Source organism: uncultured Bacteroides sp. (assembly GCF_949298305.1).
Classification (GTDB): Bacteria; Bacteroidota; Bacteroidia; order Bacteroidales; family Bacteroidaceae; genus Bacteroides.
Map to the genome: position 1 here is coordinate 1 of NZ_CASFWU010000004.1, position 57,671 is coordinate 57,671.

Here is a 57,671-nt window from a genome sequence, read left to right on the forward strand (position 1 = left end):
TGGCAAGCCGTTTTCTGTACTCGGAGCGAAGCGGAGCAAAATTCGCTCGCCTTAACAAATTCAGGTCAATATACAACAGAAGTCTCAACTATCTGAAACGGGAGCAGCTAGCTTCTGATTTCCGGTCATGGAACGAAAGGCGTATCGCCATGTATGAACACGAGACCCTCGACCCGGACAGGAATCCTGTCGTCAGAAGGCTTCTTGACGGGGACCTGAAGGACAGTCTCCTTAAAGCGATAGACGCCCTTCCTCCGAAACGGCAGGAAATCATCCGCATGCATTTCGTGGAAGAGATCCCGAACAAGGAAATCGCAAAAAGGCTCGGCATATCATTGAGTACAGTCGAAAACCATATCAATGCAGCCCTGAAGAAGATGAGGGCCACCCTGTCGGAAGAAGAATTCATGCTTATACTGCTTCTCCTGCCCATACATGCGATTTTTATGAATTAGAGTAGGTGCATCGCGGCATATCCTTGTATTTATCTTTTGCCCTTTTGGGAAAAAAAGCGATATTTGCGTGCCCGTTATAAATCTAAAAGGAATAATTTATGGAAAAAGTGATTATCAATTCGTACGAAGATTTTGAGAAGCTGGTGGGCCAGCGCATTGGCGTGTCCGACTATGTAGAACTGCCGCAGGAGCGCATCAACCTGTTTGCCGACGCCACGCTCGACCATCAGTGGATACACGTGGACACGGAGCGCGCCAAGGTGGACAGCCCCTTCCACAGCACCATAGCCCACGGCTACCTGACCCTCTCCATGCTGCCCTATATGTGGAACCAGATTATCGAGGTGAACAACCTGAAGATGATGATTAACTACGGCATCGAGAAGATGAAGTTCGGACAGGCTGTCCTCTCGGGCCAGCGCATCCGCCTGGTGGCCGACCTTCAGTCGCTGAGCAACCTGCGCGGCGTGGCCAAGGCCGAAATCAAGTTCGCCATCGAGATTGAGGGCGAGAAGAAGAAGGCGCTCGAAGGCGTGGCCGTGTTCCTGTACTACTTCAACTGAGCATAGGCTTCACCACAGAGTCTTTATTTGAAACGCGGATTGACGCAGATTAAAAAATAAATTATCTGTGGTCATCTGCCCCATCAGTGTCATCTGCGTGCCATTTTCACCACAATTTTCCTCCTCCTCCCGCCGCCCGTCAAACAAAAGCAAGGGCGGATTGTTGTTTCGTGGATAGATTTTATACTGATTCAAACAACAGAGAAAAAGAGTATGAGAAAGTGGAAGTTATTATTCGTGCTGGCGGCCTTCGTGCTGTCTGCGCAGGCCTTTGCCATCCAGGTGTCCGAAAGCCTTCAGGCTACGTTCAACAAGCTCTATCCCTCGGCCGAGGACGTGGCCTGGGAGCAGGACGGCAGCGGCTACTACGTGGCCGACTTCTTTGCGGACGGCTTCAACGTCAAGGTGTGGTTCACGCCCCAGGAGCAGTGGGTGATGAAGCAGACCGACTGGGAGACGATGGACAACGTGCCCGGCCCTGTGTTCAACGCCTTTGCCGCGGGCGAGTATTCGGGCGGCGAGGTGCAGAACGTGGTGTGGGTGCAGTTCCCGCAGCGCCAGCCCGTGGTGGCCGTCGTGGTGGGCATGGCCAACGAGCCGACAGAGTACCAGCTGATTTACTCGGCCGAAGGCGAGCTGCTGAACTCCGAGGACGTTACCGACATGGACGACACGCTGGGGGCGGCGACGTTTCTGCATTGAGCGGCGCCCTTCAGGGGGTGAAATACATTTTTCAGACGCGGATGACGCAGATGTGATAGATTTCAGATTGCCATGCGGACGGTGACGTGTAGGGGCGGGGTCGGCCCGCCCGTATGCATCCACGTTGTAGTGCAGCGTGTGTGGGCAACGCCACGCAGATTTTTTAATTCATTATTCGCGTTCGTCTGCATTTTCATTAACCATTAACCATTTACCATTAACCATTTACCAGAAATCTTCGTTTTCATTTGCCTCTCCGCTCGCCTTTCGCTATCTTTCCATAAGATAGGATGCGGCTCGGGATAGTCAAACTGAAAAACTCTGTTTTTCGTTTGCCTCTCCACTCGCCTTTGTATATCTTTGTCCTATCCTCCCACGTCGGGAGGGGACTAAAGAGGAGGAATTGCTTATGAAGTCGTTTCGTTTGGGTTTGCTCGTGTTTCTGATAGGTTGTTGTGCCCTGGCGCAGGCAGCCGAGGGCTATGTAGTTCGCGGCCGCGTGGTGGACAAGTTGACGAGGGAGCCCATACCCTATGCCAACGTCACCCTCTTCGGCTATCCCGACCACGGAGCGCCCACCGACTCGGTCGGCGTCTTCCGCATCGAGCAGGTGCCGCCAGGCATCTGCCGCCTGTCCGTGTCGTGTATCGGCTACAAGGCCCTGCTCTCGCCCGAGTTCATGGTGTCCGCCAAGACACCCTTCGTCGAGCTGGAGCTGGAGGAGGACGCCGCCCTGCTGGGCGAGGTGACCGTGCAGACCACCACCCTGCGACGCGTCAAGGAAAGCCCCGTCGGCCTGCAAATCATCGGCCTGCACGAGATTGAGAAAAGCCCTGGCGGCAACCGCGACATCTCCAAGATTGTCCGCTCCTATCCGGGCGTCTCCTTCTCGCCCATCGGCTACCGCAACGACCTCATCGTGCGCGGCGGCTCGCCCTCCGAGAACCGCTTCTACCTGGACGGCGTGGAGATACCCAACATCAACCACTTCGCCACCCAGGGCGCGTCGGGCGGCCCCGTCAGCATCCTCAACGCCGACCTCATCCGCGAGGTGCAGTTCTACACGGGCGCCTTCCCCGCCGACAAGGCCGGCGCGCTGAGCTCGGTGATGGACATCCGCCTGAGCGATGGCAACCCCGACGCCAACAGCTTCAAGGCCACGCTGGGCGCCTCCGAGGTGTCGCTCAGCGGCACGGGCCACTTCAGCGACCGCACCACCTACCTCTTCTCCATCCGCCAGTCCTACCTGCAGCTGCTCTTCAAGATGCTGGGCCTGCCCTTCCTGCCCAACTACATCGACGGACAGTTCAAGATTAAGACCAAGCTGGGCGCCAAGGACGAGCTGACCGTGCTGGGCCTGACGGGCATCGACAACATGAAGCTGAACACCGACGAGGAGGGCGAAAGCGCCGAATACCTCCTCAGCTACCTGCCCCGCATCACCCAGCAGACCTATACCCTGGGCGCTGTCTACCGCCACTACGCGGGCCGCCACGTCCGCTCGCTGACCCTGGGCTACAACTACCTGGGCAACCAGAACCTGAAGTATCGCGACAACGACGAGTCCAGCCCCGACAACCTTACCCTCGACCTCAGCTCCAGCGAGCAGAAGCTCTCCCTGCGTGCCGAGAACCGCACCTATGGCGAGCACTGGACGCTGACCCAGGGCGTGGAGGCCTACTATGCCCGCTACTACGACCGCACCTTCCAGCGCCTCTACCAGCAGGGCATGCCCCTCACCAGCGAATACCGCACCACGCTTGGCCTTTGGGGGTGGGGAGCCTTTGCCTCCGCCCGCTACCAGACGGCCGACGAGCGCCTCACCGCCACCGCCGCCCTGCGCCTGGACGGATGCGACTTCTCTGCCTCAACCGCCCGCTTCTGGGAGAACCTCTCGCCCGTGCTTTCGCTCTCTTACCTCTTCCTGCCCTCGTGGTCGGTCAATGCCAGCGTGGGCATGTACCACCAGCTGCCGCCCTACACGGCTCTGGGCTACAAGGACGCCGAGGGCGAGTATGCCAACCGCTCCCTGCGCTACGTGCGCCTACAGACGGCCAACGCCGGCGTGGAGTGGAACCGCGACGAGCGCATGGTGGTCTCCCTCGAAGGCTTCTACAAGTACTACACCCGCTCGCCCCTCTCCGTGGCCGACGGCATCCCCCTGGCCTGCAAGGGCAACGACTACGGCGTGGTGGGCAACGAGCTTCTCCTGCCCGTGGCACAGGGGCGCGCCTACGGCCTCGAAGCCACCTTCCGCTGGCAGATACCCGGCAAGTTCTATTCCGTCTCTTCCTTTACCTTCTATCGCAGCCAGTACCGCAACGACGCCTCCAGCCCCTACATCGCCTCCGCCTGGGACAACCGCTTCATTGCCAACATCAGCGCCACCTACAACCTGCCCCGCAACTGGAGCATAGGCGCCAAGGTCAGCTCCATAGGCGGCTCGCCCTATACGCCTTACGACACGGACAAGTCCTCCCTTGTGCAGGCCTGGGACGTGCAGGGACGGCCCTACTACGACTACTCCCTCTACAACACCGGCCGCCTGGACACCTTCACCCAGCTCGACCTCCGCATCGACAAGAGCTACTACTTCCGCCGCTGCATGCTGGGCCTCTACATCGACCTCCAGAACGTCACCGTCAGCAAGCTGCGCCAGCCCGACGTGCTGATGAGCACCGGCGAGATTGTGAACCCCGACGCCGCCCCCGCCGAGCAGCGCTACCGCATGAAGTACATCAAGCAGGAGAGCGGCACCCTGCTCCCCACGCTGGGAGTGACGGTGCAGTTCTGATCTCTTTTGGTGAAAACATGGCATACAGATGACGCAGATGTGGCAGATGGCCACAGATTATTTTTTCAAAAAAACTCTGTGGTGAAAAAACGCAGATTAACGCAGATTAGCGCAAAAAAGAAAAATAATCTGCGATAATCCGCGTTAATCCGCGTTTCAAAAAAACTCTGTGAAACTCTGTGTCCTCTGTGGTGAACTTGGCACACAGATGTGACAGATGACCACAGATAATTAATTTTTTAATCTGCGATAATCCGCGTTAATCTGCGTTTCAAATAAAAACTCAGTGCCCTCTGTGGTGAACTCAGAAGTCCGCCCCCCTACAGAACCTCATCCGCCTGCCCGTGTCGGGGTGGGTGAACTCCAGCGTCTCAGCGTGCAGGCAAAGGCGTGTGGCAGGGTGACCATAGAGCGGGTCGCCCACGATGGGGCAGTGCAGCCCTTGGGGGTGGGCGGCGTGCAGGCGCAGCTGATGGGTGCGGCCCGTATGCGGATAGAAGGCCACGAGCGTGCGGCCGTCCTTGCGCTCCAATACCTCGTAGTCGGTGATGGCCGCCTTGCCGTGGACGGGATGCACCAGCTGGCGGGGACGGTCGAGCGGGTCGGGGCAGAGGGGCAGGTCGATGCGTCCCTTGTCGGCGGGCACGTTGCCCTCGAGCAGGGCGATGTAGCGCTTGCTGACCAGGCGCTGCCTGAACTGCTCCTGAAGCAGGCGGTGCGCCTCCTTCGTCTTGGCTATCAGCATCAGGCCCGAGGTGTCCATGTCCAGGCGGTGGACGGTGAGGGGGCCTTCGGCGGTGGGGTAGCGGCGGCGCATCAGGCTGTAGACAGACTCCGCCTCCTCCTTGCCGGGCACGGAGAGCATCCCTGCGGGCTTGTTGACCACGGCCAGCCAGGAGTCTTCGTAGACAATTTCGAGCGCAGCGGTGGAGCTTTGCTTCATGGCTTGCAGGCGGGGGCTTTCGTCCACGTCCAGCCCTTGCAGCATGTGGCCCAGGATGGGGCCGCACTTGCCCTGGCAGGCGGGGTAGTAGTGGCCGTGGTGGCGCACTTCGGTCTTGGGCGAGCGTCCCCACCAGAACTCGGCCATGCAGAGGGGTTGCCAGCCGTGCAGGTAGGCCTGCTGGAGCAGCTTGGGGGCGGCACACTCGCCTGCGCCCGCGGGCGGCACCTGTTGGGCGGTGGGGGCAAAGATGTCGCACAGGTTCTTGCGCTCGCCCCGCGCGTTGAGCATCTCGAACTGGGCGAACAGGCGCAGCTGGAGGGCGGCCGAGCGTTGCTTGCGCTCCGCTTTCAGCCGGGCCATCTCGTCCTCCCACTCGCCGAGGGGGCGGCGCAGGGCGTCGAGCCGCTCGTTCAGACTTCTCTCCAGGCGTTTGCATTCGGCCTTCTGAAACTGGCTTTCGCGTATCAGGGCTTCGGCCTCGTCGGGCGTGAGGGCGGCTTCCTTCCTCCGCTCCTCGCGGCGCGCCTTGGCTGCCTTCATCGAGGCTTTGGCGGCGTCGAGGGCTGAACGGGCGGCCTGCTCCTCGTCGGCGAGGGCGGCTTTCAGTTGCAGGTAGCGCTCGTCGGCCTGCAAGGTGCGGAGGCGGGCGTTGATGAGTGAAATCTGCTCTTCCTCCACCTTGAAGAAACCGTCGGGGCGCAGCAGGTCGTAGACGGGCGGCACGAAGTAGGGATGCACGTTGTTGCCCGCCAAGATGCCCGAGAAGGCGGCCAGGAAGCCCAGGCGCCCCTCGGCAGTGCGCACCACCAGCACGCCGAACATCTTGCCCTCGTCCAGCTCCTGTTGCCAGTCGTCGCGGGTGGACAGGTAGGCCTGCACCTCGCCTGCCGCCAACACGCAGAGGGGATGGGGCGTGTAGCAGAAGGGGTAGGTGAACCTTACGGGCAGGGGGATGCCTTCGGCCTGGGGCGGTAGCGGGTGGAGCATGGACATGGCGGCGGTCATTGGTCGGCGGGGGTGAGCTTCTTCTTGTAGTAGGAGTGGGCCGTGTAGAGGGCGGCGGCAGGGTTGTTGCCCGTCACGCGGTCTTTGGTGACGAGGGTGGTGACGTAGGCGTCGGAGTATTTGTAGAACAGGCTGTCGTGGCCCACGCACAGGCCGATGACCACGTTCAGGTCGGTCTTGGCCTTGTTGAGCAGACGGGCTTGAAGGATGGGGTTGCACATGGCGGCACCTATGCTTTCGCACTCCTGCGGGATGCCTACGGACGACTTGGCCTGGCCCGCTACCTTGCAGATGACGGAGTAGGCCTCGAAGCCGTTGGCACGAAGAATCTGGGCAAAGATGCGCGCCTCCCTGACGAGCCCGATGCAGTTGGCGATGCCTATCTTGCGGGCGCCTATCTTGCGGGCAAAGCGCATGATTTCCTCCACCCGCGTCCACTGGCAGTAGCCTTCGTACTCCACTTCGGCGCTGGCCACCATGATGTCGTGGTTGCGCGCTTCGTCGTATCGCTCCAGGGCCCATTGGCGGTCTTCCTCCTCCAGATGGGTGGTGAGGCAGAAGTCTGGGTAGGTCTTGGTCTTGTACTTGCAGTTCTGTGTGCCGCAATCCACGCACGAGGGCGCTTCCTTCGGCCCGCGACCCTCGGCTTCGGCTTCCTTTTCTGTCTTCATGGCCGGGGCGTTGGCAGGTTTCTTGGGCAGGTGCTTGCGGGCTTTCTCCCAGGCTGCCTTGCGTGCCTGGTACTGCTCCATCTTGTTTTCGAGGTAATTGTCTGCCATGCTATTTCATTTTTTTCAGTTCGTCGAGGGTAATGGTCTTGACGGTGCCCGTCGTGCTTCCGCTGCCCGTTGTCTTGGGCGTCGTCGTCTGCGTGCCGCTGCCATACTTGGCCTTGATTTCGGGCAGTGCCTTCTGGATGTCGGCTATGCGGCGGCTGTCGCTGGGGTGGGTGCTCATAAATTCGGGCACGCTGCTCGAGCCTCCGGCCGACATCTTCTGCCAGAAGCCCACCGCCACGTCGGGGTTGTAGCCCGCCATGGCCATGAACACCAGGCCCATGTAGTCGGCCTCCGTCTCGTGCGTTCGCGAGAAGGGCAGCATCACGCCATATTGTGCCCCGATGCCGTACACTTGGTTGGCTACAGTCTGTATGGCGGCGCTCTTCTGCGAGAGAGACTGGTTGAGGATTTGTGCGCCGTACTGTGCCAGTATCTGCTGGCTGATGCGCTCGTTGCTGTGCTTGGCTACGGCGTGCGCCACCTCGTGCCCGATGACCACTGCCAGCTCGTCGTCCGTCTGGACAAGTTTCATCAGCCCTTCGTACACCACAATTTTGCCGCCGGGCATACAGAAGGCATTCACCTGGTCGTCCTTCACCAGGTTGAACTCCCAGGCGAAGTTGGCAATCTCGGACGAAAGGCCGTTGTCGCGCAGGTATTGTTCGGTGGCGGCGGCAATCTTCTTGCCCACGCGCGTCACCTGCTCCGACTGGACTTTCGATGTCGATTTGGGGGCACTTTTCATGTAGTCCTGATATTGTGTCAGGCTGGAGGACAGCACCTCCTGGTCGGAAACCAGCAACACCTGTTTTCGTCCCGTCAGGGGGACAGAGCCGCATCCGGCCAGCAATAGGAGCGCGGCAGCTCCCGTCAGTATCAGTCTTTTCATCTCTCTCCTGTTTTTTGTATGATTACACACTGCAAAAGTATAGTTTTTATCGGACATATAAGCGTGGGGCGGGGGATAAGATTTTCGGCTTGGTGGAGCTTCGGAAGAGGAAACTTTCTACGAGGTGCGGAAGATGTTGGTTTTTTTGAGGAGAAAATGTTACTTTTGTACTGCCCGCTCCCTGCTGGGAGAAAAAGGCGAAGGATTTGTAAAAACAGATAGGCTTATGAAAAACAAGAAATGGAATCTGCTGCTTGCCGCGGCAGCGTTGTGTGCGCTGGCTTCGTGCGGCAATGCGGCCAAAAAACAGACGAATGGAGAAATGAAGATGGAAAATCAGTGTGAGAAGGTGACGACGGAAGGTCGGCAGACGTTGCAGGTGGGCGACGTGAAGGTGACGTGGATAAAGGACAATGTCGGCGACAAGCTGATGGGCAGGGAACTCTTTGCCGACGCACCCGACAGCCTGCTGGAAAGTCTTTCCCTGCAAGAGGGCATACCCTCTACCGTCAGCGTCTTCTGGGTGGAGACGGATGGTGTGGGCATCTTGTTCGATACGGGCTTGGGCAGTCCTGAGAGCGGCCTGCTGGCGGGGCTGGATTCATTGGGCGTCAAGCCTGCCGATGTCAGGTATCTGTATCTGACCCACTTCCATGGCGACCACATCGGGGGCATGATACGGGACGGAAAGGCTGTCTTCCCCAATGCCCAGGTGTATGCCTCGAAAGCCGAGTACGATGCCTGGATGCAGATGCCCGACGGGCAGAAAGCCCAGGTGGTGAAGACGATGGAGGCCTATAAAGACCGCCTGCATCTTTTTGACTTCGACGATGTCCTGCCGGGCAATGTCGTGGCTTTGAATGGCGTAGGACATACGCCGGGACATACTGTGTATAAGGCAGGCAAGCTGCTGGTGGTGGGCGATCTGGTTCACGGTGCCGCCCTTCAGTTGCCGCATCCTGAATATTGCGCATCGTACGACATGGACAAGGAGGCTGCCGTGAAGGTACGCAGGCATTTCCTGCAAATGGCCTCGGCCGACGGGCTGACGATGGCGGGCATGCACTTCCCGGCTCCCGCTTTCAAGTAGGCTTTGTGTCCTGTGGGCGACCTTAATCTTCGCCCCGAAATTCTATTTGCACGGCCTGTGGCGGACATTTGTATCCACCGCAGGCCGTGCAGGCATTCATCGCGGACCATGCAAGCATTCATCGCGGACCGTGCAAGCATTCACCGCGGACCATGCAAGCATTTTGTAAGCGTGGCAAAGTCCCTGTGTACCAACAGAAAAAGGGAACGCACCTTTCGGCACGTCCCCTTCCTATCTAAATCTATGGCTTAAAAATACTTTGCTTATACGATGCCCTGAGCCATCATGGCGTTGGCCACTTTCATGAAGCCGGCAACGTTGGCACCCTTCACGTAGTTTACGTATCCGTCGGGTTCGGTACCATACTTCACGCAGTTTTCGTGGATGTTCTCCATGATGTAGTGCAACTTGGCGTCCACTTCTTCGGCACTCCAAGACAGACGTTCGGAGTTCTGAGTCATTTCGAGACCCGATACCGATACACCGCCGGCATTGGCAGCCTTGCCCGGAGCATAGAGAATCTTGGCTTCTTGGAAGACGCGGATGGCTTCCGGCGTAGAGGGCATGTTGGCACCTTCGGATACGGCGATTACACCGTTGGCAACCAGTTGCTTGGCCTCTTCGCCGTTGATTTCGTTCTGAGTGGCGGAGGGCAGGGCGATGTCGGCCTTTTCACCCCAGGGACGGGCGCCTTCTACATACTTCACACCCGGATATTGTTCGGCGTATTCGCGGATACGGCCACGATAGAGGTTCTTCAGCTCCATGATGTAGTCCAGCTTTTCGCGGTCGATGCCTTCGGGGTCGTAAACGTAACCGTCGGAGTCGGACATGGTCAGTACCTTGCCGCCCAGTTGCAGCACCTTCTCGGCTGTATATTGGGCCACGTTGCCCGAACCGGAGATGAGCACCGTCTTGCCTTTCAGGTCCATGCCTTTCGTCTTCAGCATTTCCATCAGGAAGTAAACGTTGCCGTAACCTGTAGCCTCGGGACGGATGAGCGAACCGCCGAATTCGCGGCCCTTGCCTGTCAGCACGCCGCTGAATTCACGTGTCAGTTTCTTGTACATGCCGAACATGAAACCTACTTCACGTCCGCCTACGCCGATGTCACCTGCCGGTACGTCTACGTCCGGACCGATGTGACGCCACAACTCCAGCATGAAGGCCTGGCAGAAACGCATGACTTCAGCGTTGCTCTTGCCACGCGGAGAGAAGTCCGAACCGCCTTTGCCGCCACCCATGGGCAGGGTAGTCAGTGAGTTCTTGAAAGTCTGCTCGAAAGCAAGGAACTTCAGGATACCCAGGTTGACGGAAGAGTGGAAACGAATACCGCCTTTGTAGGGGCCGATGGCATTGTTATGTTGTACACGGTAACCCATGTTGGTCTGTACGTTGCCTTTGTCGTCTACCCATGTTACGCGGAACTGATAAACACGGTCGGGGATGCACAGACGTTCAATCAGGTTTACTTTGTCGAACTCGGGATGTTTGTTGTATTCTTCTTCGATGGTAGAGAGCACCTCTTCTACGGCTTGATGATACTCCGGTTCATTGGGGAACCTTCTCTTCAAATCTTCTAATACCTTAGCTGCATTCATAATCTGTTTTTTCTTTTATTGGTTTTTTGATGTTTATTTGTTACCTAAAACAATGTGTATGTTGTATGGCTGTACTTGTTCTCGGTTGCGGTTGCAAAAGTAAGCATAAAAATGATACTTGCAAACATTTTATAAAGAAAATGCGGGATAAAACAGCAAAAATTCTGTTTTATCCCGCAAAAAGGAATAAAAAGATACTATTTATTCTTCTTTATGGACCGAAAGACAGGTATAAAGACGAATGCGGCCGAAAGTGCAAGCGAAACGATGACTGGGCCGTCAATTCGTTCGGCATATACCAATACGATATAGCAAAGTGCTGCCCAAAGCAGCACAATGCAAACTATTTGTGTCTTCGACAGCGGTCGTCTCATTGGGCGGCTTTCTTTTTGGCCACGATGGCGTCGATGACGGCAACCGCCGTGATGTTCACGATGTCGCGTACGGAGCTTTCAAAGTCCGTAAAGTGGATGGGCTTGTTCAGTCCCATCTGTATCGGGCCAATCAGTTCCATGTCCGTATTCATGGCTTGCAGAAGTTTGTAGCCCGAGTTGGCTGAGCTCAGGTTGGGGAAGATGAGGGTGTTGACATCCTTGCCCTTGAGGCGGGTGAACGGATATTTCTTGTCGCGTACTTCGCGGTTCATGGCGAAGTTCACCTGCATTTCGCCGTCGATGGCCAGTTCGGGATATTCCTTCTGCATGTAGTCCACCGCTTCATGAACGTTGACCGGGCTTCCTTCTTTGTCCGCGCCGAAGTTGGAGTAGCTCAGCATGGCTATCACCGGTGTGTGGTTGAAGAACCGTACGGTGTATTCGGAGAGCTTGGCAATGTCTATCAGCGTGTCGGTGTCCGGATGGCGGTTGATGAGCGTGTCGGCCAGGAAGTAGGTGCCTTTCTTGGAGTTGAGGATGTGCATGGTGCCGAAGTGCTTGAATTCGGGGCGGATACCGATGACTTCCTTGGCCACCTTGATGGTATTGCTGTATTTCGTGTAAAGGCCGGTAATGAAGGCATCCGCTTCGCCTGTTTCCACCATCATCATGCCGAAGTAGTTGCGCTCGAACATCTTGTCGTTGGCCTCTTCGTAGGTAGCGCCTTCGCGGGCACGCTTCTCGGCCAGAATGTGGGCGTAGCGTTCGCGGCGGGGTGCTTCGTTGGGGTGGCGCAGGTTGACGATTTCGATACCGTCCAGGCTGAGGTCAAGTTGCTTGGCCAGCTTCTGGATGGCTTCGTCGTTGCCCAGGACAATCGGTTGGCAGATGCCTTCGGCTTTGGCTTCTACGGCAGCTTTCAGCATGTTGGGGTGTACGCCTTCGGCAAAGACCACACGTTGCGGGTTGCGGCGGGCGGTTTCGTAGAGCTGGCGGGTCAGTTTGCTTTCGTAGCCCATCAGTTCGCGCAACTGGAGTTTGTAGGCATCCCAGTCCTCGATGTTTTTGCGGGCTACACCGCTTTCCATGGCGGCACGTGCCACGGCACAGGACACTTCGGTGATGAGGCGCGGGTCTACCGGCTTCGGGATGAAGTAGTCGGGGCCGAAGGTGAAATTGTTCACGTGGTAGGCCTCGTTCACTACGTCGGGCACCGGCTGCTTGGCCAGGTCGGCAATGGCGTGTACGGCAGCTATCTTCATTTCTTCGTTGATGGCGCTGGCGTGAGTGTCCAGTGCGCCGCGGAAGATGTAGGGGAAGCCGATGACATTGTTGATTTGGTTGGGATAGTCGCTGCGGCCCGTGGACATCAGCACATCGGGACGGGCGGCCATGGCGTCCTCGTAGGAGATTTCCGGAGTGGGATTGGCCAGGGCGAACACAATGGGATGGTCGGCCATGCTGCGCACCATGTCCTGCGTCAGCACGTTGCCCTTGGACAGGCCCAGGAATACGTCGGCTCCCTTGATGGCTTCGGCCAGCGTGTGGACGTCGCGGCGGTCGGTAGCAAAGTAGCGTTTCTGTTCGGTCAGGTTCTCGCGGTCGCTGGTAATGACTCCCTTGCTGTCCAGCATCAGGATGTTTTCGCGGCGTGCGCCCAGCGATTCATAGAGTTTGGTACACGACGTGGCCGATGCGCCTGCGCCGTTTACGACTATCTTCACGTCTTCAATCTTCTTGCCGGCCACCTGGAGGGCGTTCAACAAGCCGGCGCTGGAGATGATGGCCGTGCCGTGCTGGTCGTCGTGCATCACGGGGATGTCCAGCTCCTCTTTCAGGCGGCGTTCAATCTCGAAACATTCGGGCGCCTTGATGTCTTCCAGATTGATGCCGCCGAAGGTGGGGGCAATGGCCTTCACGGCCTCTACAAACTTGTCGGGGTCTTTCTCGTTCACTTCGATGTCGAACACATCGATGCCTGCATAAATCTTGAAGAGCAGTCCCTTGCCTTCCATCACAGGTTTACCGCTCAGGGCGCCTATGTCGCCCAGTCCCAACACGGCGGTACCGTTGGAGATGACCGCTACCAGATTGCCTTTGGCGGTGTATTTATATGCGTCCTGCGGATTCTTTTCTATTTCGAGACAGGGTTCTGCCACGCCGGGCGAGTAGGCCAGTGAGAGGTCGGTTTGTGTACTGTAGGGCTTGGTTGGCACTACCTCTATCTTTCCGGGTTTGCCTTGCGAGTGATAGAGCAAGGCAGCTTCTTTCGTTATTTTAGCCATGAATTGATGAGTTTAGTTGAATGATAATTTTGCTGCAAATTTAGGGATAAAAGTTCTAAATCGTAGCCCGCTTGTGATAATTTCTATGACGATTGTCACTCAATAAGCTAAAAAATGCTTATTTTTGGCTCAAGAAATTACAGATGGGTTTCTAAGTTCTTTCCTATTTAAAACCTCATCATCTCAAAAACTTGACGTATTAACCTTAAAATACTGATACCATGAGATTCAAGAAATTACCTTTGTCGGGCATCCTGTTGGTGGCGCTTTGCTGGTTGGCCGGATGCAAGACGGCCGAGCGGCCCCAGGCTCCGGTGGCTCTTGCCTGGGAAATGGGTGCTGTGGGGGTGGAACCCGGCTATTATGAGAACGCATTTATCCTCAAGAACATTTCCGACGCACCTTTGGCCCGGGGATGGAGCATCTATTTTTCGCAATTGCCTCGCCTTGTCAAGCAGGAGGAAAATCCTGCGGTACGGATTGAAGCGGTGAACGGCAACTTTTTCCGTATGTCGCCCACCGGCCGTTTTTCCTCGCTGGCGCCGGGCGATTCTCTGCGCGTCACCTTCCGTTGTACCTTCAAGGTTGACCGTAACTCCAACGTGCCCGAAGGTACCTATTGGGTGGCCGATGCCGACGGGCGTCCTCTGCCTGTCTCTCTGGATGCCCGTCCTTTGCCGCCGTCTGCGTCGGCCGGCCGTTATCCGGACGCTACCCTCATTTACGCCTCCAATCAGAAATTGCCCCCAACGGCATCTGCCGGACAGGCGGATATCTTGCCTGCTGTCAAACAGGTCGTTCCGGCCTCGGGGGTGGTCACGCTGGTGGGCAAGGTGGCGTTGAGATACCCCGAGGAGTTTTCAGGCGAAGCGGCCCTGTTGGAGGAGAAACTTGCTGCTTGCGGGCTGGAGATAGCGGACACCGCCGCTCTCTCCATCAGGTTGGAGCCGCTGGACAATCCCGCCGAAGCCGTCAACGATGAATACTATCAATTGAAGATTGCTGCGGGCGGCATCACCGTCAGGGCCGTGTCGCCCCACGGCATTTTCAACGGTACGCAGACCCTTCTTGCCATGCTCAAGGGCAGGCAGGCTCCCTATGAACTGGAGTGCATGACGGTGACGGACTACCCCGACCTTTCCTATCGGGGCTTGATGGTGGATGTGGCCCGAGACTTCGTGGGGCCGGCAGACATGAAGAAACTGGTGGACATCCTGGCTTCCTATAAGATGAATGTGCTGCACTTCCACTTCAGCGACGACGAAGGCTGGAGGCTGGAGATTCCCGGGTTGGAGGAGCTGACGGAGGTGGGAAGCCGCCGAGGACACACTACGGACGAATCCGAATGCCTCTATCCCGCCTATGACGGCGGTTATGACCCCGATGCGCCGACCGTTGGCAACGGCCATTATTCCCGCGAGGAGTTCATCGACCTGCTGAAATATGCCGCCGAACGCCACGTGCGTGTCATCCCCGAAATCGAATCGCCGGGACATGCCCGTGCGGCCATTGTCTCCATGAAGGCGCGCTATGCCAAGTATAAGGACAGTGACCCCGGCCGGGCGACCGAATTCCTGCTGAGTGAGCCGGAAGACACTTCGCGCTACGTCTCCGTGCAGTATTATACGGACAATGTCATCAACGTGGCCCTGCCATCCACCTACCGCTTCATGGACAAGGTGATAGGCGAGATTGCCGCCATGTATCGCGAGGCGGGTGTGCCGCTGACTACGGTGCATTTGGGTGGCGACGAGGTACCCAAAGGCGTATGGATGGGTTCTCCCCAATGCCGGAAGCTGATGGCGGAAAAAGGCATGACCGAGGCTCACGACCTGTCCGAGTACTTCCTCACCCGCATGGCCGACCTGGTGCAGGCCCACGGACTGAAGTTCGGAGGCTGGCAGGAAGTGGCCCTGGGACATACGGACGGGACGCACGACAAGTTGCGTCAGGCTTCCGGAGGAGTCTATTGCTGGAGTACGGGAGCCAAGAACATCGAGGTGGTCTATAACATTGCCAACAACGGCTACCCCGTTGTCCTCTGCAACGTGGGCAACTTCTACATGGACATGGCCTACAACGGACATCCCGACGAGCGCGGCCTGGATTGGGGCGGCTATGTGGACGAGGCCATTTCCTTCTCCATGCTTCCGTTCAGCATCTACCGTTCGCTGCGTACGGACAAGGCCGGGCAGCCGATTGACCTGGACAAGGCTTCCGAAGGCAAGGTGCGACTGACCGAAAACGGACAGAAAAACATTCTGGGCGTACAGGGCCAGCTCTTCTCCGAAACCATCCGTGGCTATGAGTGGGTGGAATACTGCCTCTTTCCCAAGATGATGGGGCTGGCAGACAGGGGATGGAACGCCCATCCGGCATGGGAGGCTTTGTCAGGCGTCCGCGAGGAGCAGGCGTTTGAACGTGCCCTGTCTCTCTATTACGATGTCATCAGTACGAAAGAAATGCCCCATTGGGCAAAGAACGGCATCAACTTCCGGCTTCCCTTGCCGGGATTGCAGGTGACGGACGGCACGCTCTATGCCAATACTCCCATCCGCGGGGCTGAAATCCGCTATACGCTGGACGGCACGGAGCCTACTGCCGCCTCGCCGTTGTGGACGGCTCCCGTCCCCTGCGACGCATCGGTGGTCAAAGCCAAAATCTTCTATAAGGGCAGAGAGAGCCTGACGATAGAATTAGGAAAGGAAAACTGAACATTCCCGAATAGCGGGTACAAATAAAGCATCAGCCGCAGCTTTCGCGGAAAGACACCGATGACTGATTCTCATCGTGTCGTCCGCGAAAGTTGCGGCTGAAATATGTTCTATGCCCCCGATGGGCAGTCTTGTCAGCTGTTCAGCGCCTGTTCAATGTCGGCAATGATGTCCTCGGCGTTCTCTATGCCGACCGAGAAACGGATGAGGTCCGGCCTTACGCCTGCTTCCATCAGCTGTTCGTCCGTCAGCTGGCGGTGTGTGTGGCTGGCGGGGTGAAGCACGCAGGTGCGGGCATCGGCCACGTGGGTCACGATGGCAGCCAGCTTCAGCGAATCCATGAACTTGATGGCCACGTCGCGTCCGCCCTTCAGGCCGAAGGTCACTACGCCGCACGAGCCGTTGGGCATGTACTTCTCGGCCAGGGCGTGATACTTGTCGCCCGGCAGTCCGCAATAGTTCACCCAGGCCACCTTGTCGTTCTTCGACAGGTATTCGGCCACGGCCTGCGCGTTCTTGCAGTGCTGTGGCATGCGCAGGTGAAGCGTCTCCAGCCCCAAGTTCAGCAGGAAAGCGTTTTGAGGCGACTGGATGCTGCCCAGGTCGCGCATCAGCTGTGCCGTGGCTTTGGTGATGTAGGCCATCTTGCCGAAGGCTTTCGTATAGGTCAGGCCGTGGTACGACTCATCGGGTGTGCACAGGCCGGGGAATTTGTCGGCGTGGGCGTCCCAGTCGAAATTGCCGCTGTCTACAATGGCTCCGCCCACACTTGTGGCGTGTCCGTCCATGTACTTCGTGGTGGAGTGTACCACAATGTCGGCTCCCCACTCGAAGGGGCGGCAGTTGATGGGGGTGGGGAAGGTGTTGTCCACAATCAGGGGTACGCCGTGGCTATGTGCAATGCGGGCAAACTTCTCGATGTCCAGCACTTCGAGCGTCGGGTTGGAGATGGTTTCGCCGAACAGCGCCTTGGTGTTGGGGCGGAAGGCGGCGGAGATTTCCTCTTCCGGGGCGTCGGGATTGACGAAGGTCACGTCGATGCCCAGCTTCTTCATCGTGACGCCGAAGAGGTTGAACGTGCCGCCATAGATGCACGACGAGCACACAAAGTGGTCGCCAGCCTGGCAGATGTTGAATATGGCATAGAAGTTGGCGGCCTGTCCGCTCGAAGTCAGCATGGCGGCCACACCGCCTTCCAAGGCGGCAATCTTGGAGGCTACCGCATCGTTCGTGGGGTTTTGCAGGCGGGTATAGAAATATCCGTTGTCCTCCAGGTCGAAGAGGCGGGCCATCTGTTCGCTGGTTTCGTATTTGAAAGTGGTGCTCTGATAAATGGGGAGCACACGGGGCTCTCCTTTCTTGGGAGACCATCCTGCTTGTACACAGATGGTCTCAGGCTTGAATTGCTTTGACATAGACTTGCTAATGGTTTATGATTGATGATGATAGGTTAATGCACAATCTGTTAATTAATTCTTTATTTTGTCGCAAAAGTAAGGAAAATAATGTAATTTTGTCCACCGTATGACGAAAATACCATTCAAACTTCGATTTATGGCCCGACACCTGCTCTTTTTGCTCTTGTTGTTTCTGCCTCTGGCTGCCCTTGCGCAGGGCGAGTTTGCTACTCCCAAGCGTGGCGAAGGCATATCTGCTTTCCTGATACGCAACGGCCGTCCAGGCAAGACTTATTATAACGAATTCCTGAAGCTGAACAAAAAACGGCTGCGCGGCAAGAACGAGTTACGTCTGGGCATCCGATACGCCCTGCCTCCCTTGCGCGACGGCAAGGGGAGCGGCGCTGCCACCACCTCTTCCACCCTTCGCGAGCCCCTCTTCGGCAAGGCGCTGGCCGACGTCAAGGTGACGGGCAGCCGCCTGAAGGGAGCCTGCTTCTACGTGGTGAGCGGACACGGAGGTCCCGACCCCGGTGCCATAGGCCGTGTGGGCAAGGTGGAGCTGCACGAAGACGAGTATGCCTACGACGTGGCCCTGCGGCTGGCCCGCAACCTGATGCAGGAGGGAGCCGAGGTACACATCATCATACAGGATGCCAAGGACGGCATCCGCGACGACCGCTACCTGTCCAACAGCAAGCGCGAGACCTGCATGGGCGATTCCATCCCCCTCAATCAGGTGGCCCGCCTCCAGCAGCGTTGCGACAAGATTAATGCCCTCTACCGCAAGGAACGCAGCCGCTACAAGTACGTGCGCTCCATCTTCCTCCACGTGGACAGCCGCAGCAAGGGCACGCAGACCGACGTCTTCTTCTACCACGCCCCCCGCAGCGTGCAGGGACAGCGGCTGGCCACCACGATGAAGAACATGTTCGAGTCCAAGTACGACCGTCACCAGCCCAACCGCGGCTTCCGCGGCACTGTCAGTGCGCGCAATCTCTTTGTGTTGCGCAAGTCCACGCCCGCTGCCGTCTTTGTCGAGCTGGGCAACATCCAGAACTCCTTCGACCAGCGCCGCTTCGTCATCAGCTCCAACCGCCAGGCCCTTGCCAAGTGGCTGATGGAGGGCTTCATAGCCGACTATCGGAAATCGGTTAAATAAGTCTTGTCTACCCTGCCTGTCAGGCAGATGAACGGTGAGGTGCGTCAGTTGCTTTGGCTGACATGTTTCTTTGACTTTACCTCCGAGCCTCTTTGCCGTTCCCTCCGAGCCTCTTTGGCATTGCCTCCGAGCCTCTTTGGCATCGGCTTCAAGCCGGATAGGGAGGGACTGTCTGCAAGACTTGTTTTTTTTATATGCCTACGAACTGTGAATCAGTGCTTTATGGCTTTTCCCCGATTTTGTTGTATAGGATGGAGAGGACAGGATATTCTCCCGTCAGATGCAGATATCCGATGACCGCCAGCAGGCTTAGGGCCGATTTGACGATGAGGCTGACGAGCAGCGGCCAGTTGCCGCATACGAAGGAGAAAAGCCAGAGCAATGCGGCAATGCCCACTCCGAGCAGGAAGGGAGCCGCCAGTTGCCGATAGAAGCGGTGGAGGCTGCACCTGAACAGGCGTCGGTAAAGCAGCCAATAGCACTGGACAAAGCAGGCCAGGCTTGCCACAACCATGCACACGGCTGTGCCGGACAGGCTTCCCCACAGGAAGATGCCGCACAACACGGAGGCCATGGTGGCCGCGGCGCCGAACAGGCCACAAAGGAAGAGCCCTTTCGTATAGCCGCCTGCCTGGTAGAAGGAGCCGGACGAGGAGAGTACCAGTTGGAAACCGACACTCAGCGAGAGGATGCGGAACAAGGGGACGGAGGCTTGCCATTGGGAACCGAAAAAGCAGATAACCCATTCGGGAGCTGAAAAGAAGAAGAGTGCGCTGAGAGGAAAACCGATGAAGGCCAGCAGGCGGCTGATGCGTCCGTTGACCTCTGCCAGGCGGCCGGCATCGTCGCGGTAGTCGCTCAGCAGCGGGTGCAGCACGGGGGTGATGACGTAAGTGACGTTTTGCAACGGCAGCGTCATCAGCCGGTAGGATTTCTCGTAATAGGCCAATGGCTGCATTCCCATGAATTTGCCTACCAGCAATTTGTCCAAATTCCGTGTGAAATAGCCTGTGGTGTCGAACAGAAACTGGTAGAGCGAGTAGCGGCCTATCCGTTTGAGGCTGTTGATGCCGGTTGTCCAAAGCCACTGTTGCGGATAACTTTTGAGTGCGGTCATATAAATCAGCAGGTTGGAAAGAAGCGGTTGCACCAGCAACGAGTAGATGCCCATGCCGGACAGGGCGGTCCCAATGGCAAAAATGCCTGTAACCGCTTGGATGGCCAGTGTGCGGCGGGCAATGTATCTGAATCTTTTTTCTTTGTAGAACAGCGTGTTGGGGACGACGGATGCGGCAGATAGAAACAGACTTGCCGACAACCAGCGGCATAGCGGAAGCAGGCGCGGGTCGTGATAGAAGGCGGCGGCAGGCCCCGCGAGGGCAAATACCAGTGCGGCCAACACTCCGCCTATCCACAGAGTGGCCATGTAGATTTCGTTGATGTCGCGGTTGCCCAGCTCTTTGTGCTGGATGATGGCTGACGCTATGCCTGCATTGGCCAGCACGCTGAAGAACTGAATAAGTACCGTGGCTATGGAAACAGTACCGAAGTCGGACGGGGGCAGCAAACGTGCCAGTATGCCCGTCACGGCCAGAGAGATGAACAGACCTGCATATTTGGACAAGGCGGAATACATCACTCCCGAAAACAGTTGGTGTTTCAGGTTCGTCATATTTTCGATGCTGTAAGATAATTCATTACTGTGCACATTTGATTCTTCCAGGAAAGATGACTGATGGAAGAACGGATTTGCGCAGGTGTCAAGGTTTGTCGGCGCACAAATTCGAGCAGTGATTTGAGGTCTATGGGTGATTCGTCGGCAGGTACCCGCAGTACGTATGGCATGAGCTCGAAGTCGGCATCGTGTTCAGAGCAGACAAAGGCCAGTCCACGGGCGGCATATTCGCGGTTTTTCAGTGTCTTCAGGCTGAAAATGCCGCTACGATGGCGGCCCAGGCTACCCACGGCCAGGTCGGCCTGGCAAAAGAGGTTGTCAAGTGCCGTATCGTGCAGGGGGCCGTGAAGAATGACATACGGCTCCAGACCATAACGGCGGATGGGGGTCAGAATATCCTCTTCTTCCCGCTTGCCGCTGAACTCGCCGGCCAGGTGGAAATAGACTTTGCATGTGGGAGTACTTTGGTAATATTGGGCCAATCCGTGTATGAGCCGGTCGTAGCCGTGCCAGAAGTGTATCTCGGCAACGGCTACAAGGTGTACTTCATGATTGAGGTCGTGTCCTGTGGCGGTATGGAGAGGCAGGGCGCTGAAATCGATGCCATTGGAGAGACGCAACGTTGGTCGGCCAAAGAGGGTGGGGTGGTCAGAATAGGTAATCACGACGTCCATATACCGGCAGAAGGCATGACGGAAGAGACGGTCTGTCAGGAGCTGTATCTTTTCCTTTGCCGTATGGTACTCACCGTCGTAGGGATAGGTAGGTATCTCCAGCAGCAACCGTATGTTGAGTCGTTTTAGTCCCTGGGCCAGGCGGATGGTAAAAGGATTTGCATTGTGGAAAGAACGGATATAGACAGCGTCTATGCCGGCGCTTTCTGCATAGCGCAGCAATGGGCTGAAGTCCATGCGTTTGCGCAGTTTGTCCCGCCAACCATGTCCCAGGTCGGCCAGCAGTTGTCCGTTTACCATCCACATCCGTTGCCCCGAGGGATTCACGTCGTAGTAGCAGAGGTGTACGTTGGCGCCACATTCCTGAAGCGCCTTTACCTGGTAACCTATTTTCTTGCTGATGCCGTTATACTTGCAGAATCCATGAAAAATGATGAAGAGTATGTTCATTGAGGGGAGATGGTTGAATGGTTAAGGGATGACTGATGGTCTGGCTTGCAAATCTGGAGCGGAAAAGGTTCATTTTAACTTCCAATGGAGGTGCCGGCCGCTGCATAGGCTTTTCGCAATTCGTCTGCGGCTTTTTCCCACGAGAACAGGTGCGCCCTTTTGAGGCCGTAAGTTTTCTGCCGGTCGTACAAGGCGGCATCGGTTTCCAGATGAAGCAAGGCTTGGGCTATGTCTTCCGGGCTGTAAGGATTTACCGTTAATGCTTCCTGGCCTGCAACTTCGGACATGGCAGAAGTCTGGCTGGTAATCACCGGTGTGCCGCACGCCATTGCTTCAAGGATGGGAATGCCAAAACTCTCGCGGAGTGACGGGTAGAGGAAAACGTAAGCTGCATTATAGAGATGTACCAAATCGGTTTGGGGTATGTAGTCCGAGCAGTAGATGTGGGCTGCTATATGTCCGACATTCAGGCGCTGTAACACGCGCTTCATCTGCTGGTGGTTCATGTCGGCTACCAGAAGGGGGCGTTTTTCGGCCGAACGTTGAAGGTAGAGGCCATAGGCCAGCAATACATTCTCCACGTTTTTTTTAGGGTCGGTATTGCCCAGGAAAAACAGGAAATCGGTGTCGGGAGTGTATTTGTTCAGTATGCACGCATCCGCTACCAGCGGCTTGAATCCGGTGTTACAGGCATTGTAAATGACCTGTACTTTCTTGTCGGGCATGCCCGTTGCCAAACAGATTCGCTCCTTTTCATAATGGGATACTGTGATGACTTTCTTGCAACGTGACAGGATGCGGGGGACAACGAAACGGCGGTAGAGGCGTCCTGCTTGTTGGTAGAAAGATGGGCTTCTGCGTTTCGCAGGTTCCAGGAAAATAATGTCGTGAAGGGTCAATGTCAAAGGAACGGAACAGAACAGAGGAGCGGTATTGGATGTACAATGCAGCAAATCAGGTTTCAGCCGCTTGACCGCAAGCGGCAAGGCTACCTGTTCCCAAAGGAGGTAGGACGGACAGGAAAGCTCGATAATGCTCAGGTTGCCTTCCGCAAGGAGGCAACGGTCGGGACCGGGGGCTACAATGACATGATATTCGTTTCCGTCGTTCCGCTTTTGCAGATGACGGAGCAGTTCCAGTGCTACGAAATCCATGCCGTGCTTGTTGAGGCGGAAAAGTCGTTGGGATTCTATGGCTATTTTCATACGTTTTCTATTTGTTGGAAGGAGAGGAGGATGATGGGGTCATTTGACGGTCCAGATATCGGCCGTTCATGACAAAGGCCAGCATGGCTCCTGTCAGGAAGTTGGTTGGCGGCATTCCCGGTGTGTAGGCCGCATAGCCGCTGATAATGGTTCCGAAAGCAGTGCATGTCAGGGCTGCCAGTGTCAGTCTCAGTTGCTTGTCCTTAATTTGGAACAGTACAATGTAACAGCCGTGCAGCAATACCACGGCATTGATGAGCAGATAGAGTATCACTCCGATGGGGCCTGTCTGTATCCAGATGGATACCATATAGGAGTCTGCGGGTAGGGTGCCTTCTGTATAAGTATCGCCTTCCTGCCACAGTTTGGGGATGTCTTCCGATATGCCCACTCCCCAGGGATGGTCTTGCAGATAGTTTGCTATCTCCTTGCGGTTTTCCAGGCGGACATTGTAGGAACGGTCTTGCGTCGGATGAAACGCCGTACGTGCCCTGCGTATGGATAGATTGCTGTTTCCCAGGTTTGTCAGGGCCAGTAGGGCAAACAATGTGATTCCTAACGTGGCGGTGGTGAAGAAGACTTTGATGTTCTTGGATAGCAGACTGAAAAGAATCAGACCGCTAAACGGGATGACCAACGCTCCACGGGTGCCGGACAGCAAAGTGCCAATCACTCCCATAACGGCAACTGCCAGATAGAAAATGGCCAGCTTGCGGTTGCGGGTGTTGAATCCGACCAGTGAGAATACGGTGGCGACCATAGCCATGTTGGTGCCGAAGTTGGCGGCATCAGAAAGCAGTGAGAAATAGCGTATGCCGCTGCTGATGATGTGCGTACGGGCCATGCCTTGTACATAGAGCAGGTAGTTCTCGGCGTTGTCAAAGCCGTAGAACCGTTGCCAAAGTAGTTTTAGAAAAACTGTAATGGTAAGAATCCCCCACAGCACAAGACCGTTGCGCAGCATCCGTGGACTGTCGGACAACATGGAGGCAATGATGTAGATGAAGAACGGCCCCAGAATCCATCGTCTCAATCCTTCTACAATCCCTTCGGCATGAATGCCGGGATTGAGAAACTGTAACAGTACAAATGCAATCCAAATGGCATAGCTGACGGTCAGTGTATTGACTGCATTCTTCAACCGGATTGTATCTTTGTTGCGCCGGGCCGAGAAACCGATGGAAATCATGATAAATAGCAGCAGAATGTCCAGTACGACACTCAGTCCGGTAATGCCGCTGTAACGCATGATGGCTATGAAATAGTAGACATAGACGGCATAGAACATGTAGCAGACGCGCGGATTCAGCAAACCGTAGCCGATGGCTGCCATACCGACTGGCAGTAAGGTGATGATGGCGGCGGCTGTCAGATTCTGGCAGACAATGGCGCATACCAGTCCGATAAGTGCGGCAACCGGCAGCCAGTAGACCGGCAAACGTAGTGACTGTCGGGATGGTATGAGGGATATGTTCATGAATGTTCTGGTTTGGTTAGCACTGTTTTATTTCCGGCTGTTGGGCAGTCAGTCCAAGTTGGGATATCCGTTTGAATAATGTGCGCAGTCGGGATGTGGGGGGCAGTTCGTCAGTGAAGGTTTCCACGACTTCACGGCCGGCATTGTTCAGGCAGAGCATGAAAGGCTTGTCTTTCAATGTGTCTTTGAGTGGAATGGTCATGGTATTGTCGCTACTGTTCCACAAACGGCGTGCGTTGGCCACCAGCAGTGTGGCGTTTGCTTCCTGCATGGCTGTGAGAGGGAGCGTAGCCGTGCTGTAAGCCGGGTATTCCACCAGAATGATGTCTGCCTCCGAGCCTTCCTTATCGGGCGTCCAGAAGTCGTTGAGGGCGGTTGCCAGCACATATTTCCTGCCGACGGTTTCAAAGTCGGTTCCGTGCATTGCCAGCTGCACGTTCAGCCCTACGCTTCTCCAGTATTCCATGAGCCATGTGGCGATGGACGTTTTCCCTTCCTGCGGATAGATACTCAGCAGATTGATGATGGTTGTTTTTCCCGGCTGCATGTATTCGCTGAGACGCCGGCAGGTATAGGCGGCAGCAATGCGATGGCATTCTTCCAGATACTTGCGGTATCGGGTGCGGTTATCGCCGTTGAAGGCGGCAACGACGGGCAATCCGCTCAGGCGTCTGCTCCGATAGGGGTCGCGCAGTGTATGGTCGAGCAGTTCTATCAGCAGGAAGTAAGCGGTGATGAATATCAGGCTTCCGGCAAAGGCGGCAAAGATGTACATGGCACGTTTGCGGCCATTGTCGGTTATAGGAAAGTCTGGAGGGGCCACAGTCTGCAGGTTGCTTGAGCTCATCTCGATGTTTTTCAGACGCAGGTTGGCGTTGGCCAGTCCGCTCAGTTGGGTGCGGTAGTTGTCTTCGGCAATGCCCACGGCTCTTTGTTTCCGTCCTACCTGGGTCCCGATAGGCGACATGTGACTGTATTGCCCTGATATTTCCTGTTGTCTCCGTTTCAGCACTTCCCACTCGGCCTTGGCTTTGGCTTCGTTTACCAGAGCGGCCAGCCATTGGTCAATCATGCTTTCGATGCCAACACCTTCTTTGGTGAAGTTGGAGGCGTTCAGGGTGTCCGAGATACGTACAATGTTGTTTTCGGCCTGTTTCAGTGCCTTCTTTTCGTTTTGTAATTTGCCGTTTTGCGTTTGTCTGTCTTCGGCAATGAATATTTCCTGTTCCATGATGTTCTGGTTCAAGGTACTAACCTTGTTCAGCTCTTGTATCAGGTTGGTATTCTCGCGGATAATCTGGGCACGGATGTCCATCTTTTCTTCCAGCATATTCCGCAAGGTTAACGCTCCCTGATAGGCCCGTTCTGCTTCTTCCACACGGTCGTCCACCTCATAGCGGGTGCCTGCCAGTGACTTTGTCTCTTCGTTGTAGTTGATGACCTTTTCCTGCACATTGTAGTTCATCAGTTCGTTTTCCCTTTCGTCCAGCACTGTCTTGGCGGCATTCACTTCCTTCTGGAAGTACTCAATGACGTCGTTGGTGGACTTGTACCGCAGGTTCTCGTATGCCTTGATTAGCTCATCGGTTAGTATGTACACAGTCTGCTGGGTGATGCTCGGGTCGGCCGATGTATAGGCAATTTCTAGAATGTCGCTGTTGCTCACCCGTTTCATTGTTATATTTTCGAGGGCTGTTGCGCTGTAAAATTCAACCGGACGGTTGAATAAGGCATAGACAAAGTTCTCGGTGTTGGACTTGCGGTATGCGGTCAGGTTGGCCAATGTCTTTTCGGCATTCTGCCTGTCTACCAGCGCCAAGACTTCTTGGGGCGTAATCTCCAGCAGTTCGAGGTAATGTTCGGCCTGTATGTAGGGTGTGTCTTTCTTCGGATTGCCGTAGGTCAGTGCGTTGGCCAGCAGCCGCATTGACACCTTCTCCAGTGTGCCGCGTGAGCGGCCTATGTTGATGAGGTTGTCAAACGTAGAGTTTATTACACTGAAATTGATGGAAGCGCCATCCAGCGAGGTAGAGTTGGTGATGCCGGCATAAAGACTGCTCTTTACCGTATAGCTATAAGGAAGAAAGCGGGTGAAGTAGGCCACCAGTGCGGTGGTTGTCAGGCTTCCCACAAGCAGCCAGTAACGGATGCGGTAGAAGAATTGAGATATGAAAACCAGGTTGTCCATATAGATGATTGTTGTAGGAAGGGACCTTTATTCGTCCTTGATGATTTTTATGTTGGTAAGCAGTTCAAGCCGTATGATGGAGTTGTGCAGTTCCACGCGGCTCTGTTCGTAGATGGTGACGGCATCCGCCCGTCGGGCTCGTTCTATGGCCAGTGAGGCGATGTCTATTTTTCCTTGGATGAAATTATATTCCGAGATTTTCATCTGTGCGTTGTAGAGGGCTGCCGTTTCGGCTTTGGCCTTGATTGTTGCCAGTTGTTCGGTTACGGTATTGTAGGCTTCCAGAATTTTCAGCTTCCGTTCCTCCATTACTTCCTCTTGGGCATATTTCAGCTGCTCTATCCGTTTGCGGTATCCTTTCTGTTTCAGAGGGCGGTTTATCAGGTCGCCGAGTGAAATGTTGACGCTGGCTCCGATGTTGAAGTTATGTTGGGCGCTGTTTACACTGCTTTGGTACATGGGCGTATATTCATTGCTGTTGTTGTTAAGCAGATTGTAACGTCCGTAGCCATACATGCCGTGCAAATGGATGAAGTTTCACCAGTCGCGTTTTTGCAGTCGGTATTCGTTTTCTATCTCTTCAGTTTGTGATTGGGCCCGTTTTACCGTGGCATTCTCGGCAACGGCAGCCAGGAACATGGATAAAGGGGGCAGTTCCACATCCTCCAGGTCAGAACGGTATGTGTCTGACGTAGTGCCTGTTGTTTCCTGCGGTTTGATACGCTCTTCTGTCTCCTGTCCGTAGGCTGTTGCCATTGGCGTAAGGGTGCAGGCCACAGCCATGAACAGGAAGCCTGTTATGGTATTGAAATGTTTCATGATTTGTCTATAAATGGAGTTAAGAGGGGGGGGGAGATGTAGACCGGATAAGGCCGGGTGACGGTTTTATTCTTTTTGTACAAATGCGGTCACCGTTTTGCAGAGGATTTTCAAATCCATGCCTGGTGAGAAATGTCTGGCATATCGGATGTCCAGTTGTTTGCGTTCCTCGGCAGACATCCGGTCCGATTCGCCTCGTTTCTCTACCTGCCAAAGTCCTGTCAGGCCGGCGGGTGCCATGAAGCGGTCTATGCTGGCATCATCAGTCAGCAGTTCGGCTTCATAGAGCGGCAGGGGACGGTTTCCCACGATGCTCATGTCACCTTTCAGTACATTGAACAACTGGGGTAGTTCGTCTATGCTGTATTTGCGCAGGAAGTGGCCGGTTCGGGTAATACGCGGGTCGTGGCTGATTTTGACAAACGCCTGCCGTTCTTCTTTTTTCTTTAGGTATTCTGTTTCGCTGACGACTCCCTGGTCCGATACCAGCAGTGTCTGTCCGTTGTCTGCCGATGGCGTAAACCTCTCTGTCTCCTTTCGTGCAGTGCGGTAACGGTTCTGTCCGTCCAGTTCCTTCAGTTGTTGGTCGGCATGGATTTTCATGGAGCGGAATTTCAGAAAAGTGAAAACGCGGTAGTTGCTGCCCACCCGTTGCGAACGGTAAACTATGCTGCCTTTGCTCTCCAGTCTGATGGCTATGGCCACTGCGGCAAACAGCGGCAGACAGGCCATGATGGCCAGGCAGGAGAAAACGATGTCGAATGAACGTTTCCACAGCGGCAGATGAAAGACGGGAAGCGGACTGTGGCCTGCCGTCGTGCTTTCTGCACGCCTATCGAGAAATTTGGCCAGCGTGTTCAGCACCTCTGTGTTTTCGTTAGGGCGCAGAACGTTGTTAATGCCAGCTTTCAGGTAGGCAGTCTTTTCTGCTTCGGGCATGGGACCGGACACCAGAATGATGTAGGCGTACGGCAACTGTTTGTGCAGATAGGCTATTTCGAGCAGGTCCTGTCGGCTGTCATGGCGTTCGTACAGCAGCGTTGTGGGGTACAGGTTGCCCGTGTGTCTCACCGCCTCTATTGCCTTTTGGCCGGAAGATACGCTGTCCAGTTTGCCATGCCCCAGCGGACTGAGGTGGCTTGCTGCAATTGGGTCGGTTCCGATATATATATAGTTGTGCATGAGCGGTAGTCTTTAATTGGATTCCTTTTTTTGTTGGACCTTTTGAATAAGTGGTTGATAAGTTTACATCAGTCTCTTCACTCTCAATTTCAGTTCCATGGGGTTGAAGGGTTTCAGAATATAGTCTGAAGCGCCGGCCTCGAACAGCCGGATGCGTTCGGAACTGCTCTCTTCGGCTGAGAGTACCACTACTGGAATGTCCTTCCAAAGTTCATTGCTTTTCAGATAAGTAAGAAATTCATTGCCGCTGATGTGTGGCATGTGGATGTCTGTTATAATCAGTGAGGGAATGTTGTTGCCATTCAGCCATTCCATAGCTTCCAGGGCGTTTTCACAACATATCAGTTCATTCTCTCCGCCCAGATAGATGGAGAGTACTTTGCCTATGGAGGCTTTGTCATCAACTAATAGTATTCTTTTCATTTTTTTATGTCTGCTATTGAGGGGGATTGTTTGACTACGGTTCCGCCTTTATTTCTGTGGCGGCTTGCATCGTTTTACGATGGTCTCAAGGATACCGATTGCGTTGCTGCGTGCCCGTTAATCAAACTGTTTCTTTTTGAAGGAAGTGGGTACGCATATTCATTCTTTATCAGTCTGGTCGCTCGGTCAGGTTACATGAATTCATCCTTCTTTGATATATCTGTAATAGGGACACAATTGGGGGGTGTATTGTTTTTGTTCGGTCTGTTTTTTTTGATGCCATGTCCTGCCGGCTCGCTCTTGAGCGCTCAGGATTCTGACTTTGCGAGGCTCGGATTCATAGGGGGGGCGGGTGAAATGCAGGTCGGCATTGGCCCGAAGAAACTGACAAACGGTCGGCCTGGCGTTGATTTTGCTGACACAAGATTTTTGCTAAGAGTTCGGAATAGAAGGGCGAAAGCATTCTTCGCACTGTTTAGGGAGGGTACCGTGCAAGCTCCGTCTGTGCACAATGCCTGCATCGTCCGTTCACAATGCTTGCATCGTCCGTTCACAATGCTTGCATGGTCCGTCCACAATGCTTGCATTGTCCGTCCACAATGCTTGCATTGTCCGTCCACAATGCTTGCATTGTCCGTCCACAATGCTTGTTTGGACTACTCCAAAGTTTTGTTTGGGTATTCCGGAAGGGTCGTTGGGGCCTCTTGAAGTGGTTTGGGGGGGGCAATAAAGTGGGTGCTGGGGAGGCTCGGTGGCTGTTTTTCTCTCTCTCGTAAATGTAAGGATTTAGCTATTCGGATATTACACTGTGACTTATCTGTTTTTGGCATTCGTCCTTTCGTACAAACCTGGTGGAGGATTGAAATAACGGATTCTCGCGCATTAGGAAAGTCAATGTGTCAAAATGAAAAGTGCTGGTGGGTGACGTGTACTGTTGGAATGATAGCCATGATTGTTGAAGTTTGTGGGTAATACCTCAAAGTCTTTAATAAAAAAAGTAGGAAGAAAACACTTCGGGTTCTCTTCCTACTTGATTGATATGAATGATGTTGGACTTATTCCAGACGACGTGCACCGTCGCTTATGACAACGTCATAAACTTTCGGACTACGGCCGAACTTGTTCTTGAAATCTTCTTTGGCTTTGTTGATGAAAGTAGAATACAATTCTTCCTTAACCAGGTTGATGGTGCATCCGCCGAAGCCGCCACCCATGACGCGCGAACCGGTTACGCCGCAGTCAAAGGCAAGGTCGTTGAGGAAGTCGAGCTCTTCGCAGCTTACTTCGTAGAGCTTGCTCATGCCGTGGTGGGTTTCGTACATCTTCTGTCCTACGGTTTCGTAATCGCCTTTTTCCAAAGCGTCACAAACGTCGAGTACACGTTGGATTTCTTCAATCACGTATTCGGCGCGCTTGTAGTCTTCTTCACTGACGTCAGCCTTCACTTCGTTCAGCATTTCCATGGTGCAGTCGCGCAGGAACTCAACATTGGGATGGTTCTTCTTGACAGCGGCTACAACGGCTTCGCAGCTTTGGCGGCGTTTGTTGTAAGCGGAAGAAGCCAGTTCGTGTTTTACGACAGAGTCTACCAGTACCAAACGGTAGCCTTTGGGATCGAACGGGAAGTATTGGTATTCCAGTGAACGGCAATCGAGACGGATCAGATGGCCTTTCTTTCCAAATACAGAAGCAAACTGGTCCATGATGCCGCAATTTACTCCACAATAGTTATGCTCGGTAGCCTGTCCGACCTTGGCCAACTCAAACTTATCTATCTTGTTGTCGCCGAACAGGTCGTTCAGGGCGTATGCGTAAGTGCTCTCCAATGCGGCTGAAGAGGACATGCCCGCACCCAGAGGAACGTCGCCGGCAAATGCCGTGTTGAAGCCTTTCACATCAACGCCACGCTTGATCATCTCGCGGCACACGCCGAAGATGTATCTGGCCCAGCTTGCACGGGGAGCGTCTTCTTCGTTCAGTCCGAACTCTACATAATCCTTCAGGTCGATAGAGTAGGCTTTTACGAGGTTTGTTCCATTGGGTTTTATCTCGGCAATCATGCCTTTGTCGATGGCACCGGGGAATACAAAACCACCGTTGTAGTCTGTATGTTCACCAATGAGGTTGATGCGTCCGGGAGATGCATAGACTGCTCCTGTTGTTCCGTCAAAATGCTTGATGAAACGGCTTCTTACGTATTCTATATCCATAATACTTATGTTTTAATAAGGTGAATAATTTAATTACCTATATATTTCTTTCAATCCACCGGAATGTCTTTGTTGACATTCTTGCAACCTGCCAGACCGTAGTAGAGCAGGTAAGCCAGACAGGCGATGATGAGCCAGTAGCTGGCCATGTAGCCTACGCTGTCGGCAATGGCATTCTGAATGAGCGGCAGGATACCGCCACCAACGACCATCATCATGAAGATGCCCGATGCTTGGGCCGTGTATTTACCCAGACCTTCTACGGCAAGGTTGAAGATGCCACCCCACATGACAGACGTGCAAAGGCCGCACAATACCAGCAGGAATGCGCTCAGGGGGACTTTGGGGGTAGCCAAAGAACCAATCATTTCTTCGGGAGCCATATCGGCTTCTTCTTTCAGCGTTTCGGCGTAGGGGGTCAGGTCTACCGAGCTCGGGTTGGCGATGAATGCGGAAACCTGGTCGGCAGGAACGCCGGCATTGGTCAGGATTTCGGTGGTCTTGGCCACGGGGTCATATACAATCTTGGGTACATCAATACCAATGTTCTTGGGGAGGAACATGGCGATGACAATGAGAACGATGGCCGTAGCTGATACGGCAATCAGTTGGGCGCGGGTAGATACCTTGCCGCTGATGGCGCTACTGGCCGAACGGCCCACCAGCATGAGCAGCCAGTAAATGGCAGCAATGGCTCCTCCGATGGCAGCACCATTGATGAGGATGCCTGCACCTTTGCTGGAAGCATCGGCCAGGTAGAAGTTCAGTGTGCCCGGAATGCCGATTTCAATACCTACATAGACGAAGATGCCGATTACGCCCATTACTGTGTGGCGGAAGCTCCAGGGACTGTATTCAAATTTCTCTTTCTGTGCGCCACCTTTTCTCAGGTGTGGTTCGGGGATAGCCACGAAGGAGATGATAATGAATGCCGCAACAAACACGCCCATGGCGATGAACAGAAGCGGAGCTACATCGGACATGGCGGTCTTGGGAGTGACTGTACCAATCAGTGCGCCTACGAAGAGGGGGGTCAGTGTTCCCGAAAGCGAGTTGAGGGCGCCGCCCGTCTGGATGAGCTGGTTGCCTTTGTTGCCGCCACCGCCCAGAAGGTTAAGCATCGGGTTGACGACGGTGTTGAGCATACATACGCAGAAGCCGCAGATGAATGCTCCCAGCAGGTAGATGATGAAGTTGAGCTTGATGGTATATTCGCCCAATGTGAACACATCTACATTGGCTCCGACCAGGCTTGACAGGTATTGTATGAAAAGGCCGATGAAACCGATGGCCATGGCGATGAGTGAGGTCTTCTTATATCCGATTTTGACCAGCATGTTTCCTGCGGGAATACCCATAAACAGGTAGGCCAGAAAGTTCATCATGTTACCCATCATGCCCAGCGTGTTGGCACCTGCGTATTGGTTTTTCCATATCGTACCGAAAGGTGCGGCCAAATTGGTCACAAAAGAGATCATCGCAAAAATGAAGAACATGGTAATAATTGCGACGAGATTACCGTTCTGTTTCTGTTGTGTCATGGTTTTGAAAAGAATTAGGAGTTTATAAATTTATAATAAGGTTCTTTTTCAGGATGGGTTATGACTCAGTGATTCCAAATTTATAGATTGTGATTTGTTGGTATTCATCACCCGGAAGCAGTACAGCCGAAGGGAAGTGTGGCTTGTTGGGGGTGTCGGGGAAGCATTGTGCTTCGAAGCAGACGGCACTTCGTGCGGGGTAGGTGGCTCCGTGTGCGCCTGCAAAGCCTCCAAGCCAGTTGCCCGTGTACAGTTGTACGCCGTTTTCGGTGGTATATACCTCCATGGTGCGTCCGCTTTCGGGCTCGGTGCAGGTTGCTGCCAGGGTAAGCTCGCCGGCTTCGGTCTTGTTCAGCACATAGCAGTGGTCGTATCCGGTTCCGTTGATAAGTTGCTGGAACTTGTCATTAATCCGTTCGCCGATGGTGTGGGGCGTACGGAAGTCCATGGGTGTTCCTTCCACTTTACTGATTTCTCCAGTAGGAATGGACACTTCATCAATAGGTACATAAAAATCGGCGTTGATTGTAACAATGTTGTTCAGAACAGTAGGAGTGGGATTGGCTATGCCTGCCAGGTTGAAAAAACCGTGATTGGTCAGGTTGACTACGGTGGCTTTGTCTGTTGTGGCTCTGTATTCAATAACGAGGGCATTGGTTTCGTTTTCCAGCCGGTAGGTCATTTCTACCTCAAGGTTGCCGGGGAAGCCTTCCTCGCCGTCGGCGGAGGTGTAGTTGAAAATGACTGTTGTCGGGTCGGGTTGGACGGCATCCCAAACTCGGGTGTGGAAACCGGTGGGACCTCCGTGCAGGGAGTTGGGGCCGTTGTTGATGGCCAATTGATGTTTTTCTCCATATAAAGTGAATTCGCCCTTTGCAATGCGGTTTCCATATCTTCCGATGGTGGTGTTCAGAAATGGTTCGGGGCTATGAATAACACTTTCGATGTTGTCATGGCCCAAAACTACATTGGCATACTTGCCGTTTTTGTCTGGAACCATGATGGATAGGATGGCGCATCCGTAGTTAGTGACTGCAACTTCCATTCCCTGTGCATTTTTAAGGATAAACAGATCTGTTTTCTTACTATCTATATCCTTTTGAAAGTTCTTTTTGTCCAATCCGGACAAATTACCTTCTGTTGGGGTAGTGTTTATCATACGTGGTATTATTTAAATTTCTTGCAAATAAAACGAAATTCTTTTGTTCTCCCAAGTAAATGGAAAGAAATGTGAGGAATGTTTTAGGAAAGTTTAGCGTTTAACAATTGTGTGGTAAATTGAATTTTTTTGTATGTTTGTCGCATCTATAATCACTAAAAGTCACATTTATATTGAATGTCTAACTAAAACATCAAATGTATCCTCTAAAATTTGAGCCTATTTTGAAGCAGACGCTTTGGGGAGGCGACAAGATTATCCCATTCAAACATCTGAATGAAAACCTGACCAACGTGGGAGAGAGTTGGGAAGTATCTGCCGTAGAAGGCAGCGAGTCTGTGGTGGCAAACGGAGCAGACAAAGGACTTACCTTGTCCGAAATGGTCAGAAAGTACAAGGAAGAACTGGTTGGCGAGGAGAACTATTCCCGTTTCGGAAATAAGTTTCCTTTGTTGATAAAGTTCATTGACGCTAAGCTGGATTTGTCCATTCAGGTACATCCGGGAGATGAATTGGCCAAGAAACGGCATAACAGCTTTGGCAAAAATGAAATGTGGTATGTCATTGCCGCAGACAAGGGTGCCAAACTGATTTCGGGCTTTTCGGAGCAGATTACTCCCAAAGAATACAAGGAACGGGTATATAACGGGACTTTTGCCGAAGTACTTCAGACTTGCGACATTCAGCCGGGTGATGTATTCTATGTGCCAGCAGGCCGTGTACACGGCATCGGGGCCGGTGCATTTGTGGCTGAAATTCAGCAGACTTCGGATATCACTTACCGCATTTTTGACTATAACCGGAAGGATAAGGACGGGAAGTCGCGCGAACTGCATACGGCACAGGCTTTGGATGCCATTAATTTTGCCGATGTACAGGATGATTTCCGTACATCTTACGAGCATTTGAAAAACGAGCCGGTGGAGATTGTAGCAAGTCCTTATTTCACGACTTCTGTTTATGATATGACGGAAGAAATCTCCTGTGATTACTCTGAACTTGATTCGTTCGTCATCTTTATCTGTACGGAAGGAACTTGTCGGATGACGGATAACGAAGGCAATTCGTTTACATTGTGTGCGGGTGAGACGGTGTTGCTTCCGGCAACAACCCAAGAAATGACCATCGTGCCAGAAGGGAGTGTGAAGTTGCTAGAAACTTATGTGTGACAGTAATTGTTGAAAATAAATGAGGCCGCTTCTGGATTTCGTTTGAAAGGAGCGGCCTTCTTTATGGATGAACGGCTGAGAAAAGTGATGGGTGTGCTATCTGAAAGACCTTCGGAATCTTTTCATCAGTTTGATGCCCAAGACGATGCCGTCAAATATAGCCATACCTGTATTGAATGCCCGCATCATGGCACCAGCCTTCTTGGTGGTAGGTATGAAAGGGGTAAGCATGTTTCGCGTCAGGTTTGTCATCACCTCTTTCTGTTGGTCGAGCTCTTTCTTGAGCTGGGCTTTGCGCTGAATGATGTTTTCTAACGTGACGGTTTGTGAGGTGGGGATATTGTTCATTATCGTATGGCTTATTATTTGGATTTGTCAAGAAACAGACTGGCTATGAATTTGACCATCGGGTCAATAATCAGTTTCTTGGGGTAAATGTAAAGCAGAACCATCAGCAGAATGTGTAAGCAGGCTATCAGACCAAAACTGATGACAAGTCCGCCCACCATGGGGCTTATGACATAGGCTAGCGTAAAAGACAAATAGAACAAAGCCACCATGCCCAAGATGATGATTAAAAGCAACAGGATGAGGTTTGAAAGCAGTATGGATAACTTTTCAGTTACTTCCAGCTTGGTGTATTCTTTCTGGAGTTCCAGATATTTCTTGAACTCGATGACCAGTTGCCGGATATTTTCAATGCTTTTGTCGTCTCCAAACATAGTGGCTCTGTTTTTGGGTCGGTTTATTCAGCAGATTCGCCTTTGATTTCTGCGGCAATTTCGTCTACCAGGTTGTCCATGTCGTTGCGGTTCAGACGGATGCCTTTCTTGCGGAGAATCTCTGCAATTTTGTTACGGGTGTCTTCTCCTTTTTCGGGAGCGAATAATACGCCAAGAGCTGCGCCTACTGCTGCGCCGCCCAAGAATGCTGCTAAAATGTTCAATCCTTTCATAATAATGTTCCTTTCTTTGTTTTTAAAAGTTTATGTAGCAAAACTAACGATTTTTTTTTGAAAACAATTCTTTTTCCTCTTTTTTTTCTTACAATTTGCAAAGTTTATTGGATTGGAGGGTTGAACGGGCCTGAAAGGGGGCGTGAGGCCTCTGTCCGGTGACGAAATACGGCTATGAGATACTCGTGAAGGCCGTGCATGGCGGGGCTTCGGTTGTTGCTCATAGCCGGTTGCGGATTGCCTTACGGTTGTAGGGAACCTTCGCTTATTTTGTCTTCTTCTCAAGTTTCGGTTTTATCGACTATACCTTCATATAACAATTAGAAGATGTTTTGAGCGAAGCTAAACTTGCAGGAGTTAAAGGAATTAAAAGGAAGCCCCCTCCTACTCCCCCCGAAGGGGAGGGACCCCCCAAGGTGGGCTTAGGAGTAAAAGCCGATAGACAAGAAAATGAAGAATGAAGAATGATGAATGAAGAATTTATTAATCATTTACCATTAACCATTTACCATTCATAAAAGGTATCGGCTTAACTCCTTAACTTCTTAACTACTTAACAACCAGATAAATATTAAATCCGGAACTTAAGCTTTCTTCTTCTTGACTCCCTGGTAGATGAGGAAGAGGACCACCACAACGGCAATGCCCAGGATGGCGTAGCCCAGTTCGTGACTGTATTTGGTGGCCAATACATAGACATCGTTGGTAGTCTTGAGGTCGGTGAACTTATAAATCAGATAGCCGATGGTGGCCAGAATGGAGTTCCAAATGCCGGCCCCTAAAGTGGTGTAGAGCAGGAAAGGACCCATTTTCATGCCGGCCAGTCCGGCAGGGATACTGATGAGCTGGCGTACGGCGGGGATGAGACGCCCGAAGAAGGTGGAGGCCACACCGTGTTTCCTGAAGTATTCTTCGGCATGGCGTACTTTCTCTTCGTCGATGAGGCATAGGTGTCCGAAGCGGCTGTTGGCAAATTTATAGACGATGGGGCGTCCCAACCACTTGGCCAGGTAGTAGTTTACCAATGCGCCGAGGTCGGCTCCGATGGTGGCGAACACCACGACCAGAAAAATGTTCATACTGTCGTCGGCCATTGCCTTCCATGCGGCGGGCGGCACTACGGCTTCCGACGGAAACGGTATGAAGGAGCTTTCGATGGCCATGAAGATGGTTACTACCCAATAATTCAGATTCTCTAAAACCCATTTGAGGAGTTCTGCAACTGATTCCATGTTTTAAAGTTGTTGTTTTTATGATGAAAAATAGAATACTTTTATAAGTTCATGAGTTTTCTGAAGATTTTAGTCAGTTCTTCCGCATCGTTTTCTTTCAGCAATCGCTGGATGTTTTCTACATCTTTTGTATTGATGGGGACTTCACAAAGCTGGTTGTATTTCTGGAAGTTCTTCATGTCCATCATCATCAGATAGACTACGGACAGTCTTTCATTGATGCCTTCAAAGTCTGGCTCCATTTCTTTAACATGTTCGAAGGCCATTTGGGCAAATTCCAAATCTCCGGCTTCCAGACAGTTTTCACCGATATCGTACCATGTGTCGGCATAGGGTGAGTAAAGTAATGCCATGGACCATCTTTGGGCAGCTTTTTCACGGTTGCCTTCTTCTAGATAGATACGTCCTTCTATCAAATGGGCGTCTATGTCCTCCGGATTGATTTCGTATGCTTTCTTGCAATATTGGTGGGCTTTACGCTTGTTTCCCAACTTGTGGAGGCAAAGGGCTGCATTGGCATAGAATAGTGAAAGGGATTCTGAGTCTGGAGCGCTTGTACGGATGGCTTTCTCCAGGAATTTATAACCTTCTTCCCATTCTCCGTTTGTCAGTTTGTTCATGGCGATGACGCTGTTCACAAAGTCAGGTGCCACAATCTTGTACTTTTCGGCTATCAAATAGTTTTTTATGGCCTCTTCTTCGTTACCGAGATGAAAGAAGGCGTGTCCACGAGTAAGATAAGCTTCGGCATATTCTTCGTCACTGACGATGGCATAGTCGCAGGCTTCAATGGCTTTGTCATATTGTTGTGTATCAAGGTAACAGCGAGCTAGTCCGTACCAATAGGGAGCAGAGTAAGGATTTCTGTCTATTAATTTATTGTAGAACTTGATTGCTTCTTCATTTTTTCTTTCTGCATAAAGAAGATCGGCGGTAACTGCTATGTATGCTTCGTCGTCGGTGTATCGTTCCTCGCCTTGTTTCAACCATGCTCTAGCTTTTTCTAGGCAAGCCATATCAATGAAAGTATAGACTATTTCAACGATATCGGCTAAAGTTTCTTCGCCTTTAATCGTATCGAGCAGCTTTTCTGCTTCGTCCATTCTTCCTTCACCTAATAAAATGTTTGCTTTCAATATTTTTACCTCTGGTGAATAGTCGTCGCGTATGCTGTCCGCTATTTGTTTGGCCTTTTCTCGATTTCGGGAGTCTAAATACAGATAAGCTTGTTCCACCAGTAATGGGGTGCTTTCAGGGTGTAGCTCCAGCCCGTATACTGTAATTTCCATGGCGGCTTCATGTTTGCCGCGAAGGGCATACCAGTCTGCCAAATCTGCACAATCGTCTGCATCCAAATAAATGGATTTCCCTTCGGTTTTGGCCGCTTCGTATTGTTCAGATAGTTCAAACAATTCTTTGTCCCTTCCGGAATACAGGTTCTTTCTATTCATTGATGATGAGTTCCTTTTTTTGCTCGTTATAAACTTTCTGTTGGATTTTTATAAAACGTGCAGGGACGGAGTTTCCGTCCTTGCACGCTTAGAAAATAGTTTCAAAGACGTGTGATGCTTGGAAAAAGTCGGATAAGGGAGCTGTTTGACTTTATTTCTCCAAGCATTTTAGTCCCGATGAATCCAATCCCGTCATTTGTTGATTTTTCCCCAAGTGTCCTTCAAACCTACCGTACGGTTGAATACCATCTTCTCGGGCGTGGAGTCGGGGTCTACGTTGAAATAGCCGATGCGTTGGAATTGCAGGTAGGTGAGGGGAGCCATGCCTGCGGCAAACTTCTCGATGTAGCAGCAGGGCAGTACTTGGAGAGAGTCCGGATTTATGATTTCCTTCATGGCAGTCAGGGCGTCGCAATTCTTTGCTTCGCGGATGGCGGCCAACTCGTCGCGCGGATTCTCCACCTTCCACAAGCGGTCGTACAGGCGTACTTCGGCTTCAAGACAATGGGCGCAGCTCACCCAATGCAGGGTACCTTTCACCTTGCGGTTGGCGCCCGGCATTCCGCTTTTTGACTCGGGGTCGTATTCGCAATAGACTTCCACTACCTCGCCTGCTTCGTTTTTCTTGCATCCTGTACACTTGACGATGTAGGCGTTTTTCAGGCGCACTTCCTGACCGGGAGTCATGCGGAAATATTTCTTGGGAGCGTCTTCCATAAAGTCATCACGTTCCATCCACAATTCGCGGCTGAACTCGATGAGGTGACTGCCTTCTTCGGGACGTTCGGGGTTGTTGATAGCTTCCATCTCTTCAACCTGCCCCTCAGGATAGTTGGTAATGATGAGCTTCACGGGGGTCAGCACGGCAGATATACGTGTGGCTCGTTCGTTCAAGTCTTCGCGGACGGCGCTTTCCAGCAGGGCGAACTCGTTCAGGGCATCGTAGGTGGTATAGCCAATCTTGTCGATGAACTTATGGATGGACTCGGGCGAGTAGCCGCGACGGCGGAAACCACAGATGGTCGGCATACGGGGGTCGTCCCATCCGTTGACCAAGCCTTCCTTAACGAGCGTCAGCAGGTTGCGTTTGCTCATCAGGGTATAGCTCAGATTCAGCTTGTTGAACTCATACTGGCGGGGGCGGTTGTCGTCCAGGTCCTTGCCTTCTTTCAACCAGTCGACGAAGAGGTCATATAACGGGCGGTGAACTACGAACTCGAGCGTACAGAGCGAGTGGGTGACACCTTCGAAGAAATCGCTTTGTCCGTGGGCAAAGTCGTACATCGGATAGGCTTTCCATTTGGTGCCTGTGCGATGATGGGGATGCTTCACCACGCGGTAGATGATGGGGTCGCGGAAGTGCATGTTGGGATTGGCCATGTCAATCTTGGCGCGAAGCACCATGGCACCTTCCTCAATCTCTCCGCTGTTCATCTTCTGGAAAAGCTCCAGGTTCTCTTCGATGGGGCGGTTGCGGAAGGGGCTTTCCACGCCGGGCTGGGTGGGAGTGCCCTTCTGGGCGGCAATCTGTTCGGAAGTCTGTTCGTCAATGTAGGCTTTTCCCTCCTTGATGAGGCGGATGGCAAAGTCCCAGAGTTGCTGGAAGTAGTCAGAAGCATAGTATTCGTTGCCCCACTGGTAGCCCAGCCACTGGATGTCTTCCTTGATGGCTTCCACGTACTCTACGTCTTCTTTGGTAGGGTTGGTGTCGTCAAAGCGCAGGTTGCAGACGCCGCCGTGTTTGGCGGCGATGCCGAAGTCGAGGCAGATGGCTTTGGCATGTCCGATGTGGAGGTAGCCGTTGGGCTCGGGCGGGAAACGCGTCTGTACTCTTCCCCCATTCTTTCCTTCTTTCAAGTCGTTCTCTACTATCTGTTCAATGAAGTTCAGGCTTTTCTTTTCGCCCGCTTCTTCGTTCTTTATTTCTGCCATAGTGTGTTATAGTTATTCGTATTCTGACGCAAAAATACGACTATTTTTTTGTATATCGTTATTTGACGGGAATATATCCGCTCTTTTTAATGATTTCTTGTCCCGCGGGCGAGAGGATAAATTGGAGGAGCGGCTCCACCTGGTTGGCATTGCGTTGGTTGTAGTAGTAGTAAAGCGGGCGGACGATGGGATAAGTCTTGTTGACGGCGTTCTCCAGTGTGGGGGCGGCAAAGTGAGTGCCGTCGTATGAGACGTTGAGTGACTTGACGCGGGGGGATACGTAGGCAAGCCCTACATAGCCGATGGCGCCGCGTGTCTGGCTGACGGACTGGATGATGGCTCCCGTGGCGGGCATGGAGAGGCTGCTGCTCATGTAGTTCTTGTTCTTCAGCACGCTTTCCTTGAAAAACTCGTAGGTGCCCGAGGAGGTCTCGCGGGAGTAGACTACGATTTTGCGGTCTTCGCCCCCCACTTCTTTCCAGTTCGTGATTTTTCCTCGGAAGATGTCCTCCAGTTGTTGGCGTGTCAGTTGGCTGACTGGATTGGACGGATGCACCACTACGGCCAGGGCGTCGTAGGCAACGGGAACTTCCACCAGCTCTTCGCCGAGTTTTTTGGCTTTCATCTTCTCGCTGAACTTGATGCTTCGCGAGGCCATGCCGATGTCGGTCGTCCCGTCCAGCAGGGCGGATATGCCTACACCCGAACCTCCGCCTGTCACGGTGACGCGGGCGTTGGGGTGGAGGGCCATGAAGCGTTCGGCGGTCTGTTGCGCAATGGGGAGTACGGTGTCGCTTCCCTTGATGCGTTGTGCCTGCACGTTGTTGGCCGTCAGCGTGAGGAACAGAACGGCCAGCAGGATGAGTGGGGTTTTCACTGAGTTTTGCATAATGGTTCTTGTTAGTTGGGCGACTTCCTCCTTTGGAATAAAGGCGGAAATCTGTTTTCAAATCTTTGTTGCAAAGAAAACAAATGGATGTTACATTTGTTTTACAAACAGTGTCGGGGGAGGGGTTGTAATACAAATGTAATACACTTGTAACATTTCTTTCAAACTCCAGTCACACTTCCTTAACACGTTCTCCGTTTCTTTGCATACAGAAATCAATAGGCAACATGAAGAAGTTTTTTGAAAAGATTGTTGAAGGCATACTGGCATGCAGCGGTTTCGTCACCAGCCTCACCATTGTGCTCATCGTCCTCTTCCTCTTCTCGGAGGCGGTGGGGCTGTTCAGCAGCAAGGTGATAGAAGAAGGCTATGTGCTGGCCTTGAACAAAAATAACCGTGTGGAGGAGCTCTCACCCCTCCAGATAAAGGACGTGTTTGATGAAGAAATCACCAACTGGGCGCAGGTAGGGGGCGAGGACATGCCTATCAAGGTTTTCCGCCTGGAGGATATTACCCAATATTATAGCGAAGACGATTTGGGCGCCGCTTACGAACATGCGGGCCGCTGCATCACCGACCTGGTGGAACGTACACCGGGCATCATCGCTTTTGTGCCCCGACAATTCATTGTACACCCTGACTCAGTGCATTTGCTGAAGGACAATACCATTTCTGTTAAAGATGTGTTTGCAGGCGCCGAGTGGTTTCCCACGGCCACTCCCGCGCCTCTGTTCGGCTTTCTGCCGCTGGTGGCGGGCACCTTGTGGGTCAGCTTCTTTGCCATTCTCATTGCCTTGCCTTTCGGGCTGGCGGTTGCCGTCTACATGTCCGAGGTGGCCGATTCGCGGGTGCGCAACCTGCTGAAGCCCGTGGTGGAGTTGCTGAGCGGCATCCCGTCGGTGGTCTATGGCTTCTTCGGGCTGATTGTGATTGTGCCCTTCCTGCAACAGGTGTTCGACCTGCCTGTGGGCGAGAGCGGGTTGGCGGGCAGCATCGTGCTGGCCATCATGGCTCTGCCCACCATCGTCACCGTGACCGAGGACGCCTTGCGCAATTGTCCGCGGGCCATGCGCGAGGCCAGCCTGGCGTTGGGCGCTTCCCAGTGGCAGACCATTTATAAGGTAGTGATACCTTACTCCATATCGGGCATCACGTCGGGAGTGGTGCTGGGCATAGGCAGGGCTGTGGGCGAGACGATGGCGGTACTTATGGCGACGGGCAATGCCGCGGTCATCCCCCATACCATCTTGGAACCGCTGCGCACCATCCCCGCCACGATAGCGGCCGAGCTGGGAGAAGCGCCTGCCGGAGGTCCCCACTACGAGGCTTTGTTCCTGCTTGGAGTTGTCTTGTTTTTCATCAGCCTGCTGATTAACTTTACGGTAGAAGCCGTCTCTTCGAGGAGGAACCGATGAATGGGGTGGTTATGTCACGGTATGATAGAAAACAGGGTGGCGGAATTGAAACAACGCATGTTTTCAAAAGGTATAAAGTCGGAAACAGGCGGTCAGGAAAAAGTTTCAAAAGTTGTCGTGACAATGAAACCTTTGGTTTCAAATTGGTTTCATCGGTTGAAACCATCGGTTTCATTGAATGAATCTACCGGTTTCATTGCTTGAAACCAGTAGTTTCAAGCAATGAAACCATTTTGAAGATTAGGGGAAAGAAAAAAGAGAAAGAAGACTGTTGCGGAAACATCTGTTATGAATCCGGCATTTGATGAGCTGGTTTGATTCCGCCGACGGGTATATAAAAAGAATAAACGAATATGATTCATAAAAAACAACTTTCACAGAGTGTGGCCTTCGGCCTGTTCCGCCTGCTGAGCGTGGGCGTGGTGCTTGTCCTGTTTTCCATTTTGGGATTCATTATATATAAAGGTATAGGAGTCATCAGCTGGGAGTTCCTGACCACGGCTCCTGCCGACGGCATGACGTCCGGCGGCATCTGGCCCGCCATTGTGGGCACTTTCTGCCTCATGGCGGGCAGTGCGCTGTTCGCCTTCCCCGTCGGGGTGATGAGCGGCATCTACATGAACGAATATACGCCCAAGAGCTGGGTGGTGCGCTTCATCCGTGTGATGACCAACAACCTGAGCGGCGTGCCTTCCATCGTGTTCGGCCTGTTCGGCATGGCTTTGTTCGTCAACTACCTGGACTTTGGAGACAGCATCCTGGCCGGTTCGCTTACCTTGGGCTTGCTGAGCCTGCCGCTGGTCATCCGCACCACGGAGGAAGCCCTGAAGGCCGTGCCCGACAGCCTGCGCGAAGGAAGCCGTGCGTTGGGAGCCACCAAACTCCAGACGGTGTGGCACGTGGTACTCCCCATGGGGATGCCCAACATCATTACGGGGCTTATTCTGGCCTTGGGACGTGTGTCGGGCGAGACGGCGCCGATACTCTTCACCTGTGCCGCCTACTTCCTTCCCCAGCTTCCCACCGGCATCTTCGACCAGTGCATGGCCTTGCCCTACCACTTGTACGTCATATCCACCAGCGGCACCGACATGGAGGCACAGCTTCCCATAGCCTATGGGACGGCACTGGTGCTGATAGTCATCATTCTGCTGGTGAACCTGCTGGCCAACGCCTTGCGGAGGTTCTTTGAGAAAAAGGTGAAGAGCAACTGAGAACGTCTACAGGAAGGCGGTCGCAGACAATATGCAACGATGTTACGAAAAATAAATGAAACGATATGGCAAATTTGAACAAAATAGATACTCAAGACGTGAACTTCTGGTATGGGGATTTCCATGCCTTGAAGGGAATCACCCTGGGGATTGAGGAGAAATCTGTAGTGGCTTTCATCGGCCCTTCCGGGTGTGGCAAATCCACTTTCCTGCGTCTGCTCAACCGCATGAACGACCTGATACCCGATACCCGCCTGACGGGTAAAATTCTGATAGACGGCCAGGATATTTACGGAAAAAACGTGCGGGTGGATGAACTGCGGAAGAATGTGGGCATGGTCTTCCAGCGCCCCAATCCCTTCCCGAAAAGCATTTTCGAGAATGTGGCTTATGGCCTTCGGGTGAACGGGGTGACGGATGCAGCCTTCATCAGGCAGCGTGTGGAGGAAACTTTGCGGGGAGCTGCCCTGTGGGATGAGGTGAAAGACAAACTGAAGGTGTCCGCCTACGCCCTTTCGGGCGGGCAGCAGCAACGTCTTTGCATTGCGCGCGCCATGGCGGTGTCGCCTTCGGTGTTGCTGATGGACGAGCCGGCATCGGCTCTCGACCCTATCTCCACGGCCAAGGTTGAGGAGCTTATCCACGAGCTGAAGAAGCAGTACACCATCGTGATCGTTACCCACAACATGCAGCAGGCGGCCAGGGTCAGCGACCGCACGGCGTTCTTCTACATGGGCGAGATGGTGGAGTATGGCGATACCAAAAAGATATTTACGCATCCTGATAAAGTGGAGACGCAGAATTATATTACAGGACGCTTCGGATAACAGAATCATCAGTAACTAACATAAAAGAATGACATTATGGTAAAATTTATCGAATCGGAACTCGTCTTGTTGAAAAAGGAAATAGACGAAATGTGGACTTTGGTGTACAACCAGCTTGACAGGGCAGGAGAGGCGGTTCTCACCCTCGACCGCGAACTGGCCCAGCAGGTACTGGTGCGCGAACGGCGCGTCAACGCCTTCGAGCTGAAGATAGATAGCGATGTGGAGGACATCATTGCCCTCTACAATCCGGTAGCCATCGACCTGCGCTTTGTGCTCGCCATGTTGAAAATCAATACCAATTTGGAACGTCTGGGCGACTTTGCCGAAGGCATAGCCCGTTTTGCCATCAATTGCAAAGAGCCTGCGCTGGATGCCGAGCTGATAAGGAATCTGCGTCTGGAGGAAATGATTGGTCAGGTGCTTTCCATGCTCGAGCAGACCAAAAAGGCTTTGCAGGAGGAAAATCAGGAACTGGCCACTTCCGTTTTCGTCAAGGACAATTTGCTGGACGAAATCAACTCCAATGCCGCCACAGTACTGGCCGATTACATCGCCAAGCATCCGGAGAACGCCTTGCCGTGTCTGAATCTGGTCGGTGTCTGCCGAAAACTTGAACGTTCTGGCGACCATATTACAAACATTGCAGAAGAGATTGTCTTCTTCCTTGATGCCAAGGTTTTGAAGCATAGCGGCCGTACGGATGAACAATATCCGCAATGACAGTCGGTGACTGAAGTTTTTATGATATTTTTAGGCTTATATGAAAAATAGTCTTATATTTGTCAACTGAAAACGGGTTTAAATATGGAGAAATGCTTTGAAATGATAACAAATCCAAATGATTTCTCAAAAATATGTTATATGACATGTTTTTTAATTTGGCTGGTATCACTAAAAGCCCCTATATTTGCACCGTTATCCTGAAAACAATCTTTTTACCTTAAAAAAAACTAATACCTATTGAAAACTGAAAAGGAGGCTTTGTGAAAAGCTTCCTTTTTTTATGCTTCCCTGTGCCCATAATTTTTGGCCTTCCGATGTGCGAATGTGGAAAATATCACGTACTTTTGTGGAGTTAACTTTTACCGTAACTTTATCAGACAATCATTATTATGTTTTCCGGAATTGTAGAAGAATGCGCCACGTTGGTGGCAATGGTCAAGGAACAGGAGAATGTGCACTTTACCTTCACCTGCTCTTTTGTAAACGAACTGAAGATAGACCAGAGTGTATCTCACAACGGCGTATGCCTGACCGTGGTCAGCATCGAGGGTAATACCTATACGGTAACCGCCATGAAGGAGACCCTGGACCGGTCCAATCTGGGACTGCTCAAGGTGGGCGATGAGGTCAATGTGGAGCGCAGCATGATGATGAACGGACGCCTGGACGGGCACATCGTGCAGGGACATGTAGACCAGACGGCCACCTGCATCGGCCTGCAGGATGCCGAGGGAAGCTATTACTTTACCTTCCGCTATGCCTTCGACAAGGAAATGGCCCGTCGGGGATACATCACTGTGGACAAAGGCTCGGTGACGGTGAACGGTGTCAGCCTGACCGTATGCAATCCTACTGACGACACCTTCCAGGTGGCCATCATTCCCTATACCTTCGAACACACCAACTTCCACGCCATCCGCGAGGGAAGTGTGGTGAACCTGGAGTTTGACATCATTGGCAAGTACATCAGCCGCATGATAGAATACGCCAAGTAGAGAACACGAACCATGAGTCCTACAACCGACTGGCGTCCGTATACAATGACAATGGATTTTCTTCAACTGGCCGCTTCCCGACAAAGTGACAGGGCATACGATACAGACAAACCTGTAGAACCGGAAAAGCTGGAACGCATCTTGCAGGCAGCCTGCCTGGCTCCCTCGGCCTGCAACGCCCAGCCGTGGAAGTTTGTGGCCATAACCGACCCGGAGCTTGCAGAGAAGGTAGGCAGGGCAACCGCAAGTCTGGGCATGAACAAGTTTGCACGCAATGCGCCTGTCCACATTCTGGTGGTGGAGGAATCGATGAACGTCACCTCCTTCCTTGGAGCCAAAATCAAGGATAAATATTTCCCTTTGATAGACATCGGCATTGCTGCCGCACACATTGTCTTGGCTGCCGAGAGCGAAGGGCTGGGCTCTTGCATTTTGGGGTGGTTTGACGAAAAGGAAATCAAGAAGCTGACAGGCATACCCGCCAATAAGCGTCTCCTGTTGGACATTACCATCGGCTATCCCGCCAAGGAAAAGCGGAGGAAGGCCCGCAAGCCGAAGGACAAGGTCGTGTCCTACAACCACTACTGACCGCTCGGTCATACCTAATCCGGGAGCGGATTATGAACCGGATGCAGGAGTCCTTGTTGAAAAGATAAATTGAGGCCGTTGGGAGGTTCTTGTTGTACTTCTCAACGGCTTCGTTTTTAAAAATCGGTCTGAAAAGCCATGTGCGTGTGTCATATTTTATACACTCCGTACAGTTACGTTCTCTCCGTCATTAGCCATTCATCACCGGTTTTTTCATCCAATTGAAAATGTTGTGAATGTCATAAAAATACTTGCAAAAAGTTGCTTTAGGAGACTTTTTGCTGACATGACGTTTTTATGAAAAGCGCTTAATAAGAGCCGGAAGGGTACTTGTAGAATGTCGGGTGCTGCCACCATGCAAGCGTCGTCCGTCTACAATGCTTGTTCCGTCCACTCAGATTGCTTGTTCCGTCCGAGCAAATTGCTTGTCCGAAGCGTGCAAAAATGCTTGTCGGGTATGCCCCAAAGCCTTCTTGCGACCTGCGGGGAGGACCGTTGGCTCTTCCAAAGTGGCTTTGGAGAGTTGTAAAGTGGGTATTTCTCGTCTTTGGAAGCCGTTTTTTTCTCTCTTTCAAATGTAAGGATTTTGCTATCGTCTTGCCATGCAGATAATTATGGAGTTCCGCTTCCGTTTTTTCGTGCAAGCCTGCCGGAAGGCCGAAAAAACGGATTCTCGCGCATTAGGAAAGTCAGAGTGTCAAAATGTAAATGGAGGAGATGGCGGGCAATATGCCAACTATAAGTTCATGCAGGTTGGGGCAACTCCGGAACTTGAACTCTGTTTTCCGTTTCCTGTTCGTTGAAGTGTATCAACATGGGGTTTCGGACCGAACCGAATGCCTTCCTTGTTAACCGTTAATCGCCGAACGGAAAATTACAGGTCCTTCAGCAGCACTTCCCGGGAGTTTTTGTAGTAGTCTTCGCGTGCCCTCAGCAATGCCTTCCATTCCCCCCTGAACTCGTGGTCTTTGTCTATCTTGAAATCTTCCGAGCCGTGGGTATAGAGACGGTCGAGCAGCATGGCTACATTCAGTTTGTTGATGTCGATGGAAGGTTGGTAGGCGATGTCTTCGCTTTTCTCGTCGGTCACAACTTCGTGCAGCAGGCCTGTCTCTTGCAGCTCGTAGAGCACCTGGTGGGTGAGGCGGACGGGTATCTGGCATTCGGTGGAGATTTCTTCGGCCGTATAGGGCTTGTCGCCTTTCTCAAAGCGTTTGGCAATGATGGACATGATGAGTACCGCCACGAAGTCGCGGAAGCGGCGGCTGATGTTGCGCGTATCCTTGTCGAAGTTGAAGTTGTTGATGTTCTGCCCGGCGTATGTCAGTTCGGCTCCGAAGAGGCAGATGGTCCACGAAATCTGCATCCACAGGAGGAAGAGCGGCAGGGCGGCAAAGCTACCGTAGATGGCATTGTAGCGCGACACCCACAACTGGCTGCTGATGTAGAGGAACTGGAAGGCCTGGTGGGCCGTTCCGGCCAGCACGCCCGCAATGAGCGCGTGTTTCAGCTTCACCTTGGTATTGGGCATGAACACGTAGAGGGCCGTAAACATACCCCACGAGAGGACGAAAGGGATGAGGCGTATGAGGAATTTGCCCAGAGGGGCCAGCAGGGTGAAATCTTCCACGTTCTTCACCATGGTGCTCATGAAGATGGATAGACCGCCGGAAACCACAATCAGGATGGGCATCAACAGGAGCATGGAGAAGTAGTCTGTAATCTTGCGGTACATGCTGCGCGCCTTCTTCACCTGCCAGATGCGGTTGAAGGTTATCTCCATGCTGTTGATCAGGTTCAGCACCGACCAGAGCAACATGATGAGACCCACTCCGATGAAGACGCCGCTCTTGGCCTGCGCCAGGTAAGAGTCTACAAGCTGGAAGATGATTTCTGTGGTTTCGGACGGACCGCCAAACCCACTCAAAATCTGACTTTCCATCAGATTGTCGAACCCGAAGCCGCGCGCAATGGCAAAGACAATGGCCAGTATCGGTACAATGGCCAGCAAGGTGCTGTAGGTCAGGGCGGCGGCTTTGTTGACGATGCGGTCTTGGGTGAACCGGCTCACGCAGAGATAGATGGTCTTGATGATGTTATACAGGGAGAAGGTTGTCTTGGTAACTTCGTCCTCCGTGATACGCCAGATGTCGTACGTGAGGAATTTCCAGAGAGAGGCGATGCGCTTGTTCATATTCTTGAGTCCACCGGTTAGTTTCAGCTTGCGAAGTTTGTCAATAATAAGAAAACAGTCGGCCTGTAAGCCGGGTTCTGTTCTTGCCGGACAGGAACCGGATAAGGCTTTTTTTATATGAAAACAAGACTGCCCTCCGTTTTTGTTCCGCCCCTCAAGCGTCTGCCATTTATCTGAACCGCATGTCACCACGACGGCTTTAGCGGTCTACCCTCCGACATGGAGCGAGCAACTCTCGATAGCGTCGGTTTACATGACCTTACAACTCCCAAGACGCACAGCCCTTGTGTCGCCACAAGACTGGTAGGCTCTTACCCTACCTTCTCACCCTTACCGGGGAAGCCCGGCGGTTGTTTTCTTCTGCGTTACTCTACCCTCGCGGACAGCTTTCTGTTAGGAAGTGGGATGCTCTGTGTTGCCCGGACTTTCCTCCTGCACGGGTGTGCAAGCGGCAGACCGGCCGACTGTTTTGTCCGGCAAAGATAGGAAAATTGTTGCATAATTGCGGAAAGAATGTAGGGTAATTCAATTTTATTTGTAGCTTTGCTTTGACAAATTAACTCTCTAATGCTTTTACCGATGATAAAATATGTCTCTTTGCTCTGTTTCTTCTGCCTTTTTGTTTCACAGGAACTGACTGCTTCCGTAGGAGGCGAACACCCGCTGCCTGCAGACATCCGTCTGTTGTCAGACAGTTTGAAGCGGTTTTATGCCCCCGACCGCCGGGTGGCGCTGTTCGATGTGGACTATGCCTGTGCAGGCAAGAACGTGATGCTGCGGGGTGAAGTTACTTCGGCCGCAGCCAAAGCGGCCTTACTCGGCGGACTGGAAAAAGCTGGCTATCGGGTGATGGACTGCCTGCAATTGCTGCCCGACGAGGCCGCATTGGAAGGGAAAACCTACGGCGTCGTGAATCTCTCCGTCTGCAACATCCATGTAAAGCCTGATTTTGCTTCCGAGATGACCACGCAGGCGCTGCTGGGCATGCCTGTCCGCATCCTGCAAAGAGACGGCTGGTACCGCATACAGACGCCGGACAACTACATCGCTTGGGTGCACCACGCAGGAGTCTGCCCCATGACTCGCGAGGAGCAGGCGGACTGGAACCGCGCGGAGAAGATTGTGGTAACTGCCCACTACGGTTTCGTCTATACCCGGCCGGACCGCCAGTCGCAAACGGTCTCGGATGTAGTGGCGGGCAACCGACTGAAGTGGACAGGTACGCTTGGCGCTTTTTATCAGGTGGCTTATCCCGACGGACGAACGGGCTATATTCCCAAAGCAGTATCGATGCCTGAAAAGAAGTGGCGGGCTCGTTTGCAGCAAGGGGCGGACGACATCATCCGCACGGCATTCACCCTGATGGGAGTGCCCTATCTTTGGGCCGGCACTTCCTCCAAAGGGGCCGATTGTAGCGGCTTTATACGCACGGTGCTCTACCTGCATGATATCATCATCCCGCGCGATGCCTCTCAGCAGGCTTACGTAGGCGAACACATTGACATAGCCCCCGATTTCAGCAACCTGCTTCCGGGAGACCTGGTATTCTTCGGCCGCAAGGCGACACCGCAACGAAAGGAGAGTGTGGTTCATGTGGGGCTTTATTTGGGCGACGGGCGCTTTATCCACTCACAAGGCGATGTCCACGTCAGCAGCCTCAATCCGGCCGATCAGGACTACGACGCCTTCAACCACGGGCGCCTGCTTTTTGCTACCCGTTTCCTCCCCTTCATCAATAAGGAAACTGGTCTGAACACGACCGACGCCAATCCCTATTATCAGAACAAATAGACCTTGTGCAATGTCTCCGATGAGTCCGGTGACGAACTGTCGCTCTTGGTCCGTTAACATAGATTTCGCCCTCATTTTTTATGTTAAAGCCTTCTGGCCGAGTTAAACTATTCATTCTTCCTTGCGTCATACATACGTTGCAACACTCAATAGGTATAAATATATGACAGTAATTTAAAACGAAAAGAAAGATGAAAAGAATAGCTTTATTATCAGTGTTTGCCCTTTTCGTGGGCGGTATGTCAATGATGGCTCAAGACGCACCTCAGCACCCCCGTCGCGGTAATGACGCACCCGACCCTAAAGTGGTAGCAGAACGCATGACGGAACGGATGGCAAAGGAATACTCTCTGAACGATGAACAGAAACAACAGCTGCTGGAAGCAAACCAGGCGTTGATGGAGAAAACAGGAAACTTTCGTCACGCGTCCCGGCGCCGTCCGCATAAAGGTGAGGCAAGACCGGAAAGAAAGGACAGACCCCAACTGACCGACGAACAGCGTGAACAGCGGAAGGCTGAATTTGAAAAGAGGCGTGCAGAAATGGAAACAGCCCGTAAGGACTATGAAACCCGCCTGCAAAGTATCATGACAAAAGAACAGTATGAGGCCTACAACCAAAAGCAGAAAGAGCGTAAGGCCAAGATGGAAGAACGGAAAAAAGACAGAAGAAAATAATACAGTCCGTGCGTAAAGAAAGAGGACGTATGGTTATGGGGATATCCCACCTTCCCGCGGGAAGCCGTAACCGTCCGTCCTCTTTCTTTCTTTTTCTATGCACATCTGGATTTGGGACGTGGCGAACGGACACTGTTCGCTTCAGGCAGAAATGGAATGCTTTGCATTTATCACAGTACGCCTGTGACGCCATCTCATTTCGTCTTTGATATCATCATTGAACGGCAGTGAAAGGGTGTGAATATATCCATTGCTTCCACAAGCTGCCTCACTCCCAATGCCGGAATCCCCTTTTTCTTAGGTTTCATTTGTATATTTCCAGCCGTTTTCGTTCCTTTGCTCCTCATTTTGGGTAGAACCAGTTTAAAAAAGAACAATGAACAAGCACTTTTTTTTATGGATATGTCTTGCAAGCCTGTTATTGTCGGCTTGCCATTCGTCTCAGAAAGACAGTCAGAATACCTCGGCAACAAGCTTGGAGGACAGCATTGCCAAAGCTGGCCCACAGCGGATGCAGGTATCTGACATCAAGACTACTATTACCTATCAAGGAAAGGAATACTTGTCCGCCGTCAGAAGACAGCCGGACGAAAGCCTGCCCATCGTGAAGAACGAACAGGGCGAGAAGTTTGTAGACAACCGCATCTCTCTGCGCCTCACCTGCAACGGGCAGGTCGTTGTGAGCAAGGTCTTCACCAAAGAGACCTTTGCCTCGCTGGTGGATGCCCAGTTCTTGAAAAACTCCATCCTCGAAGGATTGGTCTTTGACAAAACCGCCCCCGAAGGAATTCTCTACGCCGCCAGTATCTGCTATCCGCAGACCGATCTCTACATTCCTCTTCGCATTACGGTCACCGCAGACGGACAAGTGTCTCTGGCTAAAGAAGAACTGATGGAGGAACCTTACGTAACGGAAGAAAAAGAAGAATAATTCCAGATTCTTTCCAGAAAGCCGACTTACCTTTGATTCCATGAAAATACTGATTGTAGAAGACGAGCAGGACTTGCGGGAAACCATCCGCACCTCGCTTCAAAAAGAAAAGTTCGTCGTAGAAACTGCTGCCGATTACTTCTCGGCGCTGGACAAGATTAACGATTACGACTACGACTGTATTCTGCTGGACATTATGCTGCCGGGCGGAAGCGGACTGGATTTGCTGCGCGAACTGAAACGCTTGCGTCGGAGCGACAGTGTGCTCATCATCTCAGCCAAGGACTCGCTGGACGATAAGGTAGACGGACTGGAACTGGGCGCGGACGACTACCTGACCAAGCCTTTCCACCTGGCAGAGCTGAATGCGCGCGTAAAGTCTCTGATACGCCGCCGCATGGCGCAGGGAGATACCACTTTGACCGTAGGCAACCTGCAGCTCTGGCCGGACAAGCGTCAGGCTGCCGTGGAGGGAACATCTCTCCAACTGAACCGCAAGGAATTTGACCTGCTCTACTACTTCGCCGTCAATCCCAACCGTGTCATCAACAAGATGAGTCTCGCAGAATCCGTCTGGGGCGATAACATCGACCAGGCAGACTCATTGGACTTTATCTATTCGCAAGTAAAGAATTTGCGGAAGAAACTGAAACAGGCCGGAGCAACGGTAGAACTGAAAGCGGTCTACGGTTTCGGCTACAAACTCTCTGAAGTATGAAGCTGCTGCACTATACCTACCGCAAGCTCTCATTGCTGCTCTTTCTGCTGATGGCGGTGTGGGGAGTGCTGTTTTATTGGACTATCATTGACGAAGTGGTGGACGAAACGGACGATACATTGGAGAACTACAGTAACATCCTGATAAATACGGCACTGCACGATCCTTCCATCCTGGAGACCACAGGCACTCTGATGTCCTTCTATACCTTCCGTCCCATTTCTGAGCAGGAGGGCAGACACTACCGGGATGTGTTCTATGACTCGGAGGTTTACATTGAAATAGAAGACGAAGATGAACCGGTGCGGGTGATGCGCACCGCCTTCCGTATGCCCGACGGGCAATACTACGAGCTGACGTTGATGATTTCCATCCTGGAGCGCGACGACATGGTTGAAGCCATGCTCTGGTATCTGGGTGCCCTGTTCCTGTTGTTCCTCATATCCACCTCTATCGGCATCCGGTTGATTCTGAGGGGTGTGTTCCGTCCCCTTCACCGCCTGCTTGAATGGCTGCACAGCATCCAACCCGGCAAGGAAGTGCCGCCACTGGACAATCCGTCGAACATACGTGAGTTCCGCCAGTTGAGTGAGGCGGCTGTAGACATGGGAAATCGCAGTTATAAGGCATACGAGGAGCAGAAGCAGTTCATCGAGAATGCCTCACACGAACTGCAAACTCCACTGGCCATTGTCCGTGGCAAAGTGGAACTGCTGGCAGAAAGCGAATCTCTGTCCGAAGCACAAATGAAAGAACTGGATGCCATCTATTCCACCTTGGGCAGAGCCATCAAACTGAACAAATCACTGCTACTGCTCTCCCGCATCGAGAACGGGCAATATGCTGAAAGCGAAGACGTTTCGGTGGACGAACTGCTGGATACCCTGCTGCCCGACCTGATGGACATCTATGAAAGCAAACAGATTCGTCTGTCCAGGCAGTATGGCGAACGTCCTTTCATCATCCGCTGCAACCATTCGCTGGCCCAGATACTGTTGTCCAACCTGATAAAGAATGCCTTGCTGCACAACCGGGAAGGTGGCCTGTTGCAAATCGTCACAACTCCAGTCTCGCTCACTGTCAGCAATACAGGAGAAGCCCCACTGGACCCGGACAAGCTCTTCAGACGTTTCTATCACAGCATGGACCGCAAAAAGGATTCTACCGGGTTGGGACTGGCCATTGCACAGACCATTGCCCGTTCGTCCGGTCTGAAACTGACTTACCAATGGGAAGAAGGGATGCACTGCTTCCGGCTGGGAAGGTAAAGCTTGGGCTCTCGACTCCTAAAAAGCGGATTCCGTTCCTTTTTCTTGTTAAATATCCCCAAAAAGCCTGTAAACTTCCTTTATTCCTAAATCTTTCCTGATTCTCTGTCGTTATTTGCGCATAAAAGGGATGAAGGCAAGGGCATCCGACTCCTTGCCGGACTTCCGGAATCCATTATTAACACTTAACAGATAACGATTATGAAGAAAGTTCTATCTTTGCTCGTGATGGCTCTCGTGGCCGTTCAGTTTGCTTTTGCAGACGATGTCATTACACAGGATGTCAACCAACTGCCGCTGACAGCCCGCAACTTCATCAACCAGTACTTCACCAAACCTCAGGTAGCCCATATCAAAATTGAAACGGACATTCTGAAGAACAAAAAGTACGAAGTACTGCTGACTAACCGCACCGAGATTGAATTCAACTCCGAGGGAAACTGGACAGAAGTAGATTGCAAGAAGAATGCCGTACCTGCTGCCTTGATTCCCGTATCTGTCAAGGAATATGTACGCCAGAACTTTCCGCGCGAGAGCATTACCAAGATAGAACGCAAGGGAGGGGTGGAAGTGGAACTGACCAATGACTATACGCTGAAGTTCAATAAGAAGGGTCAGTTCGTTGGCATGGATGACTGATTCGGAATAGTATAACAGACAACAATGATGAACCTGCCTAAACCCCGACCGAAGATGAAACATCTGATGTTGGCACTCTGTTCCGCTACCGTTCTTCTGCTTGGCTCTTGCAGCAACGGCAGCGAAGACGAACCTCAGATTGCCGTTCCTGAGAAAGTGTCGAAAGCGTTGAAAACCAAGTATCCGTCCGCCAGTCAAGTGGTATGGAGGATGTCCGGTACACACTATGCTGCCAACTGCCGGATGGACGGCAGGGAGATGGAAGTATGGTTCAATGCCGCAGCCGTTTGGAAACTGACCGAAGTCTCCATTACCTGGGAAGGCCTGCCAGCCCTTGTTTGGACTGGATTCAACGACGGCGCCTATGCCGGATGGACTCATACGGCAGCCTTCTGGTTGCAATATCCAGTCAACCCTCCCCAATACGTGCTCAGTGTGACAAACGGTGGGGAGGCAGTACAACTTTTCTATTCGGCGGACGGACATTTGCTGCAGACGCGTGCCGTCAGCGGAAAGGAAGGAAGCCAATGGCCCATCAACGAGATTGCTGACTGATAAGGAATGCCGTTCCCAAGCACTCACACTCCCACTGCGATAAGTCCTTGTTGGGCATTGGGGAAAGTTCTTAATGAGGCTTGAGAACGGCAGACTATAACATTCTAAAGGGGCTGTATTCTTTTTTACATGGGTTTGTAGTCTTTGGCCAGTCCTCCTTCACTGGTTTCCTTGTAGAGTGAAGGCAGGTCGTTGCCTGTCTGTTTCATTACGTCGACTACCTTGTCGAACGACACGCGATGCATACCGTCGGTGAACGATGAATACAGATTGGCGTCCAGCGCACGGGCGGCGGCGTAGGCATTGCGTTCGATACAGGGAATCTGAACCAGCCCGCATACGGGGTCACACGTCATGCCAAGGTGGTGTTCCAGTCCCATCTCGGCCGCATACTCTATTTGAGCCGGGCTTCCACCGAACAGTTGGTTGGCGGCTGCCGATGCCATCGAGCAGGCGGTTCCTACTTCGGCCTGGCATCCGGCTTCGGCACCGGAGATGGAGGCGTTCTGTTTGACGATGTTGCCGATGAGGCCGGCTGTGGCCAGTGCGCGCAGGATGCGTATGTCACTGAACTCGCGGCTCTTCTGCAAGTGATAGAGCACGGCTGGCACCACGCCGCACGAGCCGCAGGTGGGAGCCGTAACAATGGTTCCTCCGGCAGCGTTCTCCTCGCTCACGGCAAGGGCGTAGGCAAACACCAGTCCGCGTGACTGAAGTGATGCCTTATATCCGCTGGCGCGTATGTAGTAGGTCGAGGCTTTGCGGCGCAGATTTAACGGGCCGGGTAGGACACCTTCGTTGTCCAATCCACGGCGGATGGCGTCTTTCATTGTTGTCCATACTTCGGCCAGATAGTCCCAGATGTCACTTTCCTCACATTCCTTTACGTATTCCCAATAGCTTTTTCCGGTGCGTTCGCACCAGTGCAGTATTTCGGTCAGGTGATTCATCTCATAGACGTCGGGTGTATTGACCGATGTGTTGCCATCCTTTTCTTCAGCCAGTGCGCCTCCGCCTACGCTGAATACTGTCCATGAATCGGTTTCTTTGCCTTCTGCGTCAAGTGATATGAACTTCATTCCATTGGGGTGGAAGGGCAGGAAGATTTTCGGCTCCCAGATGATTTCTACCGGTGCGGCCGGCTGTAGAGTTTCTGTGATGGCCACGTTGGTCATGTGTCCTTTTCCTGTGGCAGCCAAACTGCCGTAGAGGGTTACTTTGAACGAGGCGGCTTCAGGATGCCGTTGCAGGAAAATTTCGGCGGCTTTGCGCGGGCCCATTGTGTGGCTGCTGGACGGGCCTGTGCCGATGCGATAGAGTTCTTTGATTGATTTCATAAGTAGATGTCAGGGCTACGTATATTCTTTGTAATCAGTTCTTTTGTTTATTTGAGTCTGTAGGCTATAATCTTACGTATTTATATTGTAGCTGTTATAGGTCTACCACTGTGATGCCGGCACCGCCAAACTGCACGTGCTCGTCTTGAAAATGACGGACTCCGGGTACGGTTTGCAGGTACTGGCGGATAAGGGTACGCAGGATGCCTGTGCCCGTGCCATGCAGGATACGTACGCGTGAGACACCTACCAGTATGGCATCGTCGATGAAGTAGGTGACGGCCTGTAAAGCCTCGTCGCCCCTCATACCGCGCACGTCGATGTCTTGTTTGAAGTGCAGCTTTTTTTCGTACATGCTGTCCTGTGTCTGGCTGCTGATGAAAGTACTTTTGGTCGGCACGTCGGCCTG

At 52.8% G+C, this 57,671-nt stretch carries 47 protein-coding genes, 1 other RNA gene and 3 pseudogenes (1 of these 51 running past the window's edge); 22 read left to right on the forward strand and 29 right to left on the reverse strand.

Annotated features, from left to right (window positions below; all coding sequences use genetic code 11):
- The 4 genes from Q1Y74_RS00825 to Q1Y74_RS00840 all read left to right on the forward strand — a co-directional run.
- Positions 1-455: sigma-70 family RNA polymerase sigma factor (locus Q1Y74_RS00825; protein ID WP_300811798.1), on the forward strand; the 455-nt coding region annotated here is incomplete at its 5' end.
- A gap of 98 nt (positions 456-553) precedes the next feature.
- Positions 554-1,018: a MaoC family dehydratase gene (locus Q1Y74_RS00830; protein ID WP_300811799.1), complete on the forward strand. Its 465-nt coding sequence runs from the start codon at positions 554-556 to the stop codon at positions 1,016-1,018.
- Positions 1,019-1,231: 213 nt separating this feature from the next.
- On the forward strand, positions 1,232-1,720 hold the full coding sequence (locus tag Q1Y74_RS00835; protein WP_300811800.1) for a PepSY-like domain-containing protein: 489 nt from the start codon (positions 1,232-1,234) through the stop codon (positions 1,718-1,720).
- A 409-nt stretch (positions 1,721-2,129) separates the two neighbouring features.
- A complete protein-coding gene (locus Q1Y74_RS00840) occupies positions 2,130-4,514 on the forward strand; it encodes a TonB-dependent receptor (protein ID WP_300811801.1) in 2,385 nt (794 codons plus the stop codon).
- Positions 4,515-4,818: 304 nt separating this feature from the next.
- Here Q1Y74_RS00840 and Q1Y74_RS00845 read toward each other — a convergent pair whose 3' ends face one another.
- From Q1Y74_RS00845 to Q1Y74_RS00855, 3 genes are all read right to left on the reverse strand, one after another.
- Positions 4,819-6,447 carry an RluA family pseudouridine synthase gene (locus tag Q1Y74_RS00845; protein ID WP_300811846.1) on the reverse strand — a complete coding sequence of 543 codons (1,629 nt, stop codon included), beginning with the start codon at positions 6,445-6,447 and terminating at the stop codon, positions 4,819-4,821.
- Positions 6,448-6,461: 14 nt separating this feature from the next.
- On the reverse strand, positions 6,462-7,136 hold the full coding sequence (locus tag Q1Y74_RS00850) for a DUF1847 domain-containing protein (RefSeq protein ID WP_300811847.1): 675 nt from the start codon (positions 7,134-7,136) through the stop codon (positions 6,462-6,464).
- A gap of 109 nt (positions 7,137-7,245) precedes the next feature.
- A complete protein-coding gene (locus tag Q1Y74_RS00855) occupies positions 7,246-8,133 on the reverse strand; it encodes a M48 family metallopeptidase (protein ID WP_300811802.1) in 888 nt (295 codons plus the stop codon).
- Positions 8,134-8,359: 226 nt separating this feature from the next.
- Here Q1Y74_RS00855 and Q1Y74_RS00860 point away from each other — a divergent pair, with 226 nt between their 5' ends.
- Complete coding sequence (locus tag Q1Y74_RS00860) at positions 8,360-9,223, forward strand: MBL fold metallo-hydrolase (RefSeq protein ID WP_300811803.1); 864 nt, start codon at positions 8,360-8,362, stop codon at positions 9,221-9,223.
- 263 nt (positions 9,224-9,486) lie between these two features.
- Here Q1Y74_RS00860 and Q1Y74_RS00865 read toward each other — a convergent pair whose 3' ends face one another.
- Complete coding sequence (locus tag Q1Y74_RS00865) at positions 9,487-10,824, reverse strand: NADP-specific glutamate dehydrogenase (RefSeq protein ID WP_300811804.1); 1,338 nt, start codon at positions 10,822-10,824, stop codon at positions 9,487-9,489.
- A 370-nt stretch (positions 10,825-11,194) separates the two neighbouring features.
- On the reverse strand, positions 11,195-13,483 hold the full coding sequence (locus Q1Y74_RS00870; RefSeq protein WP_300811805.1) for an NADP-dependent malic enzyme: 2,289 nt from the start codon (positions 13,481-13,483) through the stop codon (positions 11,195-11,197).
- Positions 13,484-13,704: 221 nt separating this feature from the next.
- Here Q1Y74_RS00870 and Q1Y74_RS00875 point away from each other — a divergent pair, with 221 nt between their 5' ends.
- A complete protein-coding gene (locus tag Q1Y74_RS00875; RefSeq protein WP_300811806.1) occupies positions 13,705-16,197 on the forward strand; it encodes a family 20 glycosylhydrolase in 2,493 nt (830 codons plus the stop codon).
- A gap of 134 nt (positions 16,198-16,331) precedes the next feature.
- Here the strand turns inward: Q1Y74_RS00875 and Q1Y74_RS00880 are convergent, their stop codons facing one another.
- Positions 16,332-17,612 (reverse strand): O-acetylhomoserine aminocarboxypropyltransferase/cysteine synthase family protein, encoded by a 1,281-nt coding sequence (locus tag Q1Y74_RS00880; protein WP_300811807.1) that lies wholly within the window; start codon positions 17,610-17,612, stop codon positions 16,332-16,334.
- A 139-nt stretch (positions 17,613-17,751) separates the two neighbouring features.
- On the opposite strand from Q1Y74_RS00880, the gene Q1Y74_RS00885 reads away from it, so the two are divergent.
- Positions 17,752-18,756, forward strand: coding sequence for an N-acetylmuramoyl-L-alanine amidase (locus tag Q1Y74_RS00885; RefSeq protein WP_300811808.1), 1,005 nt, complete (start codon positions 17,752-17,754; stop codon positions 18,754-18,756).
- 220 nt (positions 18,757-18,976) lie between these two features.
- On the opposite strand, the gene Q1Y74_RS00890 is transcribed toward Q1Y74_RS00885, so the two are convergent.
- The 12 genes and pseudogenes from Q1Y74_RS00890 to Q1Y74_RS00940 form a co-directional block, all read right to left on the reverse strand.
- Complete coding sequence (locus tag Q1Y74_RS00890; protein WP_300811809.1) at positions 18,977-20,428, reverse strand: lipopolysaccharide biosynthesis protein; 1,452 nt, start codon at positions 20,426-20,428, stop codon at positions 18,977-18,979.
- Positions 20,425-21,555 (reverse strand): glycosyltransferase family 1 protein, encoded by a 1,131-nt coding sequence (locus Q1Y74_RS00895; protein ID WP_300811810.1) that lies wholly within the window; start codon positions 21,553-21,555, stop codon positions 20,425-20,427. The genes Q1Y74_RS00890 and Q1Y74_RS00895 overlap by 4 nt, the downstream gene beginning before the upstream one ends.
- A 74-nt stretch (positions 21,556-21,629) precedes the next feature.
- A complete protein-coding gene (locus tag Q1Y74_RS00900; protein WP_300811811.1) occupies positions 21,630-22,760 on the reverse strand; it encodes a glycosyltransferase family 1 protein in 1,131 nt (376 codons plus the stop codon).
- Positions 22,761-22,767: 7 nt separating this feature from the next.
- On the reverse strand, positions 22,768-24,237 hold the full coding sequence (locus Q1Y74_RS00905) for an O-antigen ligase family protein (protein ID WP_300811812.1): 1,470 nt from the start codon (positions 24,235-24,237) through the stop codon (positions 22,768-22,770).
- Between the two features lie 16 nt (positions 24,238-24,253).
- Complete coding sequence (locus Q1Y74_RS00910; RefSeq protein WP_300811813.1) at positions 24,254-26,425, reverse strand: hypothetical protein; 2,172 nt, start codon at positions 26,423-26,425, stop codon at positions 24,254-24,256.
- A gap of 27 nt (positions 26,426-26,452) precedes the next feature.
- Positions 26,453-27,244, reverse strand: a pseudogene (locus Q1Y74_RS00915) (TolC family protein).
- A 66-nt stretch (positions 27,245-27,310) separates the two neighbouring features.
- Complete coding sequence (locus Q1Y74_RS00920) at positions 27,311-28,426, reverse strand: sugar transferase (protein WP_300811814.1); 1,116 nt, start codon at positions 28,424-28,426, stop codon at positions 27,311-27,313.
- A 63-nt stretch (positions 28,427-28,489) separates the two neighbouring features.
- Complete coding sequence (locus tag Q1Y74_RS00925; RefSeq protein ID WP_300811815.1) at positions 28,490-28,849, reverse strand: response regulator; 360 nt, start codon at positions 28,847-28,849, stop codon at positions 28,490-28,492.
- A 1,055-nt stretch (positions 28,850-29,904) separates the two neighbouring features.
- Positions 29,905-31,059: a galactokinase gene (gene galK / locus Q1Y74_RS00930; RefSeq protein WP_300811817.1), complete on the reverse strand. Its 1,155-nt coding sequence runs from the start codon at positions 31,057-31,059 to the stop codon at positions 29,905-29,907.
- A 50-nt stretch (positions 31,060-31,109) separates the two neighbouring features.
- Positions 31,110-31,400: pseudogene (locus tag Q1Y74_RS13995) on the reverse strand (MFS transporter); the annotation flags it as partial.
- A 186-nt stretch (positions 31,401-31,586) separates the two neighbouring features.
- A pseudogene (locus Q1Y74_RS00935) lies at positions 31,587-32,600 on the reverse strand (MFS transporter); the annotation flags it as partial.
- Positions 32,601-32,658: 58 nt separating this feature from the next.
- On the reverse strand, positions 32,659-33,759 hold the full coding sequence (locus Q1Y74_RS00940) for an aldose epimerase family protein (protein ID WP_300811819.1): 1,101 nt from the start codon (positions 33,757-33,759) through the stop codon (positions 32,659-32,661).
- Between the two features lie 197 nt (positions 33,760-33,956).
- Here Q1Y74_RS00940 and Q1Y74_RS00945 point away from each other — a divergent pair, with 197 nt between their 5' ends.
- A complete protein-coding gene (locus Q1Y74_RS00945; RefSeq protein WP_300811820.1) occupies positions 33,957-34,928 on the forward strand; it encodes a type I phosphomannose isomerase catalytic subunit in 972 nt (323 codons plus the stop codon).
- A 96-nt stretch (positions 34,929-35,024) separates the two neighbouring features.
- Here the strand turns inward: Q1Y74_RS00945 and Q1Y74_RS00950 are convergent, their stop codons facing one another.
- The 7 genes from Q1Y74_RS00950 to Q1Y74_RS00980 form a co-directional block, all read right to left on the reverse strand.
- On the reverse strand, positions 35,025-35,276 hold the full coding sequence (locus Q1Y74_RS00950) for a hypothetical protein (protein WP_300811821.1): 252 nt from the start codon (positions 35,274-35,276) through the stop codon (positions 35,025-35,027).
- Between the two features lie 14 nt (positions 35,277-35,290).
- The gene (locus tag Q1Y74_RS00955) at positions 35,291-35,650 is read right to left on the reverse strand and encodes a phage holin family protein (RefSeq protein WP_300811822.1); all 360 of its coding nucleotides are present in this window, start codon (positions 35,648-35,650) and stop codon (positions 35,291-35,293) included.
- Positions 35,651-35,673: 23 nt separating this feature from the next.
- On the reverse strand, positions 35,674-35,883 hold the full coding sequence (locus tag Q1Y74_RS00960) for a YtxH domain-containing protein (protein ID WP_300811823.1): 210 nt from the start codon (positions 35,881-35,883) through the stop codon (positions 35,674-35,676).
- Positions 35,884-36,467: 584 nt separating this feature from the next.
- Complete coding sequence (locus tag Q1Y74_RS00965) at positions 36,468-37,115, reverse strand: DedA family protein (protein ID WP_300811824.1); 648 nt, start codon at positions 37,113-37,115, stop codon at positions 36,468-36,470.
- Positions 37,116-37,156: 41 nt separating this feature from the next.
- Positions 37,157-38,566 carry a tetratricopeptide repeat protein gene (locus Q1Y74_RS00970; RefSeq protein ID WP_300811825.1) on the reverse strand — a complete coding sequence of 470 codons (1,410 nt, stop codon included), beginning with the start codon at positions 38,564-38,566 and terminating at the stop codon, positions 37,157-37,159.
- Positions 38,567-38,758: 192 nt separating this feature from the next.
- A complete protein-coding gene (locus Q1Y74_RS00975) occupies positions 38,759-40,498 on the reverse strand; it encodes a glutamine--tRNA ligase/YqeY domain fusion protein (RefSeq protein ID WP_300811826.1) in 1,740 nt (579 codons plus the stop codon).
- 58 nt (positions 40,499-40,556) lie between these two features.
- A complete protein-coding gene (locus Q1Y74_RS00980; RefSeq protein ID WP_300811827.1) occupies positions 40,557-41,387 on the reverse strand; it encodes a PstS family phosphate ABC transporter substrate-binding protein in 831 nt (276 codons plus the stop codon).
- A 227-nt stretch (positions 41,388-41,614) separates the two neighbouring features.
- Here Q1Y74_RS00980 and pstC point away from each other — a divergent pair, with 227 nt between their 5' ends.
- The 7 genes from pstC (at position 41,615) to Q1Y74_RS01015 (ending at position 47,152) form a co-directional block, all read left to right on the forward strand.
- Positions 41,615-42,802, forward strand: coding sequence for a phosphate ABC transporter permease subunit PstC (pstC, locus tag Q1Y74_RS00985; protein ID WP_300811828.1), 1,188 nt, complete (start codon positions 41,615-41,617; stop codon positions 42,800-42,802).
- A 21-nt stretch (positions 42,803-42,823) separates the two neighbouring features.
- The gene (locus Q1Y74_RS00990; protein ID WP_300811829.1) at positions 42,824-43,006 is read left to right on the forward strand and encodes a hypothetical protein; all 183 of its coding nucleotides are present in this window, start codon (positions 42,824-42,826) and stop codon (positions 43,004-43,006) included.
- Between the two features lie 149 nt (positions 43,007-43,155).
- Positions 43,156-44,016, forward strand: coding sequence for a phosphate ABC transporter permease PstA (pstA, locus tag Q1Y74_RS00995; RefSeq protein WP_300811830.1), 861 nt, complete (start codon positions 43,156-43,158; stop codon positions 44,014-44,016).
- Between the two features lie 65 nt (positions 44,017-44,081).
- A complete protein-coding gene (gene pstB, locus Q1Y74_RS01000; protein ID WP_300811831.1) occupies positions 44,082-44,843 on the forward strand; it encodes a phosphate ABC transporter ATP-binding protein PstB in 762 nt (253 codons plus the stop codon).
- A gap of 36 nt (positions 44,844-44,879) precedes the next feature.
- Entirely contained in the window at positions 44,880-45,566 is a 687-nt protein-coding gene (phoU, locus tag Q1Y74_RS01005) for a phosphate signaling complex protein PhoU (protein WP_300811832.1), read from the forward strand.
- A 392-nt stretch (positions 45,567-45,958) separates the two neighbouring features.
- Positions 45,959-46,564: a riboflavin synthase gene (locus Q1Y74_RS01010; protein ID WP_300811833.1), complete on the forward strand. Its 606-nt coding sequence runs from the start codon at positions 45,959-45,961 to the stop codon at positions 46,562-46,564.
- A gap of 51 nt (positions 46,565-46,615) precedes the next feature.
- Positions 46,616-47,152, forward strand: coding sequence for a nitroreductase family protein (locus tag Q1Y74_RS01015; protein ID WP_300811834.1), 537 nt, complete (start codon positions 46,616-46,618; stop codon positions 47,150-47,152).
- An 874-nt stretch (positions 47,153-48,026) separates the two neighbouring features.
- On the opposite strand, the gene Q1Y74_RS01020 is transcribed toward Q1Y74_RS01015, so the two are convergent.
- Both Q1Y74_RS01020 and rnpB read right to left on the reverse strand, forming a co-directional pair.
- Positions 48,027-49,346: a YhjD/YihY/BrkB family envelope integrity protein gene (locus Q1Y74_RS01020; RefSeq protein ID WP_300811835.1), complete on the reverse strand. Its 1,320-nt coding sequence runs from the start codon at positions 49,344-49,346 to the stop codon at positions 48,027-48,029.
- 50 nt (positions 49,347-49,396) lie between these two features.
- Positions 49,397-49,814, reverse strand: an RNA gene (gene rnpB / locus Q1Y74_RS01025) — RNase P RNA component class A.
- 111 nt (positions 49,815-49,925) lie between these two features.
- Here rnpB and Q1Y74_RS01030 point away from each other — a divergent pair.
- From Q1Y74_RS01030 to Q1Y74_RS01060, 7 genes are all read left to right on the forward strand, one after another.
- On the forward strand, positions 49,926-51,137 hold the full coding sequence (locus Q1Y74_RS01030) for an NlpC/P60 family protein (protein ID WP_300811836.1): 1,212 nt from the start codon (positions 49,926-49,928) through the stop codon (positions 51,135-51,137).
- A 191-nt stretch (positions 51,138-51,328) separates the two neighbouring features.
- On the forward strand, positions 51,329-51,814 hold the full coding sequence (locus Q1Y74_RS01035) for a DUF4890 domain-containing protein (RefSeq protein WP_300811837.1): 486 nt from the start codon (positions 51,329-51,331) through the stop codon (positions 51,812-51,814).
- Between the two features lie 376 nt (positions 51,815-52,190).
- Entirely contained in the window at positions 52,191-52,745 is a 555-nt protein-coding gene (locus Q1Y74_RS01040) for a DUF4738 domain-containing protein (RefSeq protein ID WP_300811838.1), read from the forward strand.
- Between the two features lie 40 nt (positions 52,746-52,785).
- The gene (locus Q1Y74_RS01045) at positions 52,786-53,463 is read left to right on the forward strand and encodes a response regulator transcription factor (RefSeq protein WP_300811839.1); all 678 of its coding nucleotides are present in this window, start codon (positions 52,786-52,788) and stop codon (positions 53,461-53,463) included.
- Entirely contained in the window at positions 53,460-54,731 is a 1,272-nt protein-coding gene (locus Q1Y74_RS01050; protein ID WP_300811840.1) for a HAMP domain-containing sensor histidine kinase, read from the forward strand. The genes Q1Y74_RS01045 and Q1Y74_RS01050 overlap by 4 nt, the downstream gene beginning before the upstream one ends.
- Positions 54,732-54,932: 201 nt before the next feature.
- A complete protein-coding gene (locus Q1Y74_RS01055) occupies positions 54,933-55,370 on the forward strand; it encodes a PepSY-like domain-containing protein (protein ID WP_300811841.1) in 438 nt (145 codons plus the stop codon).
- A gap of 54 nt (positions 55,371-55,424) precedes the next feature.
- A complete protein-coding gene (locus Q1Y74_RS01060) occupies positions 55,425-55,925 on the forward strand; it encodes a PepSY-like domain-containing protein (protein WP_300811843.1) in 501 nt (166 codons plus the stop codon).
- Between the two features lie 125 nt (positions 55,926-56,050).
- On the opposite strand, the gene Q1Y74_RS01065 is transcribed toward Q1Y74_RS01060, so the two are convergent.
- Positions 56,051-57,262: an L-serine ammonia-lyase gene (locus Q1Y74_RS01065; RefSeq protein WP_300811844.1), complete on the reverse strand. Its 1,212-nt coding sequence runs from the start codon at positions 57,260-57,262 to the stop codon at positions 56,051-56,053.
- Between the two features lie 94 nt (positions 57,263-57,356).
- Positions 57,357-57,671 carry the 3' end of a Smr/MutS family protein gene (locus Q1Y74_RS01070; RefSeq protein WP_300811845.1) on the reverse strand. Its footprint extends 2,208 nt past the window's final position, so the window shows 315 of its 2,523 coding nt (coding positions 2,209-2,523); its start codon lies beyond the right edge, outside the window; it ends in the stop codon at positions 57,357-57,359.

Excerpts from the sequence above, each read along its gene's own strand:
- Q1Y74_RS00895 (WP_300811810.1), bottom strand. The coding sequence starts at position 21,555 with ATGAACATACTCTTCATCATTTTTCATGGATTCTGCAAGTATAACGGC.
- Q1Y74_RS00830 (WP_300811799.1), top strand. The coding sequence starts at position 554 with ATGGAAAAAGTGATTATCAATTCGTACGAAGATTTTGAGAAGCTGGTG.
- pstC (WP_300811828.1), top strand. The coding sequence starts at position 41,615 with ATGAAGAAGTTTTTTGAAAAGATTGTTGAAGGCATACTGGCATGCAGC.
- Q1Y74_RS00980 (WP_300811827.1), bottom strand. The coding sequence starts at position 41,387 with ATGCAAAACTCAGTGAAAACCCCACTCATCCTGCTGGCCGTTCTGTTC.
- Q1Y74_RS01055 (WP_300811841.1), top strand. The coding sequence starts at position 54,933 with ATGAAGAAAGTTCTATCTTTGCTCGTGATGGCTCTCGTGGCCGTTCAG.
- Q1Y74_RS00835 (WP_300811800.1), top strand. The coding sequence starts at position 1,232 with ATGAGAAAGTGGAAGTTATTATTCGTGCTGGCGGCCTTCGTGCTGTCT.
- Q1Y74_RS00885 (WP_300811808.1), top strand. The coding sequence starts at position 17,752 with ATGGCCCGACACCTGCTCTTTTTGCTCTTGTTGTTTCTGCCTCTGGCT.
- Q1Y74_RS01020 (WP_300811835.1), bottom strand. The coding sequence starts at position 49,346 with ATGAACAAGCGCATCGCCTCTCTCTGGAAATTCCTCACGTACGACATC.
- Q1Y74_RS01060 (WP_300811843.1), top strand. The coding sequence starts at position 55,425 with ATGAAACATCTGATGTTGGCACTCTGTTCCGCTACCGTTCTTCTGCTT.
- Q1Y74_RS01015 (WP_300811834.1), top strand. The coding sequence starts at position 46,616 with ATGGATTTTCTTCAACTGGCCGCTTCCCGACAAAGTGACAGGGCATAC.
- Q1Y74_RS00955 (WP_300811822.1), bottom strand. The coding sequence starts at position 35,650 with ATGTTTGGAGACGACAAAAGCATTGAAAATATCCGGCAACTGGTCATC.
- Q1Y74_RS00945 (WP_300811820.1), top strand. The coding sequence starts at position 33,957 with ATGTATCCTCTAAAATTTGAGCCTATTTTGAAGCAGACGCTTTGGGGA.
- Q1Y74_RS00925 (WP_300811815.1), bottom strand. The coding sequence starts at position 28,849 with ATGAAAAGAATACTATTAGTTGATGACAAAGCCTCCATAGGCAAAGTA.
- Q1Y74_RS00970 (WP_300811825.1), bottom strand. The coding sequence starts at position 38,566 with ATGAATAGAAAGAACCTGTATTCCGGAAGGGACAAAGAATTGTTTGAA.
- Q1Y74_RS00990 (WP_300811829.1), top strand. The coding sequence starts at position 42,824 with ATGATAGAAAACAGGGTGGCGGAATTGAAACAACGCATGTTTTCAAAA.
- Q1Y74_RS00950 (WP_300811821.1), bottom strand. The coding sequence starts at position 35,276 with ATGAACAATATCCCCACCTCACAAACCGTCACGTTAGAAAACATCATT.
- Q1Y74_RS01065 (WP_300811844.1), bottom strand. The coding sequence starts at position 57,262 with ATGAAATCAATCAAAGAACTCTATCGCATCGGCACAGGCCCGTCCAGC.
- Q1Y74_RS00910 (WP_300811813.1), bottom strand. The coding sequence starts at position 26,425 with ATGGACAACCTGGTTTTCATATCTCAATTCTTCTACCGCATCCGTTAC.
- pstB (WP_300811831.1), top strand. The coding sequence starts at position 44,082 with ATGGCAAATTTGAACAAAATAGATACTCAAGACGTGAACTTCTGGTAT.
- Q1Y74_RS00905 (WP_300811812.1), bottom strand. The coding sequence starts at position 24,237 with ATGAACATATCCCTCATACCATCCCGACAGTCACTACGTTTGCCGGTC.
- Q1Y74_RS00860 (WP_300811803.1), top strand. The coding sequence starts at position 8,360 with ATGAAAAACAAGAAATGGAATCTGCTGCTTGCCGCGGCAGCGTTGTGT.
- Q1Y74_RS00965 (WP_300811824.1), bottom strand. The coding sequence starts at position 37,115 with ATGGAATCAGTTGCAGAACTCCTCAAATGGGTTTTAGAGAATCTGAAT.
- phoU (WP_300811832.1), top strand. The coding sequence starts at position 44,880 with ATGGTAAAATTTATCGAATCGGAACTCGTCTTGTTGAAAAAGGAAATA.
- Q1Y74_RS00920 (WP_300811814.1), bottom strand. The coding sequence starts at position 28,426 with ATGCACAACTATATATATATCGGAACCGACCCAATTGCAGCAAGCCAC.
- Q1Y74_RS01050 (WP_300811840.1), top strand. The coding sequence starts at position 53,460 with ATGAAGCTGCTGCACTATACCTACCGCAAGCTCTCATTGCTGCTCTTT.
- Q1Y74_RS01035 (WP_300811837.1), top strand. The coding sequence starts at position 51,329 with ATGAAAAGAATAGCTTTATTATCAGTGTTTGCCCTTTTCGTGGGCGGT.
- Q1Y74_RS00850 (WP_300811847.1), bottom strand. The coding sequence starts at position 7,136 with ATGAAGACAGAAAAGGAAGCCGAAGCCGAGGGTCGCGGGCCGAAGGAA.
- Q1Y74_RS01045 (WP_300811839.1), top strand. The coding sequence starts at position 52,786 with ATGAAAATACTGATTGTAGAAGACGAGCAGGACTTGCGGGAAACCATC.
- Q1Y74_RS00900 (WP_300811811.1), bottom strand. The coding sequence starts at position 22,760 with ATGAAAATAGCCATAGAATCCCAACGACTTTTCCGCCTCAACAAGCAC.
- Q1Y74_RS00975 (WP_300811826.1), bottom strand. The coding sequence starts at position 40,498 with ATGGCAGAAATAAAGAACGAAGAAGCGGGCGAAAAGAAAAGCCTGAAC.
- Q1Y74_RS01010 (WP_300811833.1), top strand. The coding sequence starts at position 45,959 with ATGTTTTCCGGAATTGTAGAAGAATGCGCCACGTTGGTGGCAATGGTC.
- Q1Y74_RS00940 (WP_300811819.1), bottom strand. The coding sequence starts at position 33,759 with ATGATAAACACTACCCCAACAGAAGGTAATTTGTCCGGATTGGACAAA.
- Q1Y74_RS00865 (WP_300811804.1), bottom strand. The coding sequence starts at position 10,824 with ATGAATGCAGCTAAGGTATTAGAAGATTTGAAGAGAAGGTTCCCCAAT.
- galK (WP_300811817.1), bottom strand. The coding sequence starts at position 31,059 with ATGGATATAGAATACGTAAGAAGCCGTTTCATCAAGCATTTTGACGGA.
- Q1Y74_RS00890 (WP_300811809.1), bottom strand. The coding sequence starts at position 20,428 with ATGACGAACCTGAAACACCAACTGTTTTCGGGAGTGATGTATTCCGCC.
- Q1Y74_RS01030 (WP_300811836.1), top strand. The coding sequence starts at position 49,926 with ATGATAAAATATGTCTCTTTGCTCTGTTTCTTCTGCCTTTTTGTTTCA.
- Q1Y74_RS00855 (WP_300811802.1), bottom strand. The coding sequence starts at position 8,133 with ATGAAAAGACTGATACTGACGGGAGCTGCCGCGCTCCTATTGCTGGCC.
- Q1Y74_RS01040 (WP_300811838.1), top strand. The coding sequence starts at position 52,191 with ATGAACAAGCACTTTTTTTTATGGATATGTCTTGCAAGCCTGTTATTG.
- Q1Y74_RS00870 (WP_300811805.1), bottom strand. The coding sequence starts at position 13,483 with ATGGCTAAAATAACGAAAGAAGCTGCCTTGCTCTATCACTCGCAAGGC.
- pstA (WP_300811830.1), top strand. The coding sequence starts at position 43,156 with ATGATTCATAAAAAACAACTTTCACAGAGTGTGGCCTTCGGCCTGTTC.
- Q1Y74_RS00840 (WP_300811801.1), top strand. The coding sequence starts at position 2,130 with ATGAAGTCGTTTCGTTTGGGTTTGCTCGTGTTTCTGATAGGTTGTTGT.
- Q1Y74_RS00875 (WP_300811806.1), top strand. The coding sequence starts at position 13,705 with ATGAGATTCAAGAAATTACCTTTGTCGGGCATCCTGTTGGTGGCGCTT.
- Q1Y74_RS00845 (WP_300811846.1), bottom strand. The coding sequence starts at position 6,447 with ATGCTCCACCCGCTACCGCCCCAGGCCGAAGGCATCCCCCTGCCCGTA.
- Q1Y74_RS00880 (WP_300811807.1), bottom strand. The coding sequence starts at position 17,612 with ATGTCAAAGCAATTCAAGCCTGAGACCATCTGTGTACAAGCAGGATGG.
- Q1Y74_RS00960 (WP_300811823.1), bottom strand. The coding sequence starts at position 35,883 with ATGAAAGGATTGAACATTTTAGCAGCATTCTTGGGCGGCGCAGCAGTA.